Consider the following 57671-nt stretch of genomic DNA (forward strand, 5'->3'; position numbering starts at 1 on the left):
TAAAAAACTTCTGATTGCCAGCCGTGAATAAACTTAACTCACTGCTACCAATTAACAATCAGAAGGAAGAAAACAAACTTACCTTCAGTTCAAACCCCAATCTAAAACTCAGGGGAAAAACAATGTCTAACATCAACAACAATGGAGTCGATATGAACAACAAGCAAATCAAAGACCTCTACAGCATCGAAGCTGTGCAAGACCTTGACCATGAAGCCGCTGCCACTATTAGTGGTGGTAGCTTAGACTTGTCCGACCTGAAGGGTGGTAAAGGAAAGCGGCTAGATAATATCGCAAAGGCACGACCCAGTTTAGGCAAATTTGACAAAAAAGCATCTTGGTACGAGGTGACGGGTAAAAGAGATTGGATTGTCTACACTGGTAAGAATTTCACGGGTGCATCAAGGACTCTGAAAGCAGGTACAAAAGGTAACTTCTTCAGTCCTTTTAACAACAGCATCGAGTCTGCCAAACCCGCATAATCAGTTCTGGTCTATTTCATACCGTATACTCGAATCCTTCAAAACCTCAAAGAGAAAAGAATGCTCTTACATAAGCTTTTAGCTGAGTAACATTCTTCCTTGCAGTTCGTAGGGGCGAGGTCGTTTTCGCTCCTACTTTTTCATTCATATCAAGATAGCACAAATAAACGTAAACGGTGTTAAAAATTATCAGTTATCAGAAGACAAAGTTAAAAACTTCTGATTCTCCGCTGTAAATAAACGAAAATACTGCTACCAATTAACAATCACAAGGCAAAGCTAAAAAACTCTGATTCGAGGCCGTGAATAAACGAAAATACTGCTACCAATTAACAATCAGAAGGAAGAAAACAAGCTTACCTTCAGTTCAAACCCCAATCTAAAACTTAGGGGAAAACAATGTCTAACATCAAAAACCACGGAGTAGATATGAACAACAAGCAAATCAAAGACCTCTACAGCATCGAAGCTGTACAAGACCTTTCTCATGAAGCCGCTGCTACTATTAGTGGTGGTTCCTTAGACTTGTCCGACTTGAAAGATGGTAAAGGAAAGCGGCTAGATAATATCGGAAGACCACGAGTCAATTTATACAACTTTAAAAATAAAGCATCTTGGTACGAGGTGACAGGTAAAAGAGATTGGATTGTCTACACTGGTGTGAAATTCTCAGGTAAATCAAGGCGTCTGAAAGCAGGTACAAAAGGTAACTTCACTGGTCCTTTTAACAACGACATCGAATCTGCCAGACCTGCATAATCAGCTCTGGTCTATTTCATACCGTATACTCGAATCCTTCAAAACCTCAAAGAGAAAAGAATGCTCTCACATCAGCTTTTAGCTGAGTAACATTCTTCTCTTGCAGTTCGTAGGGGCGAGGTCGTTTTCGCTCCTACTTTTTTATTCATATCAAGATAGTACAAATAAACGTAAACGGTGTTAACAGTTATCAGGTAGGAAACGGACTCTTCCACCCCTTGTTAACTGCGGCTCTGATTTTTTAAACAATGAAATACTACAGCATATTGCAACACAGTGAAGAAGATTGTGGTGCAGCAAGCCTAGCCACGATCGCCAAATATTACGGACGCACCTTTGCTCTCAATCGCGTGCGAGAAGCAGTGGGCACCGGAATGCGAGGAACTACACTATTAGGTTTAAGGCGGGGAGCAGAAACCCTGGGATTCCATGCCCGTCAAGTTCAAGCTACCCCAGAACTGTTTGAGAAATTAAATGAAATTCCCTTACCAGCGATCGTTCACTGGAAAGGTTATCACTGGGTAGTGTTATACGGGAAAAAGGGGAAAAAATATGTTATCTCTGACCCTGCCTTCGGCATCTTATACCTCACCTCCCAAGAGTTAATCGCGGGTTGGAGTGATGGTGTGATGCTGCTGCTGATGCCAGACGATAGCCGCTTCTATGAGCAACCAGAAGATAAAATTGGCGGTTTTGGGCGCTTTATTGCCCGTGTTATGCCCTATCGCAATCTTTTGGTTCAGGCGATCGCCATCAACTTTGCGATCGGGCTGTTGTCTCTGGCTTCTCCTTTAATGATGCAACTCCTCACCGATGATGTGCTAGTGCGGGGAGATACCCAACTGCTAACAACAGTGGCAATTGGCGTCATTGCCATGAACCTAATTCAAAGTGCCATTGGTTTGGTACAATCTCACCTGATTGGTCATTTTGGTCAAAGGTTGCAATACGGGCTAATTCTAGAATACGGTCGAAAACTGTTGCGCTTACCATTGTCATATTTTGAAGCACGTCGCAGTGGAGAAGTCGTTAGCCGGATTGCAGATGTTCATACCATCAATAATCTAGTTTCTCAAATTGTCCTTGGTTTACCCAGTCAATTTTTTGTGGCTCTGGTTTCCTTGGGTTTCATGCTCTTCTATAGTTGGCAACTGACTCTCGCTTCCGTCGCTGCTTTTGTTATTGTCACTCTTGTAAACCTGCTTTTTCTTCCCGCCTTGCGCCAAAAAACCCGCAGCCTCATCGTTAAAGGTACGGAAAATCAAGGCTTTTTAGTCGAAACCTTTCGTGGTGTTCAAGTTTTGAAAACCACCCAAGCTACAGAGCAAGCTTGGCAAGAATATCAGACAAATTTTGGTCGCCTTGCTAACTTAGACTGGACTACGATGAAGTTGGAGCTTTACAGCGGCACAGTCACTAGTATTCTTTCCAAATTGACGAGTATTGGCATACTCTGGTTAGGTTCTAGCTTGGTGATTAATCAGACATTATCCATCGGTCAACTGCTGGCGTACAGCGGTATGAGTGGTAGCTTTCTTGAATTTTTAGAGTCAGCAGTCGGGCTAATCGATGAATTTATCACTGCACAAATTGTCGTTCAACGTTTGACAGAAGTGATAGATTCTACTCCAGAAGATAAAAATGACATTAAAAAACCTTGGGCAGAAATTCCTGGCAATGCAGATATTAGTTGTTCTCAAGTTAACTTTCACCATCCTGGTAGAACTGACCTATTAGAAAATTTTTCTTTAACTATCCCTGGTGGTAAAGTAATAGCCTTAATCGGTCAATCTGGCTGTGGTAAAAGCTCCCTTGGCAAATTAATTACTGGTTTATATTACGTTCAATCTGGTAACATTCGTTATGGCATATACAACCAGCAAGACTTATCTTTAGAATGTTTGCGACAGCAAGTCGTATTAGTTCCCCAAGAACCTCATTTTTGGAGTCGTTCGATTGTGGAAAATTTTCACTTTAGTTATCCCAACATTAGTTTTGAGGAGATAGTTGAAGCTTGCCAAATTGCTGGTGCAGATGAATTTATTAGTAAATTACCTGATAAATATCAAACTGTTTTAGGCGAATTTGGTGCAAATATTTCTGGCGGGCAAAGACAGAGATTAGCTATAGCTAGAGCAATTGTGATTGACCCACCTGTATTAATTCTAGATGAATCTACAGGCGCTCTTGACCCAATAAGTGAAACCCAAGTTTTGGATAGATTATTTAATCACCGTCAAGGCAAAACTACAATTACGATCAGCCACCGTCCTCAAGTTATCAAAAGGGCTGATTGGATTGTGTTGCTTGAAGATGGGCGCTTAAAAATTCAAGGAACTCCAGAAGAATTACGTCATATCCCTGGAGAGCATTTAAGCTTTCTTGATGAGATTTATTCTTCTAATAATGGTAATGGATTGAAATCTTCTTTACTTTTTCGGAATTAGTCAATGTTGATTAGACATTTTAGAGAGATTTATAACTTATGATTAGTAAGTCTCAAACCAATTTTTTACCCTTAGTTCAAGACAACGAGTTTCTCCCACCAATTAGTCGTTGGACTACATTTGGCGGACTATTTATCGTGTTTGTGTTGTCGTTAGCTGTTCCTGTGGCTGCGGTTGCTAAATATAAAGTTACAGTCATTGGACAAGGGGTTGTCCGTCCTGTGGGTGAATTGCCAATTGTGCAAGCGGCGACAGAAGGACAGGTAATGCATATTTACGTCAAAGAAAATCAAACGCTGCGAAAAGGAGATATAATTGCTACTATTGATGACTCTCGATTGCAAACTAAAAAAAACCAGCTGCAAACCAATATTCAACAAGCTAGGTTACAACTAATTCAAACCGTTCCCCAAATTAATGCAATCGATAGTCAAATTCGAGCCGAAAGCGATCGCACTAATCGTACCATTGCCTCTGCTAAAGCTGAATTGCAGGGACGCGATCGCGATTATCAAGATAAAAAAATTACCAGTATCACTGAACTTCAAGAAGCATCAGCCAATGTCAAAATGGCTCAAGAAGAATTATATGCAGGGCAAGCACAGTTACAATCAGCATTAGCTAATCTCCACGCAACTGAAGCGGCTTTAGGAGCAGCGACATCAAAGCAGAGCCGATATGAAAATGTTGCTAGACAAGGGGCATTATCCCGCGATCAACTAGAAGAAGTACAGCTGGCTGTGAAACAGCAACAACAAGCTGTACAGGCGCAAAAAGCAACTTATAAAGCCCAAGAAAAAACAAATGAACGGCTAAAACAAGCTGTGAATGGGGCTATTGCTAAACGCGATCGCGCTCAAGCAGTTCTCAATCCCAGCAATGCAGAGGTAGCAATGGCGAGTGAACGCATTGCTCAAGAAAAAGCTTCTGGGGAAGTGAATAAAGCATCTTTAGAAAGAGAACTTCAAGCACTGATAAAACAGAAAATTGAAACCGAAAAACAATTAGAGCGCGATACTAGCGAATTCAAGCAAGCTCAAATTGACCTGAAGCAAACTACTATTACCGCTACAGCAGACGGGATTATTTCTAAGCTCAATTTGAGAAACCCCGGTCAAACTCTCCGGGCTGGGGAGGAAGTTGTGCAAATTGTTCCTAGTCATGCACCTTTAGTTATCAAAGCAGCTGTCGGTTCTGAGGAAAAAGGTAAGATAAAAGTCGATCAAAAGGTGCAAATGCGAGTTAATGCTTGTCCTTATCCTGATTACGGTACTCTCAATGGTGTTGTCAAAGCGATTTCTCCGGATGCTGTTAAGCCGCAAAAAAACGATGCAGATGGTGATACGAACTCTATCCCCAAAGCAACTGCTGTAGGTGCTTTTTACGAAGTCACAATTGAACCAGAGAAACTTGCTTTAGGTCGCAGTACAAAGAAATGTCAAATTCAATTGGGTATGGATGGCAGAGTTGATATTATTACCCGCGAAGAAACTGTACTGCAATTTGTGCTCCGCAAAGCAAGATTAATCACCGATTTTTGACCATGCCCTGAAGGGGAGAGAACAAGGAACAGAGAGAAAGCTATTGGTTTTGGCAATACTTCTCAGCTTTTGGGGAAAACGGAAAGAAAAAACCTTTAATCTTTACCCTTTACCCCAAACTCGATTCCGAGTTAAAAATGCACAAAGCAAGAAGTATTGAGATAAATTTTATCTTTTTGCACCAAATCTCATACTTAAGTATCACATCTACCAGTCGGACTCCAATTCAATTTTGAATTCTGACGCCTCTATTCTGTTTTGATAAAAGTTTGGTTTTTTACCATGCCCAAAGCCAAAAAATGAAACGATGACATTGTAAATCAAGAGGTTATTTAATGAAAACATTCAATTTGAGAACAAAGTTCTTTGCTCTAATAATGATCGGTGTTTTGGTAGTCAATGTGTTCTTATTAGCACCACAAAAAGCTTTCACTGAGACAAGTAAACCCAATATTGTTTTCGTCCTAGTGGATGACATGGACGCTGACACAATTAACAGAAATCCAAAGAAGTATGCACCAAACATTAAGTCGCTTTTGATCGACCAGGGCTTAACATTTCCTAACTTTTTTGTCAACGTGTCTCTATGCTGCCCATCGCGCACGAATATTCTGCGCGGTCAATATGCCCACAATACGGGGGTCTTGACCAATTCAAAACCTGATGGCGGTTTCCAGAAAGCCTATAGTCAGGGCTTAGAAAAACAGACGATCGCCACCTCGTTACAGGCAAATGGCTACCGGACAGCGTTGATTGGCAAGTACCTCAACGGCTACCCCGACACAGCCCCTAGTGATACATACATCCCGCCTGGTTGGACAGAATGGTATAGCCCGATGGAAAAAGGCAAGAAGAAAAACGATCAAAAGAAATATGGCAATCCTTACTCTCAGTTCAATTACACGCTGAACAAGAATGGCAAGCTGGTCAAATACGGTGACAACCCCAAAGACTACGGTACAGATGTTTATACTGGCTTTGCTATTGATTTCATCCAACGTTCTGTCAAGAACGGCAAACCGTTTTTCGTTTATCTAGCTCCCTTCAACATTCACGGACCATATACGCCAGCACCACGCTATCAAAACCTCTTCCCAGATGCTCAAGCGCCCCGCGTAGACAATTTTAACGAAGCCAATGTCAGCACTAAGCCTCAATTCATTCAAGATTTGCCTCAACTCAATCAAACACAAATTGACGAAATTGATAAAAGTTATCGTTTGCGCTTGCAATCGCTACAGTCGGTTGACGATACAATTGACAAGTTGATCGATACGCTCAAGGCCAATGGGCAACTCAACAATACTTACATCATTTTCACCTCCGATAACGGTTACAAACAGGGTATTCACCGAGCAAGTACAGGCAAAGAAAGTGCCTACGAAGAAGATATTCGCTTGAATCTGGTAGTGCGGGGACCGGGAATTCCAGCTGGCAAGAAACTGCAAGAGCAAGTAGGTAATATCGACTTTTTCCCAACCTTTACCGATATGGCTGGAGTTAAACCACCCGCTTTTGTTGATGGACGCTCGTTCTTACCCTTGTTAAAGAGTACGATGTCAAATCTCCCTAAGTGGCGCTCTGCATTTTTGATAGAACACAAACAAAATCAGAAGCGACGTGCTGCACTTGAGAAGCAGACAAAGCTTCTTGAAGATCAGTTAGAGCTTGAAGATCAGTTAGAGCTTGAGGATGAGTCAGAGCTTCAATCGCTCCAAAAAGGAGGCCAAGTACCGAAGATCCCTACTTACCAAGCAATCCGGACACAAGATTATACCTATGTCGAGTATAAAACTGGAGCGAAGGAACTGTATAACATCAAAAAAGACCCATATCAGTTGAACAACCTGGCTTCTACAGCCAATCCAACTCTACTCAGACAGCTTGCTAACCGACTGAGTAAACTGCGTACTTGTCAAGCCGATTACTGTCGGGCAATTGAGGAGGAGCCGTTCACTCTCTAAGAAGGTTCTGCCAGGATACTTACCACGTATCCTGGTAAATCAGACAGAGCAACAGCGAATATTCAAAGCCTCAAAATTCAGTTGCAACCTTGCTATTTTTACTCCTTATTCTAATCTTTCCCTTTTCTCGGACTTTTGCCAAGAAGTCTATTACTCAACTAATGATTGTAGAGGAATGGAAAATTATCGGCGACTTTGAATAAATATAATTACAACACCACTTGCAACCACAGCAAAGGCAGAAGGAATAAATGGCAACCATAGCCCTTGTTTTAAAAGAGCGATCGCACAAACTCCATATAATATGATAACCGTTACAAAGATAGCGTATTTTTTATTTAACAGCGATCGCATCCACCAAATAATCAGACTCCCAACTACAGACCAGCCGCATATCCAAAGAATATCGCCCCAGTAAGGCAAAACCCAAAAAATTGGACGTTGGTCTAAAACTGCACTCAAAATTTGGCTAACCATTTGTGCTTGTATAAATACCCCTGATATTTCTTGGTAATCTTGTTGTGCAGTACTGTAGGGAGTTGACCAAGTATCGCTGACTGTATTAGCTGTCACTCCAACGATAACTAGCTTATCTTTAAATGATTTACGATCGAATTTATTACTCAATACATCATCAAGGGAAACTCTCTGATAATCTGTATTACGGTAATTGACAAGTATTTGATTTCCGCCTAAATCAACTCCTTGTTGATAGGCACCACTGCGACTAGGTTTTAAGCGTTTAAATACTTTAGAGCCAAACTGGACATAATCTTCATTAAATTTAGGTTTAATATTTTCATAAAATAAGTAACGAGTAACTAATTGCAACGAGAGCGAATAAGGCGTTGTACAAGTCGAGGAAGGCTCTTGTGCCATCATCAAAATTTGGCGACGGACGATACCATCAGGGTCTTGAATTGCATCAGTAAAACCCTGACGTCCTACAGGTACGTCTTTCGGAGGTTTAACACCTTGAAGATCGTATTTACTATCGCGGCTTTTGCAGACAACAACAACGTTTTCTTTATTAAGTTCAGTCGGAAGTTGTATTAGATTTGATTTGTTTGGGGGGTCAGCGAAGTCTCTATAAATATCCAGTCCAAGAACTCGCGGTTGATACTTTTGTATTTTGTCGATCAATTTAGCTAACGTACTATCCGAAATGGATTTCAATCCTTTGGTCATCTCTTGTCGTGATTGAATATCTTTTTCAGTAATTTCTACAATTATCAACCTTGGATCTGGATCTTCTTTGAGTCCCAGCTGTAGCATTCGATCGAAAGTTTGCAGTTCGATTTTCTCAAAGACTCCCAAGTATCTCAAACCTAGCGTTGAAAGAGCCACAAGAAAAGTACTAAGTAGTACATTCCAAAACTTAGAGTTTGATGTCGTAATTTTACCTTTTCTCGAAACTTTACCCACAAATTTAGTATTATCAAAATTGCCACGAAGTTCTTGCCACGTAGTAGGAACAGTTGTAGGATTTTGACAGATGACTGGCAACCAACTGGCACAAGGAAATTCATTTTCCAGTCCTTGAAGTCTTTCTCGCGCTTCTCGCACAGCCAAGTAAAATGGTTTGCTATCTGCAAAGGCAGTAAGAAAGTTTTTTAAAAATTCCTGTGCGATTAAATCTGGCACTCCTTCCCGCATTACAATCATTTGGGGAATGTTTAAATCCGCTAAATTTCGTCCTAAACCAATTCCGTCACAAGAGTTGAAAATTGCTAGTTTCAAACCGCGTCGAATTGCGGCCTTTAGTCCATTTTTCAATTGCGAAATTGCTAAACTTTCTGTTCGGTTGATGCAGATTTCCCCAATCTCTCCGTCAGCAAGACTATTGCTATGTCCGGCAAAAAATAGAATATCCCAATCCTGATTCCATAAATACTCATCAAGTGTTTGCCGTGTTGGTTCTACAAGAAAGGTGGTTTTGGCATCTGTTAAACCTTGTAACAAAGAGGCGTCTTTTTCAATATCAATACCAACTCTGTTGCCTAGAATTGCCAAAATTTTGACTTGACCTGTAGGAGATTTTTGTAATAGCTGAGGAGATTCATACTCTTGATTGCTCAAAGCTAATTCCGCTTTCGGGTAATCTTCAAAAAAATTCCATAGATGCCAAGGCAAGCGATGCAGTAGAACTATATTTGTTTCAATAATGACTCTAATTTCATCATTACGACTGAGTAGAGTTCGCAACTGCCGTTCAATATTCTGAAATGATTCAAATTTTAACCAAGCATTGATATTGGCTTGTAGCTGTTGACACACTTCATTAAAGTCATTGACAGAAATATTGGTTATGTCTTGCGAATGTACTTTTATCCGTTGATTCTTACCCAGGCGTTGATGAACTGCTGCGTAGAGTAACTGCCATCTGCGGTAGAGTTCACTTAGTTCTGGTGCTGGTGGTAGACTCCCTGTTAATTTCACGGGTATAAATTGTTTATCACACCAAAGTTGAGCCGTGACAACAGGAAATCCTTGATTTAAATCTCCTCCCAAGAAGCTGAAGACAACTAGCTTACTCATAAGTTAAATGGACTTAGCCATTCGTGATTAACTAATGACTAATCAACAGAGAGCATTGTACTTATGCAAAAATACCAAAGAAAAGTGCAGTATAAGGACTACACAAGACAAATTTGGTCTAAACCTATGACTTTCGAGCAAAAACAACGTTTACAAGCCGCTGCAAAGAGATTGTATCAACCAATTTGACTCTACTAGCTCATAACAACTAAATTATGAAATTTTCTGTTATTTGATAATTATCAAGACCAACCTGGATGCTAAAACATTCTCCCACTTCCCCATCAAAGAGTTTTAACTGTACATAACTATCTTGAATTCTTGCTTGTACTTCTTGAAGTATTTCTCCTCGGTCTGAAAATAAAACTAGCTTGATATTAGGAGGTAGGTAAGGTTGATTACAAGCTGGATGTAGTTGGACGCGAATCTTAACTTGTTGGTTAGCTTCTGGTATTAAGGCAACTAATAAAATAACTTTTTGAGCCTCTATTTCTATTCCCAAGTCAATCAGCTTGGCGCGTTTGCTCGCGGCAGCGTTTAACCTGGAAGAAGTGCGGAAATTAAAAGCTAGGCTACTGGAGTTTGGCTCAAAAAAAGTCTCTATAGCTTGCCAAGAAGCATCGTAAATCTGCTCCAGCCAACGACTAAGATTCACTTGTACTTGTGAATACTGCGTAGGTGCGGCTTGTCGTAGAGATTGCAGCCTATCTTGGTACAAACGCTGCCGCCACTGCTCATTTTCTAGTAGCACACCCCAGGTTGTAAATGGCACTGCAAGTCTCGGAAATGTTACAGAGGAATTACTTAACTGTTGCACAAGATTTTCTGCTTCAACAGTCGATAATTCTGGTAGTGGAGCGATCGCACCTTTCATCTCCTCTGTTTCACAAAATTGGTAGGTCATCCAAAAAGCATTAAGGTCTTTAATTAAGTGCCGTGCATCTATACAATAAGTCCTATCTACTTGGTCATAGTCTGCTAGTGATTTAAGTTCTTGATGAGTTATATAGCCCCAAATTCTTACCCACTCCCCATCTGGTGTGACTTGCACTGCTAAATAATAGTCTGCTGCCCAACTAGGAATATCTACCCATTCTTGAGGAACTTCTAACTCGCTATCATCAATTGCCTCGTTAGGAATTAAAACGACTCGCTTTTGGTTTAACAAAATTGCTGTGCCATTGACAAATTCCCAAAAAGCAGGAATACCAGGGGAACTGTGCCAGATACTTGCTTCTGGAACATATTCAGCTTTTACCCAATTCAAAAACCCATGAAGGCAAATTTGATTCATGTAAGCACGCCAGCGACTGCTAGGTGTGGCGTACATTTGGCTTTCTTGCCAAGAACTTGTCTGTAATGAGGGTGATATTTCTAACAATAGTTCCTGCGGTTCTGTAAAAGCGTAAGTCATTTTTACTACCTCATCTTTCATAATCTCAGCGAGATTCCCCATACTTAACTTGCAACCATTCTTCCAAAGCGGTACTCATATTATTAACTAGGTTGGAAGTCACAGAAATATTAAGCGTATCTTGACTCCATTGGATCAATGCTGAAAGCATTGATTCTCTGGCTTTGAGCAGTCGGCGAGAAACAGTAGGCTGACTAATTTGTAGGTGTTCTACAATCTGTGGCTGAGTTAACCCCTGTTGGTAGTAAAGTTTAAGTATTTCCTGAGTTTTTACCTCAAGAGTTTGTATTTTTTTTAACAAAACACATGCAATCTGAGATTGTTGATTTTGTTGGTTTTGGGTATCCTCTTGGGCGATCATCTGAGCAATTAATGATTCAGAGGATGGATCTGGCAAATCAAAAGTTGTTGTGGAGTCATCTTCTGATATCGCTAAATTTAGAGAACTAACAGGTGGATACAGATAACCACGCACGTACATAGCTGCCTGGGTTAACCACTGTTCAATTTTTTCTCTCGTGGATTCTGGAGTAGGTTGATTTAACTGATTTTGGCGATCGCGGTTGTAGAGGTTGACAATAGCTTCCCAAAGTTGAGGTTCTGGTTCTGGTAGTGACTTTGTGCCACCTGGTTGGTTTTGAACATACAGTTCTTTGAAACAAGTCCAGGCTAGTCGATATTGGGCAATTAGAATCGGTGATAATCCAGCTTGAGCAAGAGCTTCTAAAAACTGCTTTTTGCTTACCTTGCGTAACAATGCCCAATTTGTGCAAATATCAGCTTCTTTGCGTTGGCGTAAAATATCTTTTAGCCGACTGGGAACTGCTATAGTAGCATAGACTTTTAAGCTAGAGCATTTTTCTGGGTTAAATTGTTTAAGAATTGTTTCAATTTCAGCATTCGCCATTTGAAAATAATCTGCTAGGCTATGTTGACTATTTGTAAATTTGGCAATTGTTTTTTTAGCAGCCCAATAATTTGGTTCCTGTAAATAAGCAGATAAATGCATTTTAGCAAGGCTATTAGATTGCTCTCGCCAGCACTTGTGCCAATGTAACGCCCAAAAATTTTCTGAGTTAGGGACGAACGGTGAAGACTCCAAGCAATTTTGAATATTTCGATGTAATTTGATATCAATCAACCATTTGCTGAATCTGTCTCCTTCCAATTCAACGAAGGTTGAGAACATCTCGATAACTTTTTGACGAGGACGCATAAGCAGTTAACAATTTAAATTTATTATCTGAACTTAAGCAACTATCAAAACCGCAGATATATATCTCTGTGGACAATTGCAAGATACTAGTTTGCTAATTTGGAATTCCATAGCACACATATTTTATTCTCTGATGTTTTTTGAAGATAACTCTATTCATATTCTGTTGAATCTAGATAATTTGGTTATTTTAAAGTTAAATTTTTGTAATTATGGGTTCGGTAGCCATAATCGCGAACATATACCTAATTGAGCCTTTTTGGGAATACGCCCTTCGGTATACTTTTGACTATCTATTTTTCCTAAATCCCTAAAAAATGGGCGAACCGGGAATAATTAAAGTTAATTGCTTATTTTTCAGCTTAAAGTATTTTAATTAAATCGATTAAATCAACTTTTTTGAGCTAACCGCACGTGAGTTTAAAAGTGAGAAAAATCAAACTACTGGCTTTGATATTAATGAGTTTAGCAATGGTGTTGTGGTTTAATTTGCGTTTTTCAACACCTTCAATACCCACTATTGCAGCTTTACCAGCAAAAACTATCCGCTACTTCGATCGCACTTTGCCCCAAAGCATCGCTCACATCGTGCTGATTCCAGCTAATAGCAAATTTTTGGTGACTCCTGCACTCTCACAGAAGGTAGCCACTGTAGAGGAATTTGCCCAAAAGCATCAAGCTGTGGCTATTTTGAATGCAGGCTTTTTTGACCCAGTCAACCAAAAAACTACATCTTATGTTGTCCGACAAAGAAAGTTGATAGCCGATCCCAAGGAAAACGAGCGGCTGGTGAACAATCCCAACTTAAAATCTTATTTGGGTCAAATATTCAATCGCACAGAATTCCGTCGCTACTTATGCGGGCAAACTAGCCGCTATTCCATTGCCCTACACAATCAGTCACCACCAGCAGGTTGTCAGTTAGTTGATGCTATCGGTGCTGGCCCAGGGTTATTACCAGAACTCACCTTAGAAAAAGAGGGCTTTGTGGATAACGCTAATAAACGAGATGCCCTTGGTAGCAACCAACCCAACGCCAGAACTGCCGTAGGTATTACCCGCGATGGCAGCGTTATTTTAGTTATGGTGGCTCAAAAACCCTCGGCTCCCGCGAACTCTGGAATATCTTTGCCAGCATTAGCTGATTTGATGAAAACTCTTGGTGCCGATCGAGCTATGAATCTGGATGGAGGAAGTTCGTCTTCGCTTTATTACAATGGGAAAACCTTTTACGGAAAGGTTGATTTAGAGGGAAATTCTATCAAGCGTCCTGTGAAGTCGGTTTTGCTGGTTCAGGAAAAGTAGGAGTTGTGGGAATTATACCTACCTACTGGTAGATTTTTGCCATATCCTCAATTCTTGAATCCGAATTGAGTCACAATAATAATAGGCAATCATTGAAGGTGCTTTTATGCTTCGTCTAACTCAAATTATTCGGAACTTGTTCCTTCGTTTTGAAGGCTTGTTTGGTGTTTTATTCCAAAGTATTTCTAATTTTTTCGGAAATTTATTTGGTTTTTTTGCCAAGCTTTTCGGATTCTCTCAGTCTGGTTATTTCTTGGAATCCGATCGGGTGCAAGGCGTAAATCAAGTTTCAACTAAACAGCCAATTGAAACGAATCGGGATAACACTACTAAAATTCCTGCCCCTAACCGCCGTCGTTCTAATGCCAAACTTGATGACTACTACCTCAACATGGCTCGTGATGTGAAAAAGAACTAACAAAAGCCATAAATTAGATTTTTTTCTCATAATTTTATCAATTACTGTTCCCTATGCTAGTGGTCTGTCCTATTAGTTACGAGAGGTGAATAAGTTTGTAGTCAGGACTTTAATCCTGCATTTTTAAGCACAGAAGTGCTTACTACAAACTCATTATATTTAATAGGACAAGCCACTAGGTAGTGTGAGGTTGCGAAAATCATCCAGCCGTAATTAACAGATTTGTATGTGCGTAGACATCGCACCTTTAACAAAAATTTTGTCCAGTTTGAGGCTGGACAATAGCTAGAAATATTTTTGAGATTGAATATTTAGTTGATTTTTAACTTACTAAATCAACTAAAGCGTTGCTTTGGAAGCGGACTATAGATGAAACTGAGCAACCGCGATAATTCTCAGAGGTGAATACTGATAGTGTGATGTTAGCTTGACCTGGATCTAAAATGCGTTTTACCTTGCAGGTTTGCATTTTATTGTTGCAGTAAGCAATAATCCGATCGCCAGCCTTGACTTCCAACGCTTTAATTTTCAATTAATACCAACCTTGCCAGGAATTTGCTTTGTTAAAGAAAAAATATATTGCTATATTTCACTCGCTTAACAATAGCAATGTTTCTTTACTATAGCACAAAAATCAAGGATATCAATGCTATCAATTTAATCTTAGTAATGTCAAGTTTGTTCGTGCTGCAAATATTAGTGCAGGAGGTAGGAAGCAGAAATTTATCTGTTGCTCTCAACCCTATCTAGTTTTAAGCTACCAAATCGTTCGCGCCGCAGAGTATTTGTTGAAATTCAGATGTAGGGAAACCTCTACTCCAAACAAGTTAGAGCAAAATTTTTTTGAAGACAAATTTTTATTTCGATGTTTTTGTTACAATCATTGAAATTTTTACCTAAAAATACCACTATGGCTTTATACGCTGAATTACATAGACATCTAGGCGGCTCGGTCGTACCACGAGTTTTATGGCGATATTTCGAGCGACATTCTGCGGAGTTAATTTCCCGCTTTGCTGACTATTCAGAATTTGAAGATTTTTATACCCGCCCACGTAACACCCTAGACGAGTATCTAGAATTACACACTTTGGTAGAAAGCGTGCAAACTGTAGAGACTTTGCCTTACTTTATCTATCGCTTGGTGCGGGGTGCTTACATATTTGAAAATTTGGCTTATCTGGAACTGCGCTACACTCCTTATTTGCGGACACCTGAGCATCTGAGTCAATCTGCAAGAATTGACAAGATGGCAGAAATTGTGCGAGTAGTAGGACTTGCCAGCCAACAGCCAGAATATCCGATTGTTACTAGCCAAATTCTCTGTATGCATACGCGCCTACCTTATGAGGTGAACAAGGCGATTGTTGATTTGGCGGCGCAAAATAAACAGTATGTCTGTGCAGTAGATGTAGCCGGAGGTGATAGTTATTACGCCGATCGCTTAGAAGAATGGATTAGCTTATATGATTATGCGCGATCGCTGGGCGTTAATACCACGGGACATCTATATGAAACCACTGCTGGTTGTTACCCAGAACTGTTACCATATTTGATGCGGATCGGTCACGGCATTCAAATTCCCCTACTATATCCAGAGCTACTTAATGATGTCGCTAGACGCGGACAATGTTTAGAGGTTTGTCCGACAACTTACCTAAAAACTGGAACCTTGCAAGATATACGTCAACTCAAATTAGTTTTTGACCGTTGTCTTGATGCTGGGGTTGATATTGCTATCTGTACTGATAATGCCGGATTGCACAATGTGCGTCTACCGTTTGAGTATGAGAATCTCTTGACTTACAACATTATTAGTTTTGAACAACTACAAGCTTGTCAAGATGCGGCTTTCCGTCATGCTTTTGCTTGGCCTTACAGTCAACGTCCTGCATCACTGTTGAACGGTTTGCTAAAACCTGAACCAGCTAAAATTTTGTCCATGAGAGATAGTAATTAACGAATCGCCTAAAGATATTCATAAAGTAAGGTGATTTAATGTTAATTAATGTTGCAATTACTAATTTTTTCTGATGCCATAGAGAAAGTTGTAATACACAATAGATATCTTGCAAAAGTATTTTTGCACTCTTGGGGGAAAGGGACTCATGTTAAAAGGAAAGAATTTTTCTTATCCCTTTCCCCTTTCCCGACAAATGCCAAGAAGTCTAATAGATATCTTGCAATAATTAATGTTTTAGAAATTAAACCACAGATAATTTATCAGTGTTTATTTGTGGTTCTTTTTTTGCTAAGAAAGGATTCTTGCTAGAAGTCGTATAGTGTGCGCCAGAAGCTATAAACTATAATTTATGGCATTTACTATTCAAGCTCTACCAACAGAAGTTGTACATCTCATTACAGCTGGAGAGGTAATCGACTCTTTAGCCTCTGTGGTGCGGGAATTGGTAGAAAATTCCCTAGACGCAGGTGCAACGCGAATTGTGGTTTCTCTGTGGCCGCAGCAATGGCGAATTCGGGTGGCAGATAATGGCTGTGGAATGAACCTAGATGATTTGCAACAAGCAGCCACAGCCCACAGCACTAGTAAAATTCGCTCTAGTGCCGATTTGTGGAAAATTAACAGTTTGGGTTTTCGTGGTGAGGCGTTGCACAGTTTAACGACTCTGGCTGATTTAGAAATTTTGAGTCGTCCTCTGGGGGGAAATTTAGGATGGCGGATAATTTATGGCGATGGCGGGAAAGTTGTACAAGTTGAAGCAACTGCGATCGCACCTGGTACAGTAGTTACAGTTTCCCATCTTTTCGGTAATTGCTCATCTCGTCGTCAGGGATTACCCACAACAGCACAGCAAATGAAAGCTGTGCAAGCCACAATTCACCAAATCGCCCTCTGTCATCCCCACGTTACTTGGCAGATTTGGCAAAATGACCGTCAATGGTTCACCATCTGTCCGGCAGCGACAATTGGGCAATTGCTACCGCAGATTTTACCACAAGTGCGACAAGGTGATTTACAAGAAGTCAAACTCGAAATACCTAACCCTCCCAACTCTTGTACAGACGCGATGAATCGCGTCTCTACGGACACTTGTACAGACGCGATTCATCGCGTCTCTCCCCACTCAGCACTAAATTTAGTGGTAGGATTACCCGATCGCACTCATCGTCATCGTCCAGATTGGGTACGTGTAGCTATCAACAGACGCATGATTAAGACACCGGAATTAGAGCAAACGATATTATCAGCATTTCATAGAACATTACCACGCGATCGCTATCCAATTTGTTTCTTACATCTTGCCATTTCCCCCGATCAAATTAACTGGAATCGCAATCCAGCAAAAACAGAAATTTATCTCAACGAAATCATTTATTGGCAAGAGCAAATTACCCAAGCTATTAACCAAGCACTCAGCATTTCTTCTAACAATCTCAAAGAAGCTGTTCACACAACACGAGTTAGTAAATTACTCAAAGCCGCAGAAGCCAAAGGTAATTACAATTTCAATCCTCAAAATCCCAACGAAAATTCCAAAACTCCTAACTCCTCACTCCCAACTCCTAACTCTTTAAAAGCTGTCGCTCAAGTAAGCAACACTTATATTGTGGCGGAACATTCAAGTGGGATGTGGTTAGTAGAACAGCACATTGCCCATGAGCGAGTTTTATATGAGCAATTAAGCGATGATTGGCAACTTTTACCCGTCGAACCGCCAATCATTCTTTATCAATTATCGCCAGCGCAAGTATCGCAACTGCAACGCATTGGTTTAGATATAGAACCCTTTGGCGAGCAACTTTGGGCTGTCCGTAATATCCCCGCCCCTTTGCAGCAACGAGACGACTGTGCAGAAGCAATTTTAGAACTTAGTTGGGGAGGCGATTTACAAACAGCCCAAGTAGCTGTCGCCTGTCGCAGTGCTATTCGTAATGGTACACCCATGAATCAGCAAGAAATGCAGACACTTTTAGATAATTGGCAACGCACTCGCAACCCTCGCACCTGTCCTCATGGACGACCAATTTATTTATCTTTAGAAGAATCAGCATTAGCCCGATTTTTCCGGCGGAATTGGGTAATCGGTAAAAGTCATGGAATTTGATGTTTTTGGCAAGACATTACAATAGCTATAAAAAATGTCGTTTGCCAAATTATTTGTCTGCGTTGACAAATTAATGTCCGCGTGACAAATTAGTGTCCACTAGACAGTCTGGATAAGGCATATCAAAAATGAACTGCTATGGTCACAATACCAGTTTAACAACGCATGACTTATTAACTAAGGTAAGGATGTCGGCACAAATAAACTATACTTGTCAACGAAAGTGTGTCTCCAACCAGAGAGGGTCGTCAAGTGTTCTGTCTCTTTTGCAGCAGGAGTTCTATCGTGCGCGGTTGGTTCAGTCGTTGGCGAATGCAGCGATCGCTAAAATTATGCAACGCCAGCCATGAATGTAGAGATTACATAAATGCCAGAAAACTTTCAGTGAGTCTCTACGGCGATTCACAAAAGATACTTTTGCGTATTAGCGATAATGGCTATGGTTTTCACCACAACAACATACCATCTGGTCATTTATAGATTGCAATTATGAAAGAACGGGCTGATTCAATTGGTGCTACTTTGCATCTATAAAGCTCTCCAGCGCAAGGAACTGAAGTTATTCTAAGTTGCCATGAAAGTCAGGCAAAGAATTAGGAGAGACTGAATGCTATGTGAAATTACTCATTATGAAATGATATTAAGCCTTTATTAAAAAAAAGTAAAAAATTTTAAGTATAAACACGCTGAATGAAACAATAATTTATTAAAAATGATTATAAATCTCGCTAATTTATATATGAAAAATGTCAAATTAGTCAAACCAATTCGTGTCGTTACTGTTGACGATCGTGAAATTCTGCGGGGAGGTATTAAATTTCTTTTGCTAGTGTTGGATGATATTGAATTAGTGGGGGAAGCACATAATGGAGATGAAGCGGTACATTTGTGCGAACAGTTGCAGCCAGATGTAGTGCTAATGGATTTGATGATGATCGGGATGAATGGAGCAGAAACAACAAGAGCTATCCGCAAAAAATACCCGAAAATTCAAGTTTTAATTTTGACCAGTTTTTTTGAAAATAACTTAGTACAGCAAGCAATGCAAGCCGGAGCCATTGGCTACCTGCTCAAAGACATTTCAATTGATGAGTTGGCGGATGCCATCCGATCTGCGGCGATGGGTCGTTCGTTCTCTGTTGAACCGAGAAGTTGTTCAGGCGTTGCTGCAACTAGACAAACCCTCATCCTAATCTAGCTATGAATTGAGTAAGCGACAACAAGAGGTATTAGCACTGTTGGCTTTAGGATTGAGTAATAAAGCGATCGCTGAACGAATGAAACTGAGTCCTTCTACCATTAGACATCATGTTACTCAGGTACTAAATAAGTTAGGGATAAAGAACCGCACGGAGGCTGCTACTGCGGCAGTGCGAGTTGGATATGTATGAATGTCACTAAGAAAAAAATTCTTGGAGTTCTACAACTCCAGTCACCTTCCATAACCATACAGAACAATCAGGATCGCCATCATGTTTCATCGAGTTGCGGAAAAACAAATGCATTTTGTTAGATGGCTGCTCGTTATTGGCTGGATTTTACTCATTTTATCGTTATTTTACGACCCGATTTCGCCATATCTCACGCAGCCTACTACTGAATGGAGTATTTTCCGTCTCAATCCGAATCTCTTAGACCCGACGAAATGCCAAGAGGTTGTCACAGTCCAAGGAAAGTGTGTTGATGTGAAACCTTTTGCATTAGGAGCCAAAATCTTTTGGGGAATTGTAGTTCCTTGTGGAGTATCGATTATCTTTGTTTTAGGACATGAAACATGGCGGCGGATTTGTCCGTTATCTTTTCTATCACAAATTCCGAGAGCGTTAGGTAAGCAACGTCAACGCAAAATCACTAATCCTCGCACAGGAGCAGTGCGCTATGAACTAGCTAAAATAGCAAAAGATTCTTGGCTTGGTCGCAATCATTTATACTTCCAATTTGGGTTTCTTTGCATTGGTCTTTGCTTGAGAATTTTATTTATTAATGCCGATCGCCTGTTTTTAGGGTCTTTTATTATTCTAACAATTCTATCAGCAATATCAGTAAATTATCTATTTGCTGGTAAAACTTGGTGTCAATATTTTTGTCCTATGGCCCCCGTGCAGATGGTTTATAACGGGCCAAGGGGATTGTTAGGAAGTGAGGCTCACCAAGGTCAAAAACAAATTGTTACTCAGTCTATGTGTCGGACATCAGATAAAGATGGTAACGAAAAAAGCGCCTGTGTTAGCTGCCAATCTCCTTGTATGGACATTGATGCAGAACGGTCTTACTGGGAAATTTTTAACAAGCCAGGTCGGAGAATAGTTCAATACGGCTATGTAGGACTAGTTATCGGTTTTTATCTTTACTATTTTTTATATTCTGGCACTCTTGATTACTACTATTCTGGAATTTGGAGCCATGAAGAAAATCAGTTGGCAACTCTTTTAAATCCAGGATTTTATATTTTTGGTAAGCCGATTCCGATTCCGAAAATAGTTGCAGTTCCTCTTACTATTGGGGCTTTTGTCGCAGCCAGTTACTTCTTATTGTCAAGGGTAGAAAAAGAATACAAAGCTTATTGCCAACGGATTAATAAACCTCTCAGTAAACAACAGGTACAACACAGTACTTTTGCAATTTCTACCTTTGTAGTTTTTAATTGTTATTTCTTATTTGCTGGCCGTCCCATACTCAAACAACTACCAAATCTCATAGAGCTAGGATTTAACGCTTTAGTCATTCTCGTCAGTACATTGTGGCTGTACAGGACACTCAGCCGCAGTGCGGAAACTTATTCGCGGGAAAGTCTTGCAGAAAGTCTGCGTCGTCAGTTGGCTAAATTAACAGTTGATTTCTCTAAATTCTTAGAGGGTCGGTCAATGGCAGACCTGAAACCCGATGAGGTGTATGTTCTTGCAAAAGTACTGCCCAGTTTTAGTAAAGAATCTAGCTTTCAGGTTTACAAAGGATTGCTGCGCGAAGAATTAGAACAAGGAAATGTAGAGCCAGCAAATAGCTTAGACGAACTCAAGCAAATTCGTTTGGAATTAGGACTTAAGGATGAAGAACACTTCAATATATTGACAGAATTGGGAGTAGAAAACCCATCTTTATTAGATCCAACTAAACGCAGAAGTCGGGAAAATCAGTTAAGAATCGAAAGCTATCGGCAAGCTTTAGAACTACAATTGTTAGATTTGATCGAGATGGGAGTTCCCTTGCGTCAAGCACTCCAGCGCAGAGACAAGCAAATTCAAGCCCTGAAACAAGAGTATGGCATTACAGCAGAGGAAGAAGCACAAATTTTATCCCAAATGGTTGATGAAAACAGTGCTATTCTCCGCAAAGCAGAGATACTACTTACACAGTTAAAGGAGCTAACTGTCCGCTACAAAGTTTTAAGTAATTTTCCAAGTCATCAAGCACCCGTGTTTGTCTTGCTGCGATTAGTTGCTATTGAAAATAAGCAACTAATTATCACCAAGCAATTATTGAGTATTCTCGAAGTTTTGCAAGATGCGCCGGAAGCTGTGAAAATAGCTAGTGCCATTGGCATACTTGCAGAAAATGTATTGCCAAATATTCTGAATGAAGCTAATAATACTTTGCGGTGGCAAGAAAGAATTGCTGAGGAGGCGATCGCACTTCTGCAACCCGATGATTTAGAATTAGCAGCAACCTTTGATACTCCAGCACAGATAGTTGATGACGAAGCACCGACGCAAATATTTGTTGCTGGACAACCAATACCAAAGGTGATGTCAGCCAATCATCAGCCCTTTGTGATTGAGGTTCTTAAAGAACTTTTGCAAGAACTAGAGCCACTCATCCAAGCAGCTGCACTTTACGCCCTAGAGCAACTCGATCCACAGCAAGGGCGCGAACAAGCACGCCAGTTACTCAACTCTACAAAACCCGGAGATTGGCTAGTGCAGGAGACAGCAGAAAATATTTTGGGTCTGGATGAAGGACAGGCTGCTGCTTTGTTGCAAACTCTCACGGCTGAAGTGAAGGTGGAGGGAAAAATACAACAGCTTGTCTTTCAGCAATCAGCCGTGCAAGTGGGACGTAGTTTAGCGAATGATATCATCTTGCCCGATGCCAGAGTATCTCAGCACCACGCGATATTTCATCTTGGCGAGCAAGAAGTGAGATTAACGGCGCTCAAAAGTGCCTATGGCTTACGTATTAATGATAAACGCATACAAAATGATACAGTGCGTCTCCAGCCAGGAGATGTGATTCGGTTTAGCCCAGCAGAGGAACCAGCCATAACTGTGAGTTGGAAAAAGCAATCGCCAGTAGACTCAGCAGTAGCAAAAGAAACTTTCAGCACCCTGGATAAGCTGTTATTGATGTTTGAAACCAGTCTTTTGCGAACGGTGAAACCGGAAGCGACGCTCGAACTGGCTCGCAAGGCTGAGATTCGAGTTTACCGTCAAAGAGAAATTATCTGTAAGGCTGGAGAACCATCTGATGAACTGCTGTTGTTGATCGATGGTGAAGTTGATGTAACGGTTCTGCAAGGAGATATTGAGGTTGTCGTCAATACAATTCGGTCAGGCGAAACTATTGGTGAAATGGGAGTCTTGACTAGGCAAGCGCGATCGGCAAATGTAGTTGCCAAGGCTGAAATCAATCGAGTTTTGGTCATAGAGGCGAAGGATTTTGAGACACTGTTACGCAATGATTCGGAAGTGTCGAGGAGTTTGTTGCTGAACATGATTGGTCGTCTGCAAAGGTTAACTGCACAAGTTAGAGAAAGTCAGAAGTGAAAAGGGCATTGGGCATGGGTAAGAAGGGTAAAGGGGAATGGGTAAGGGGGAAAGGGTTTATTTCTTCATCCTTTACCCTTTAACCTTTTCCCCTCTCTTGTTGCTTCCTCTGCCCCTCTGCTCCTCTGCCCCTCTGCTTGCCTAAATGTATCAACTTTAAAGTGAAACGTTATTACCTCCTGCTTCCCAATGCCCCATACCTAATGATTGAAACTTAGGAAAGTTAGTATGCTCAAAATCAAACTGTTAAACTCAAAAATACCCACAGAGAGACAAGAGTTAGACATATCGCCAGAAGTTATGATTAATGGCGAATGTTTTATGGGTCGCTCCCGCAATTGTAGTATAGTCCTGCCCAGTGTTGAAGTTAGCCGAGTTCACAGTAGTATCCGCTATGAAGAGGGCGAATATTACTTCTCCGATCTGGCTAGCCTGACTGGCTCCCGCATTAATGACCAAGCGGCGGGTCTAAACCAAAAATATCTCCTGAAAAAGGATGACATTATTCGGATTGGCGAATTTATCCTCACTGTTGAAGCAACCGGCTCGGCAACAGACAATGCAGAGGTCGCACCAGTTCGGGAAGTCCAAAGCCAAACACCAACTCTTCCACAGGCGACATACACCATCCCTATTCCCCAAGTGAGTCAGCAACCAAGTCAGCCGACTCCTTCGCCTAGTGAGTATATGCCGATCGCACTTGTGCCGCCAGAACAAATCAGTCGGTGGACAAAAGGTGATTTAATGGTTCGTTGTCTGGCAATAATTGACGAAACTAATGATGTGAAGACGTTTCGCTTTGCTGCTGACCCACCAATATTATTTACCTACCAACCCGGTCAGTTTATGACGCTGAACCTGGAAATCAACGGTAAACCAGTCAAACGCTCTTACTCAATCTCTTCAACTCCTTCACGACCCCACACTTTAGAAATTACAGTCAAGCGTGTTCCTGCACCACCAGATGTTTTGGATGTACCGCCTGGTTTAGTTTCCAATTGGTTGCACGACAATCTCAGAGTCGGTAGTGAAATCAAAGTCAGCGGCCCTTTGGGAAAATTCACTTGTTTTGCCAATCCCAGTCAAAAACTATTGTTTATTTCTGCTGGGAGTGGTATCACACCGATGATGTCTATGTCACGATGGATGATGGACACTGCTGCTGATTGCGATATTGTCTTTTTTCATTGCGCCCGCAGTCCTCGTGATATTATTTATCGCCAAGAACTAGAGTTAATATCTAGCCGCCAGCCTAAGTTTCGTTTAGCGATCGCCATTACCAGACCCGAAGCAGGTCAAGCATGGTATGGTTTTATCGGCAGACTCGACGAACAAATGCTGTATGCGATCGCTCCTGATTTTTGGCAGCGCACAATATATGTCTGCGGGCCGAATGCTTTTATGCAAGGGGTAAAAACTATGCTAGAGCAAATCGGATTCCCCATGCAAAACTACTATGAAGAAAGTTTTGGCGGGGCGAAAAAGTCAAAACCCCAGCCATCGGTTCCGCCTCAAGTAGTCACTGAGCAAGTTACTAAAGTGACAACAGTAGTACCAAAACCAGTAATTTCTACCCCAGTTACTCCTCTAGTTAAAACAACAGGCTCTTTTACTCTACTGTTTTCCAAGTCTGGCAAAGAAATTACTTGCACTGGAGAAGAGCCGATTCTAGAGTTAGCCGAACAAGAAGGAGTGGCGATCGACAGTAGTTGTCGCAGTGGGGTTTGTGGTAGTTGTAAAACGCGGAAGCTTCAAGGAGAAGTCAAGTATATAGGAGAACCTGATGCTCTCGATGAAAGCGAACAGGAGGAAGGCTATATTCTCGCTTGTATTGCTCACCCTAGAGACCGAGTTGTAATCGATGCTTAGGAGCAAATAAAATAATTGCCTTGTTTTTGGGCAATTATTTTATACGCCGTTATAAATTTATCTGTTCTACAAAATTAGACTCAACTCAAATATTCCAGCTTGAAGTAAGCAGCATCTAATCTTACTTTTACAAGGTGTTTCAGATGTTCGATTCCTAATAGAGATGAATTCACAAAACCAACAAAACTGGCAATCACAGCCAATAACCACAGAAAATATACCATCCATCAGTAGTAATTTTACTGAAAGTGTTGCTAAGGTAAATAAATTTGTTCTAGTAGAGTTTGAGCGTGAAATTATCGAAAAGCAATTGTACTACCATACAAAAGATCATTTGATGGCTGTACAGCAACGCGCTCAATTAATTTTTCAAGTCATTCGTCCTTATTTGTCAGCTGATGTAGAGACAATTAAGAGGATGGAATTGTTACTGGATCTTTGTGCGATCGCTCATGATTTAGTGCAAATCTTTATACCCCATCAACCGCACACATCCAGACGACGAGAAGCAGGTGTCAGTGAAAATGCAACTATAGAAATTCTATTGAATTATATACAAGTTTTAAATCAACAAATATCTGCATCTTATCCAAAAAGTACGGCTCTTTTCACAGATACAGATTTGGAAATCATTCAAGAAGCGATCGCCGCTACCATTTGTGATTATGATGCAACAGAGCAAGCCATTTATCAACCCTCTCTTTATAATCAGAACCAACCTATTTCACCAGTAGCTCACATCATTGCTCTAGCGGATATTGGTTCTTTGGGAATCGAAGGAATAGCATCTTATAACCAGGAGGGTAGTCTAATCTTTTTAGAAGAAAATCCAGACATTATTCCTATCATTAAAAATCAGAACGTGCGAACTCTGGCTACAGATAATCCAGAACTGTACGAAAATATTAGACAACGTTTACTCAGACGTGCAAGATTTCAAGTTAATTTTGCTAAATCTCGCCTAAATCGGCTCTCTCGTGAGTTGGCTTCTTTACCAGCAGATGCAATCCCCATATTAACTCAAGCAGTTTTTCAGTATCTAAATCTAGAAACCATACAAGAAATTGAAGTAACTACCCCCACAAATGAACAAACATCTTTAGAAGTGTTAATCAAATTTTTTGAATTTGAACGATTTATCAGTGTAAGGATTCAGGAGTCAGAATTCAGGAGTCAGAATAAATGAGACAGCCAGCCAAAACATTTCAAGATTTGATAGTTTGGCAAAAAGCACACCAGTTTGTTTTATTAGTTTATCAATTTACTGGTCAGTTCCCTAAATCAGAAATATATGGGCTTGTTTCCCAATTTAGACGAGCAGCAATCTCTATTGCAGCAAATATAGCAGAAGGATTTAAGAAAAAGGGAGCAGCAGATAAAGTACGGTTTCTGAACATTGCACAAGGTTCTTTAGAAGAATGTCGCTACTATCTAATTCTTTCAAAAGACCTTGACTATGGTGACACTTCAGGATTAATGCTTCAAATTGAGGAAGTTAGTAGGCTACTAACAAGCTATGCTAATTCCATTCTGAATTCTGACTCCTGACTCCTGAATTCTTACTAAAAGGACATTGCCATGTTAATGTTGCTTTTCTACATTATTAATATTAATATACTTATTAATAATTTGTCCTATAATTGCCATTGTTTTTGGTTTGTATTTTAGTAAGCCCATAGTTCAAAAGCTGAGTGAATTAGTAAAAAGTTCTCAGCATATAGCTAATAGTAATTCCACCGCACAGATAAAATCATCAGATAGACAAGATGAAATCGATAAACTACAAACCGCTTTTTCTATACAGGACTTACGCAACTATTAAAAAAGCAAGTCGCTCAAAAAAGTTTCGTCTGCGAACTGTTCTGATTGTTCCATTTATTATTCCCATTATTGCGTCAACTGGCTTGGTGGGGTGGTTCTCTTTCCGCAATGGACAGCAGGCGATCGATGACCTGGCAATTCAGTTGAATGGTGAAATTAGTGCCCGCATTAAGCAACACGTTTTGGACTATTTGAATAAATCTTATAATGTTTTGAAACTTACCGATGCAGGTATCCAAAGTGGCAATTTAAAGCTTGATGACTTTGAAGGATTGCAACGCTATTTCTGGCAGGTAGTGCGACAGGGTGACTTAGAGAGCTATCTGTCTTTTGGGAACGAGCAGGACGAGTTTGTTGGTGTGGAACATCGAGAGGATGGCACAATTCAACTCAAAATTCGCACCAAAGCTACTGAGCCGATGCGCGAAATTTACTTGCTGGACGATCGCGGCAATCGACAAAAGCGGTTGAAATCGGCGAAGTACGATACCACCTACCGCCCCTGGTATAGAGCCGCCGTGCAAGCTCGTAAACCTACGTGGAGTCCAATTTATCCATTCTTTTCCCGTGAGAATACGTCTTTGGGGATTTCTCCTGTCCGTCCTGTCTACGACTCGAACGGCAAGCTGCTGGGGGTTTTGAGCATTAACATCACCTTGATGCGAATCACAAACTTCCTGAAACAGCTTTACATTAGTCCCCACGGACAGAGCTTTATCATGGAGCCGTCGGGACATTTGGTCGTCAGTTCAACCATTCCGGAGCCATTCCAGGTTAAAGGTGGCAAAGGAGACGATCGCAAGATTGAGCGAATGCCAGCCGCTGATAGTCAAAATGCCACAATGACTGCTACTGCCCGATATTTACGCCAGCATTTCGGACTGTTTGAGGCCATTAAGAGCAGTCAAAACCTAAAGTTTCAAATTAACGGTGTGTGGCACTACGTTCAGGTGATGCCAATTCAGGATGGTCGGGGTATCAACTGGCTAGCGGTGGTGGTTGTTCCCGAAAATGATTTCATGGCACGGATCAATGCCAATACTCGCACCACTATTCTGCTGTGCGTACTGACATTTGCGGCGGCAACTGCGATCGGTGTTCTTACGTCTCGTTGGATCGGTCACCAAATTTTCAAACTTAACACGGCGTCTCAAGAGATTGCCAGTGGAAATCTCGAGCAACACGTTGAAGTCAACGGCATCATCGAGATTGAGAAGCTGGCTGATTCGTTTAACCGCATGGCGTTTCAACTCCAGGAATCCTTCGAGAGATTGGAAACTCAGAAGAATTCCTTTGCCCGGTTCTTTCCCCCCGAATATCTCAAGTTTCTCAACAAGCACGGGGTAACAGACATCGAACTGGGCGATCACGTCAGCAAAGAGATGGCGGTCATGTTCTCGGATATTCGCTCCTTTACAACCCTATCCGAGAAGATGACTCCTAAAGAAAATTTCGATTTTGTCAATGCTTACCTGCGACGGGTTTCTCCAGAAATTCGCGCCCATGATGGCTTTGTTGTCAAGTTCTTGGGTGATGGCATGATGGCAGTCTTTCCTAATGGTGTGGATGATGCCGTTGCCGCAGGGGTTGATAAATTCAAACGGGTACAGAAATACAACCAAAAACGAGAATCTCAAGGCTACTTGCCAATTGATGTGGGCATGGGTATCCACGTTGGACACATGATGGTGGGCATGGTAGGGGAACACAACCGGATTCAAGGGGATGCGTTCTCTGATAATGTGAATCTGACTGCTCGTTTGGAAGGATTGACAAAGTTCTATGGTGTTTCATTACTAATTTCTGAAGAGGTCTTGGAGCGATTGAGCAACCCAGAGCAGTACAAAATTCGCTTTTTGGATCGAGCGATCGTTAAGGGTAGAACTGAACCGATCGCGGTTTACGAAGTGCTCGATGCCGAAACAGAAGCAATCCGAGAACTAAAACTTGACACCTTGCAAACCTTTGAGCGGGGACTTCAACACTACTGTCGGGGCAACTTTACTGATGCCAAAGCCTGTTTTGAACAGGTACTTGCAGTGAACTCTCTCGATAAGACTGCCAAACTCTATCTAGAACGAGTCCAAGAATTGCTGCTAGAAGGTACTCCAGCCAATTGGAATGGCGTATGGGCATTTACACAGAAGTAAAATTCGTTCAATTTATAGCAGTCGCCTTGGCGACTCTTGACTCTCGCCAAATACTGAAACGCTGACCAGTCAATCTTTTCCCTTGTGCCTTGTGCATTCTGCCTTTTCCTATAGCTCCTTCCATGACAACTTCAACTTATCTACCCACTACATTTGCAGATGCGATCGCCTGAGTCCAACAATTTGCCTTGCAGGTATTTGCTCGCCAAATTGGTAAAAAACAGCTTTACTACCACAACCGGGAACACATACAGCAAGTTCAGCAACATGAGTAAAGCTGCTGAAGATCAGTTAGATACTTGGATGACAAACCACGCTTGGAATTGGAATACAACTCAGAGAACTATTGCTAATTTAGCGATTAAAGAACAGGTGATAGGTGATAAAGAAAAGGAAAGGGAACAGGGAGCAGCAGGTATGAAAGCCAAGTTGTATTCTTTGAAACACAACTTTCAATTAGTATTTCAACAGACGATAATGATAAGGTCAAGTCAGCCTTGCACAGAGCTAGTAGTGTTGTACGAGAGTTGAAACATTACGATCAAACGGCAAAAGAATATGCTGTTCAACAATTGCTAAAGCTTAAGAATGAGACATGGCTTGATGAAGGTGCGACATTAACATCTGAGGAGTTTAAAAACCGAATGACGCTTGAAGGATTGGTGTTTTTTCCAGATGGTGAAGCAGAGTTCTACTATAACGATGGAAACCTATTTTTTGAACACTGTATCATTATTAAAATGGATAAACATGATTGCTTTGTAGATGCATTTATCCATGGTTAGTTGAAGAGGCAAGTTTTTAGTAACTAACACCTTCAGATTTTACGCGATAAAAAACCCCACTAACTTATAGAAAGTGGAGCAATCAAGTTACAAATTTAGGAGTTACTCATCGTTAAAATCGCTATTTACCCTAGACTAGCGATAATTATTCTAAAGCTTTCTTCAGTTCGTCTTTAATATTTTCTACGGTGTGATCGATTTGGGCTTCAGCTTGCTTTGCTTGTCCTTCAGTTTTATCTTGTGGATTACCTGTGACTTCACCCACAATCTCTTGAATTTTTCCTTCAATATTTTTTGCAGTCGCTTCTATTCTCTTTTCGACACTCATGGTTTTTATCTCCAGCTTGTAGTTGATTTAGAGAACTCCAAAGATAACAAGACTTACGCAACTGGCATATTATTTTCAGTTCGTAGTGTTCGCGCACTTGTACTGAGCAAAGCCGAAGTAGCGTCTCGAACGCGAGTGCGTCTCTGAAAGAGAAGAGAGGATTTTAGTCTTCTCTGCGAGACGCTCCGCGAACAAAATAAGGCCTAAAACCCTTACTAACTACAAACTACAAATCCGATTTTTTTGTGACACTTGCGAAGTCCTAGATAAATTACTACTACTTGCAAAGTGGGACGAAAAGCCCGCCCATTTCACGGGACGGGCAAGACGCTCACCCTACAAGTAATAAAATATTGCTTATCTTATTACTTGTAAGTCCCTAAAGCTATTACATAATCTAACAGCTATGTATTTTTTTTTACTTCCATCAACCGAGAGAATATTTTGGTAAATAATATTATCTTAAGATAGATGCCGATCGGTACTGTAGCAGATCGTACAAAACATGAAAATCTGATAAATAAAATTTATATATATTAAAAAAATAACTTTTTTGCAGATAAATGAATTATAAATTAAAACAAAATTTAAATAAAAGGAAAATAAAGGAGTGCCAACGAAAAGTCAAAAAAATGTTTGGAAGAATGAGATTAATGACATCATTCGAGGTGCTTGTGGAGGTTTTTTGTTTGGCATACCCTTGCTGTACACAATGGAGGTTTGGTGGATTGGCTCGCTGGCAAAAGCACAATTTATCATGACGGCGATCGCATTAATGTTTATTGTGGTTTACTTGCTCAATCAGATAGAAGGCTTTCGCAAACGCAGATATAGCTGGCTAGCTGCTCAAACCGCAATTGATACCGTCGAAGCGATCGCGATCGGCATAGCTTGTTCTACCTTTGTGCTATTACTATTGCGAGAATTGACACCAGAAACCTCCCTAAAGGAATCTTTAGGTAAAATCATCTTTGAAAGTGTGCCCTTCGCTCTTGGTGTAGCATTAGCGAATCAGTTGTTGGGAGAGACTGAAAACAGTAATGGAAAAGGACAAGGAAGCGATCGCGAAAATAATACAACCAAGAACAAAAGTGATGAGTTACACGCCACTTTTGTGGATGTGGGTGGAACCCTGATTGGTGCAACCATAATTGCATTTAACATCGCTCCCACAGATGAAATTCCTATGCTTGCAGCCGCAACCTCTCCACCTTGGGAATTGGCAATGATCGCCGCATCTTTGTTGATTTCTTATGGCATTGTATTTCAGGCAGGTTTTTCTAACCAGCAAAAACGTAAAGAGCAAAAGGGAATTTTTCAACGACCATCGAGCGAAACTATTATGTCCTACTTAGTATCATTGCTAGCAGGCGCTTTTATGCTGTGGTTCTTTCAAAAATTAACTTTTAGCGACCCCTGGACAATGTGGTTAGATCACACATTGATACTGGGTTTACCCGCAACCATTGGTGGTGCAGCCGGAAGGTTAGCAATATGAGTAAAACAGAACAACCAAAGCGCTCAATAGCTGAGTGGATAACATTCAGCATCGCCTCATTCATCTTAGCAATCATTGTGAGTCTAGTAGGCTACACTTGGCTGAACGAAAAAAATCAACCTCCTATCCTTTCTGTCACTAAAAAACAAACAATTCGAGAAATTAATAGCCAGTTTTATGTTCCTTTTGAAGTTGTGAATAATGGAGGAGATACAGCTGAGTCAGTTCAGATTATAGCTGAGTTAATGATTGACGGCAAAGTTACAGAAACAGGAGAGCAACAGATTGACTTTTTATCTAGTGGGGAACGTGAAGAAGGCGCATTTATATTTAGCCATAACCCGCGCCAAGGTCAGTTAAATCTACGTGTTGGTAGCTATAAATTGCCATAAGGTACTGACATATAATTTTAAGAAATAGGTAATCGTATTTTTTTTATCTCACCAGAGATATAAAATCGGATGAACTATCTTTAAGTATATTTCATCAGAAATTTATAATTGCGATCGTTGTAATATGGGACTATTACGACGATCGAATACATTTGATCTACAAAACTCTAAAGGTATATTTTCTATCTATCGTTGCTGGTACTCCCCTAACGATAACTTTTTGCTAGGTAGTAGTAGTGACGAGTATATTTTTACTCGTGGAGGCAATAATAATATCTCTACTAATCTGGAAATAACCTGATTGATGCTGGAGAAGACAATAACAAGTTGGTTAGTAATGGCGGTAATGAAACATTTAAGCTCAGTCAGAGCGATCGCAGCAGTTGCTTTCACTCTCTCGATGTGAGTAAGGCATTGTCTGATCGTCAATATTTAATTGTTGCATTTTGATGATATTATCTTAAAAAAATTAAGGAGAAAACCTTGTGGGAGTTACGAGCGAGCGATTATTTAAATTATCTGTAAAATATTTCTCAGCGATCGCAGCTATAATAACGGTTCTTCCATTACCAGTTAAAGCCGCTACATTTTTAGTAACTGAGCGCGCTGGTTTAGGAGGTAATGATGAAGTTAATTGGGAAAGTTTAGGTAAAGTATTTAATCCCTCTGCCCCTAATTTTTCTGCTTTTTTACCTAACTCTTTTTCAGCGACATCGCAACGTGGTTTAGGCTTGAATATAAATATAACTCCAACTAATAAGCCTCAAATTACTCCACCATTTGTTTTTCAAACTTTACCTCCACCTGGCATTCGGAGTAACTTCGGTCTAGGTGATTTTATTCTCTTCGGAGGTATAGATCCAACAGGTTTTATCCCTCTTCCTCCTGGTACTCCCGATCCTGGAACTCAGGGGAACGGCGGCCCTTTTTCGATTAGTTTTGCCCAGCCGGTTTTTGGCGCTGGAACTCAGATAGCTGTAGACACTAGTAAATTGAAAATTGAAAATTCGATCGCCGCTTTTGATAAAGCTAATAACCTATTGGGTACTTTCTCAGTTCCAAATTTTTCGTCCTTAGCATTAGATAATTCGGCAGTATTCTTGGGGATTCGTAGTGACACTCCAAACATCTCACGGCTTGTTTTTAGCAGTTCCGCTCCACAATATGGTTTGGCTATTAATCAGTTAAGCATTCTTGCAGTTCCCGAACCAACTTATACCTTAGCGATATTAGCTTTTGGTATTTCAGGTGGTGTTTTGAAACGGCGTAAAAGTTATTGACATTCGCGCTGTATTGAAATAATTTTCATTTAATAAGTTAGAGATTTCGGACATCCTCTAACTTATGTAATTACGTAACCTAAATTCCAGATAATTATTGTCTTTAATCAAATTCAACTCAATGTTATACAAAGAATTAGAAAACATCATAGACGCTAAGATACAAAAAGCCATACGGAAGCACGAAATTATAGTTGCTTTAATTAGTAGTATTATTGGCTTGATTTTTATTATGGGTTTGTTCCATGCTATTTTGCTCAACCACACTGAAATTCAAACACTTTGCTTGTACTGATGACTGTTTGTAATTAATAGATTTTTACAATCAAGCATTCCCAAATGTCCTTAAAACTAATTTAATTCACACATCTTTTTTATAAAATGGAATTGCCCAAATGGAGAGTAAAAATAATCGCAGGGCTATATTCGTCTTATTTTTGACTGTATTTATAGACTTGCTCGGCTTCGGAATTATTCTGCCGATACTGCCTTTGTATGCCGAACAATTTGGTGCAAAACCTAATGAAGCGACTTTACTTGTAGCTATTTATTCTTTAATGCAGTTCTTATTTGCACCATTATGGGGCAGATTTAGCGATCGCTACGGTCGCCGTCCGATTTTATTACTGACTTTATTCGGTTCGGTAATTGCATACGCAGGCTTAGGTTTTGCCAACTCCTTATGGATTTTGTTTATTGCTCGTAGTCTTGCCGGGATTATGTCAGGGAATATTGCCACTGCTCAAGCGTACATAGCAGATATTACCACGCCAACTAATCGAGCGCGTGGCATGGGTGTAATCGGCGCAGCCTTTGGTCTTGGGTTTATTCTCGGCCCAGCGATTGGAGGTCTTTTAATCGGGTCAGATCCGAACAACGCTAACTTTCATCTACCGTCGTTGTTTGCAGCCGGATTATCTTTATTGGCATTTCTTTGTGCTTTGATATTACTTCCAGAATCTCTAAATTCTGAGACTAAAGCCAAAATCCAACTTCATCGCCACCGTCAGCAATCCCTAAACTTGTTACAGTTGTCACAGCGATCGCAGTTTGGTGTACTTGTTGGCATTTACTTTTTAGTCACCTTTGCTGTTGCAGCTATGGACTCTACATTAGCTTTATGGTCTAAGCAGCAATTAAATTGGGGCCCTCAACAAGCTAGTTATCTTTTTGCCTTCATGGGGATTGTCAGCACAATCATTCAAGGAGGACTAATCGGATTTCTCAAGAAACAATTGAGTGAAATCAAGTTACTTATCTTGGGAATATTAGGATTAGGTTTAGGATTACTGTTAATTGGATTCTCGCAAAGCTTAATTTTGTTATTAGTCGCCGCCACACTTGTGGCATGGGGAATTAGCGTCAGCCAACCAATATTGAACAGCTTGATTTCCCAGATAACAGCCCCAGAAGAACAAGGACAAATATTAGGAATTGCCAGTTCTTGCTCTGCATTGGCACGCATCGCTGGGCCAACATGGGCAGGGGTGAGTTTTATAAAATTTGGAACTTCTGCTCCTTTTTTGAGTGGATTTTTAGTAATGCTAGTAGCTTTGACTCTTAGTTTGCGAGTCACTAAAAACGCCTCTGAGTCAAAAACAGAACGTGTAGCCTAAAAATCTAGGTCTTAATTACGAATTACGTTAGCGCAGCGTTAGCGACGCAGGAGCGTCATTAAGAATTACGAATTATTATGACAGGTCGCCGAGTATTATTTTTAGGCATCTTTGTAAGCATCCTCCTCACCTACGCAATTTGGATCGGTGGGAGCATTCCTGCAAGCATTATCAAACTTCCTGACCAAGGATTAAACTGGTACTACTGGAAACTTCCCCAACCAACCTTTTGGAGTCGAGCAACGGCTTGGGGTATGTACATTGGGCATCAGTTTAGCATCTGGGCGTGTATCTTGTGGGCGCAGCGATCGCAGTTGAAATACAAATCAGCGTTGCATCCGATAAATTACCTCATGCTTGCTATTAATAGTGTATTCATCGCTTTACACTTTCTCCAGACATATATTTGGTACGATGCTCTAGCTCAAGATACTTCAATTTGGGCTTCTCAAGGTGCAGTTGTACTCTTACTAGTCTTCGTACTGATTTTGGAAACGCCTCGACGCGGTTTGTTTTTTGGCAATTCTGTTCCATTCCATCAGCAGTTTTTGCAAATTATCAAGCTGTATCACGGCTATTTTTTCTCCTTTGCCGCTATCTACACCTTCTGGTATCACCCAATGGAAGCGACTTTGGGGCACTTAATTGGTTTTCTCTATATGTTCTTGCTACTGCTGCAATCGTCATTGATATTCAACCGCACCCATGTAAACCGTTGGTGGACATTTACTTTGGAGGCTTCAGTGCTTTTACATAGTGTAGTTGTGTCATTAATACTAGGACAAAGCAAGTGGCCCACATTTCTCTTTGGTTTTTTTGGCATTCTGGTACTTACTCAGCTTCACGGTTTACCTGTGGGTATCTGGGCTAAACGTACTATCTACGGAGCCTTTTTAGTGAGTGTCCTGGCCGTTTATGCACTGACTGAACGCGGCTTGGGCAGAATTTACGAAGTAACCTACATTCCTCTGATTGAGTTTGGATTAGTTGGTGCAATTTACTTAATCTTCCTGCTCATCTTAAGGGCAATTTCTTATTTACCTGTCAAGACATAACCCCCAACTCGTGGCGCGAAAAAGCAAAATCCAAAGTCTCTCTCCTAAAAGGAGAGAGAAATAGAAGTGAGGTTTTCCAGATGCCGTGAAAAGTCAGGACTACCGAGAATGTGCGATCGCATTACCGCTTACCTGGATATCACAACCCAAAGATGACCTCTAGCTACGCCCCTATCGACAGATTGAGGGTTAACGAGACACAAAATCGGCGATCGCACATGGCTGCAAAGGAGCAGGGCGCGGTTCGCTGCATCGCCTGGTTAGAAGCTTTGGGGCGGCAGTATGAAGATTAACCGAGTGGTTTGCGTTTACGACTGAATGAATTCAAGGAGATCGGCATTGATTTGGTCTGCATTTGTCGTCGGCATACCGTGCGGGAAACCCTTGTAGGTTTTCAATACCGCGCCCTTGACCAACTTAGCGCTCAGTGGTGCGGAGTCGGCATAGGGAACTATCTGGTCATCATCGCCGTGCATTACCAAAGTCGGCACAGAGAACTTCTTAAGATCCTCGGTAAAGTCTGTCTGGGAGAAAGCCACGATGCCATCATACTGCGCCTTGATACCGCCCATCATGCCCTGACGCCACCAATTCTCAATCACGCCTTGCGACGCTTTCGCGCCCGGCCGGTTGTAACCGTAAAAGGGCCCACTCGGCACATCCCAATAAAATTGCGCCCGATTGGTGGCAACCTGCGTCTGAAAGTCGTCAAATACCTCTTTAGGTAGACCGTCGGGATTCGCTGGGGTCTTCACCATCAGTGGTGGTACAGCGCTAATAAGAACGGCCTTCGCGACGCGACTTTCGCCGTGGCGAGCAATGTAGCGTGTTACCTCACCGCCGCCAGTCGAGTGTCCAACGTGGATGGCGTTCTTTAAGTCGAGATGCGCGGTAAGCGCAGCGAGGTCATCGGCGTAATGATCCATATCGTGTCCGTCGCTGCCTTGGCTCGAGCGTCCATGCCCTCGCCGGTCATGGGCGATGACACGATAGCCGTGATTTAAGAAGAACATCATTTGGTTGTCCCAGTCGTCGGCCGATAGAGGCCAACCATGCGAGAAAACGATGGGCTGACCGTTGCCCCAATCCTTGTAGTAAATCTCTATGCCGTCTTTGACTGCGATCGTGTTCATGTGTTTTTCTCCAGTAGGCTGAATTTTTGGAAATGTCTATTAAAAAACTAACAATTTTACTCACCACTACTAAGAGTTTTTTGCTGTTGATAACGCAGTTTAAACTGCTGTTGCTGAATTTTATGATCCACAATTGGGTCAGGGTAGCCAACAGCATGACGTTCTAAAGGTGGAATTTTCCCAGTAACTAAATATTCTGTATCTACAGACCGTAATTCTGATACCCATTGCCGAATATATTCTCCCTCTGGATCGAATTTTTGTGTTTGACTGGCTGGGTTGAAAATTCGCACAGGTTTAGGGTCCATACCGCTAGAAGCACTCCATTGCCAACCGCCATTATTAGCAGATAAATCACCATCAATCAGGTGTTGCATAAAGTATTTTTCTCCCAATTGGGGATTAATTAGCAAGTCTTTAGTAAGGAAACTAGCAACAATCATCCGACAACGGTTATGCATCCAGCCACTTTCGTTTAACTGACGCATTGCTGCATCTACAATAGGATAGCCTGTTCTCCCCTCACACCAAGCTTGGAAGTGTTCTTCGTTAGTTTGCCAAGGAAAGTTTTTAAAGGCGTCGCGGAAAGCACCATCAGCTAATTCTGGGAAGTTATACATTGCGTGTTGATAAAACTCCCGCCAAGCTAATTCCTGTTGCCATGTGCGGATATTAACTGCTGTTTCCTCACTGCGGCTATTTTCCAGTGCTTCTATCGTGGCTTGCCAAACGGTGCGAATGCCAATTACGCCAAATTTTAAAGCTGTACTCAGTTGTGATGTTCCGTCCACTGCGGGGAAATTGCGCTGTTCTTGATATTCAGTAATGGCTTTATTAGTAAATTCTTCTAATCGTTCTTGTGCCGCCGCTTCTCCTGGTGAAATAATCAAGTCACCATCCCAGATGAATCCTAAATCTTTTGCTGAAGGTAGTGCGTTCGTCGAAGACGTTGGCGAAGCCATCGTTCCTGCAACTTTGGCACTTTCTTGTTCAGCTTCCGTTAATCCCTCAACATTTTGCAGTGTTTCTACTGGTTGAGCTTTCGGTTTGGCAATCCAATTTTTCCAGAAGGGCGTGTAAACCGTGTAAGGATTGTTACTACCCGTGCGTAACTCCTCTGGGGAGTTGAGGATTTGATCCCAGTTTTGGTTTAGAAACTCAATACCTTTTTCTTTGAGGGCATCTATAATGGTGCGATCGCGTTTTTGTGAATAAGGTTCTACATCCCAATTCCAAAAAACAGCTTTGGCATTTATTGCTTCGGCTAAAGTTGGTATTGCTTGTACAGGATCGGCGTGGAGGATTAACAACTGGCTACCAACTTGAGCATATCGCTCTTGGAGTTTCTGCAAACAACCAATCATATAAGTTACTCTCACAGGAGCAACATCATCCCGTTCCAGAAGATTCGGATCGAGGCAAAACACGCCCACCACCTTCGGACTTTGCCGTTTTGCCGCAGCCAGTCCCGTATTGTCAGAAATGCGTAAATCGCGTCGATGCCAAAACAGAATTAAGTCAGACATTCCATGCTGGATATAGTTCACCCGTACTAGCTTAGATGCTAGTGGTACCAATAAGCATCATTCTGGCGATAAATTTATTCTTTTAATGGGTATTTAAGCAATACATTTTGGATAAACTCAATATCTCTCTTTTGGTTTGGGGAAAGGTTAAAGGGCAAAGGGGGAAAGGTAAATTCAAACCCTTTCTCTTTCCCCCTTAACCGAAATTTAAAAGTTTAATATAGCGGTTTGCGATTGCGTGGTGTAAAGGGGCACAGTTGCGATCTTTACGAATTCAAATGAAAATTGCGATCGCAGGATATCAACAGGAAACCAAACTCCGGTTTGTCAGTCGGGAATAGTGGCTTTTTAGATCAAAATTGAGTATACTCTTCTTAACAGTTAATTAGTCTTTTTGTCATGGCTAACCTACTACTTGACGACGGTACGATTGAGAGCGATTTAGACGAAATAGCTCGCGAACTTGCGCCTCTTGGCATTCAACTCAAACACTACGACCCAGGAACATCGCTACTCTTCCCTAATCTGCTAGACCAGGACGTTTTAACTGAGACCGAGAAACGTTATTACGTAGAACTCCATAACAGCGTCTTTGAATTTCTTCAGCAAGAAAACGGCGCTCTCTGGTGTGACTTACTAAATGTGCATCCAGGTTCGTTCAATCTTCACCATTTGATTGCCACCTACGGTCGTTACCATACTCATCCTGCGCCTGAACCCCTCTATGTGTTGGCAGGAGAAATGATTTATGGCTTCGTGCGACCTGATGGCAGCCAGGTACAGCTTTTAGTTCAGGCACAAGACTATCTCTATATCCCCGCCGACGTTGAGCATTGGTGCAGCCCAACTGCATTGTTGAATTTCAAAGGGATACGCTATTTTGCAATCGCAGAAGGTTGGGTTCCCAATTATACAGGAACTCAAGTGAGTGATTCGAGCCAAAAGCCGCGTTAAAGCTTATTTATACACGTCCTTTGGGCGAACTCACGAAATCGCGTTGCTCCCCCCTAAGCCTTGTGAAATGCGCTGTCTTTGAGTATATCCTGTAGTTTTTAAAGCAATAGTCTCAATTCGACTGTAAAGGAACTGGGGCAAAAGCCGAAGGAAATAGGCAGCTCCCAGAGTCAAAAGTGTACGGCGTGGTTCTTTAGAGAGAATATGCCAGTTGGTTGCTAATGCTCGATTCACCAACTTCACAGCCATTGCACCATCTTGCAGGCTGACTGCTCTACGCGCTAAGTACCGCAACATATAGGCTCTAGCTAGTGTTTCCCATTGATTAACTATTTCTGGAGCATATAAGCGTGCCCTACTAACCATTAATTCCCAAGCATCTAACTGCTTGAGAACGTTTGCTGATAGTCCCCCTGAATTTACCCTATATAAGGTCAAAGCTTCAGGAATACCCTCTATTTCCAGATCGCTCTTAACAGACATCCGAAACCAACATTCAACATCTGTTGTGTCACCATTAGGATGGCGCGATCGTTCATCGAAATAAAAATTTTCAACTGTACCGTAAAGATTGTCTTGGAATTCAATAGCCTCAAAAACTTCTCTTTTAATTACTGCTACCGAACCATTGCTAATTGGATTGCGACAAAAGACAATTGCTGGAGTTATTCCTTCCATCTGAGGCATTTGATAAATACCTAAAGGGTTGCCATTATCATCAATAAAAGCAGAGCGGCTAAAGCTTACCCCGACATTAGGCGAATTATCTAAATGCTTAACGTGTTTTTCTAATTTTTCTGGCAACCATAAGTCATCAGCATCTAAAAGAGTTAAATATTCTCCCTGTGCATGGCGAATACCAGTGTTTCTTGCTCCAGGTAGACCTCGATTCTTTTGACGAATAATTTTAATTCTAGGGTCTGTAAATTGCTGACAAATTTCTATACTTTTGTCAGGAGTACCATCATCAACAATTAAAATCTCGAAGTTTTCGTAAGTTTGTTCAAGAGCCGATCGCAGTGTAGCAGCTATATATTTTTCTGCTTTGTAAACTGGAATAATAATAGAAACTTTTTTCATTGTTGACTATTCCCATTGATTTAATTTAATTAATATCTAATTAAATTTACTATGTACTATGCAAGAAATCTAAGAGGTTGTTTGAAAAGTGTTAGGCTGTGATTTTAATCAAATTATGACCCCCCTTAATCCTCCCTTATAAAGGGGGAATAAAATCTAGTTTTCTCCTCAATACATACGGGGAGGGTTAGGGTGGAGTAAAAAATATTTGATACATCAATCATGACTTTTCAAACATTATCTAATTCTGCTTTAGGCATAGAACATTCTTAATTATTTCTAGATATTTTCTTGAATAATACGACGTTTTTGGTTAGCCCCTACTATATTATTTGAAACCAGAGCTTCAAATTTATTGTAAACATTTTGAGGTAAGAGTAAAAGTAAATAAGCTGCTACCAGTGTCAAAATTGTACTTTTTGGATTTTCAATAAGAATATGCCAATCAGCTATTAACGCTCGATTAATTAATTTTACAGCCATTGAACCTTCTCGTAGTCTTACGGCATTACGAGCTAAATACTGCAACTGGTAAGCTCTAGCTAGTGTTTCGCTTTGAGTAAATATTTCTGGAGCGTAGGAGCGTGTCTTTTCAATTAGCTTTTCCCAAAAATCTAACTGCTTGAGCATATTTGCTGAAAGCCCTTTTGAATTAATCCGATACAAGGTCAAGGGTTCTGGAATACCTTCTATTTGCCAATTGCTTTTAATGGAAATACGAATCCAAAATTCGTTATCTTCTGATTGGAGTAAGCGTTCATCAAAATAACAATCTTCATTAGTACCGTAAAGATTATCTTGAAATTTAATCGCTTCCAAAACTTCTCTGCGCATTACCGCAGCCGAGCCATTACCAACCGGATTGCAACTGAGTAAATAGGATGGCGTAATTTCTTTAAGCTTGGGCATCTGATACGTACCTAAAGCTTGTCCAGCTTCATCAATAAAAGCAGAACGACTGAAGCTAACACCGACTGCTGGTGAATTTTCTAAGTGAGCAATCTGTTTTTCTAACTTTTCTGGCAACCAAAGATCGTCTCCATCCAAAAAAGCTAAATATTCTCCTTGAGCATGGCGAATACCAGTATTTCTAGCTCCAGATACCCCTCGATTTGCTTGGCGAATAATTTTAATTCTGGGGTCAGTAAATTGCTGACAAATATTTATACTTCTGTCCAAAGAAGCATCATCGATAATTAGAAGCTCGAAATTTGTATAGGTTTGCTCAAGAACAGATTGTACAGTAGCAGCTATATATTTCTCGACTCCATAAACCGGAATAATTACAGAAACTTTTTTCATTTTCCAGACTGATTTTAGTTTCAGTTTGCTCTCAGGTTTTACTGGTAGTACAGTAATCTTTGATATGGCAATGGGAATACTATCTGATGGATACGATCGCACCTTCTAGTGATAGCATCTAAAAAAGTGAGATATTTATCCACCTGGCTATCCATCTAGTTAGAGGACGAATCCTACTTCCTAACTTTTCACCGGATAATGTAAGATATTTCCTTCTAGTATTCGTTATTAAAGCAATTAATGTACGTAATAATACATTTTATTCTGCGTGTAGATAGTCTGATTGAAATTCTAAGCAAGATCGCTCTACCATTATCCAGAATAAGACTGAGTAACTATCCCATTGAGTTACTAAGTGGCAAGTACTACAACTTACCTCAACCGATTCTTTATTCATGAATATTTAATTTTTGAACATGAGCAACGCGAATTTTACTAATAATCTGGAGCAAGTATGCAGAAATATTTTCTAAAAGTATTTTTTTCAACAACAATTTAATAATTAGCTTTTGAGTTTCCTTTTCCAAGAGAATTTTTGGATATAGCTGAATTGCTTTACCCAATTTTTGAGTTGCTTTTTTAACTCCTTTATTACCTATAATTCTTGTTAAACAGAGCCTACAAGAATATCGGTAAACATAAGCTAAACTATGATTTTTCAAGATTTGAATTTCTGGCGATCCTGATTGAAAAGCTCGCTCCAATACTTGCAACTGACAGTCTTCCATAAATTCAATTTTAGATGACATTGAATTTGAAGATTGACGATAAAAAATCTGCGGTTTGCTAACTACAACAAACGACCATTTTGCAGCTAAACGCAGCCAATAATCCCAATCTGCTGCTCCTGATACTGAAGGTTCAAACTCTCCTACAGATTCAATCGCTTGCTTACGGATTAAGGGATTTGAACCACTAGCAATAAAGTTCCAGGTTAATAAATTCGCCAAAACATCACCTTGGAACAAGATCGGCCGATCCAGATGGCAATTTCCAGTTTGTTCATCCATAAAATAAGTCCAGCTATAAGCAACACCTGCTTCTGGATTTTTCTGCAAAGCTTCTAACTGAAGTTCTAGTTTGTCGGCTGTCCATAAATCGTCAGCATCAAGAAAGGCTATAAAATCTCCCTTGGCATGAGAAATACCACGATTACGAGCTACTGATAAACCTCCATTCTCGTAGGAAAAGACTTGTATACGACTATCTTTCAACTCATCCAATAGCTTGAGAGTTCCGTCTGTTGAACCATCATTGATCACAATTATCTCAAAATCAGAAAAAGTTTGTTGTTGTACTGAGACAATTGTATCGACAATTGTGCGCTCAGAATTATAAGCGGGAATAATGACAGATATAGTTGGCATATGATTTCAATAAGTTGCTAAATTCTACTAGCTAATTAGTATCAAAAGGTTGCTTTCTAATAACAGCCTCTATTGCAGCTTTGGAACTGCAACAGACCTAGCCAAAGAAAAAGGTCGAGTCAAGTACTTAGCAATTTGAGGAGAAAAGACTTGCATTACTAGCCATTTCATTAAATAACGCTGAGTTACTCTTTCTCGCAAAATCTGAGGATATAAAGAAACCGTCTTCCACAATTTACGACCAGCTTGGTTAACCTGTTCTTTATTAGTTACATGAGCCAGTTCCATACCCGTTAAATATTGATAGATATTTGCTAGGCTTTGATTTTTAAGATTTTGTAACTCTGGCGGTGCTGCTTGAAAGCCTCTCTCCAAGACAATAAGCAAATATTTCTCCATCTTCTCAACTTTAGTTGACATAGATTTTGAAGAGTGACGATAGAGAATTTGAGGTTTGGGAACTACTGCAAAATCCCAGTGCTGTGCTACACGAAACCAATAATCCCAATCTTCCACGGAAGAAAGAGTTGGGTCGAACTCTCCAGCAGATTCAATTGCTTGTTTACGAATTAAAGGATTGGAACCATTGGAAATAAAGTTACTGAGTAATAATTTGTCATACACATTACCTTCGTAGACTACATTATGACCAGGGTGAAAAATCTCTGCTGTTTCACTCATGTTCAGAGTCCAGCTATAAGCAAGTCCTGCTTCTGGATGTTTTTGCAATGCTGCTAGTTGTAGCTCTAATTTATCAGGTGTCCATAAGTCATCAGCATCGAGAAATGCCATAAACTCTCCAGTGGCATGAAAAATACCACGATTACGAGCTACTGATAGACCAGCATTGCTGTATGAAAAAATCTTGAGACGAGAGTCTTCAACAGTCTTCAATAGTTCTAAAGTCCGATCGGTTGAACCATCATTAATAATAATTAGCTCAAAATCAGAAAAGGTTTGTCGAAGAACGGATTTTATTGTTTCTAAAATAGTGCCTTCAGCATTGTAAGCGGGAATAATAACGGATATAGTTGTCACGTCGCTTCGCTCCAAATTCAAAATTCAAAATTAATGATCCCTATAAATAAATTTAGTTGCTCTGTATCATGAGTCGTTTTCGGTCATAGAATAGAGTTTAAACAGATGAAAAGTAGAAAGAGTTAGTTTGGGAATAGTTCTAAGAGTTCTTGTGCAGCCACCTGAATTTGTGAAGATTCTTTTACAAATCTGCAAAAGGGAATTGAGTAAGTCCAAGCTTGATAAAATGCCTCATTTTTATGGTAAGCATTAGGTAAAAAGACATGAGGAATACCCATAAGAATGCAGAGAATGTGTCCGTGCAGGCGGTTTGTAATAATTAGACGATGCTGTTTGAATTGATACATCCCATGATGCATATAACTTAAGGATTTAAGATGCATTGAGGAGTTATATAAGCTATTGAATCCAAAGGAATAATGATGGAAGTATTTCCAAAGATGTCGGTATATCCACTCACCAGGAATCACTGTACCTTTTTGCAAGCCTTCCCGAATTCGCTCCATACGTTCAGTTGTGTCATATTTGAAAGAAGTCCAATCTTCTACAACTAAATTAGGGAGATCGATAGAAGTCTGAGAATTACTTTGCTTCAACTCTTTGTCATTTCTATAGTGATATAAAATAGAGTTGCTACGGTTAGACCTAGATAAGAGACCAGGTAGATTGACCATTTGAAAAGCCATATCAGGTGCTTTAATTACCTGACAGTTGTAGAAATATTTTAGAGCAAGTTCATAGCTGTATTCGTCACGCACAAACAAAGTCAAATTAGGATGTGAGTTGAATACATTTGCTGCTTCCATTAAATTGCTTTGCTCAACAAAATAAATACTTTGTGGTAGGATAATTATTGGTCGATCTTGGTATTTGGAAATAATCTGTTCGCGAAATTTTTGATGAGCAGTCCAAAGATCGCCCAAATTCCCTCCTCCTTGCAGGAAAATAGGAGATTTTCCAATTCTATCTTCCATTACTTTGCTAGAAAAGTTATTAGGGCTAGCAGTATATTTAATTTTTGTTTTTCGCACATTGATTAAATAAAGTACAGTACCTAACGCAATCAGATGATCGCCAATATTAGGATAGTCAGGATAGTCTAATAATGCACACTCTGGAAATGTCTCTAATTTTTCTAGTGATTTATGCAGAAGTTCTTTTAGCTGTTCCGGTTGGGTGGTAGTCATTAATTTTAGTTCCTCGTTATCATTCGTTATTTTGCAATGAATGAGTGTAGCTAGCAAAAGGTATTTTTCTAAAAAGCCAAATTTTTATTGAGCTTTAATTTTTATTTTGCAACTGATAAAGATTGAGTTCTAGATAAAACATATTTACTAGCCCAAATGCTGTAAAGAGGTAATGCTAATATATGAGCCATGAACACCGCAACAGCTACCCAAAAAATTCCCCATTTCACAGCTACTAGTAATGAGATTGTAAAAATCACAGTAAAAATTAAGTTCCAGTAAAGATTAATATGACTTTTATCTACAGAGTTAAGTAACATAGAAGCACCATCAGCAAATGGGCGTGGTATGGCTGACAAACAGATAACTATCAAGACTGGAATTGCTGTTATCCATTTTTGACCAAAAATAATTGGTACATAAAATGGAGCTAGGCTTGACTGTAGCAAAACCAATGGAAATACAATTAAGGCAAATGTTTTGAGGCTACTAAAATAACGTTCTCGAAGCTGCTTAACGTTTCCCCGAGCAGCACAAAGATGGGGGTATAAAGACCAAGTCATTGTATTTATGACATTCATGCTGATTCCTAAGCCAGCATTGAAAGCGAAATAGTAAATTCCTAGCGCTTGGATTCCTAAAAAACGTCCAATAATCAGGTAATCAAGATTAGCTCTTAGCTTATTTAGTAACTCAACGCCAAGAATATTTCTAGCATAACTAACAACTTCCTGCCACTTGTTAAAACTAAGGAACATGGTAGGTCGCCAAGGATGATTCATTAGATTAATAACAATCCATACTGGAGTCGTTATAATAATAGGTACAACAACAGCCCACATTCCCATCCCTAATAGAGCTAAACCTATAGTGAGAATATTGATTAGGAACGACTGAGTAGCATTGCATAATGCTATAATTTTTAGGCGGTTCTCTCGCTGGATTAAAGCAGACTGAACTGCAAAGATTGGCAGCATTAAGTAGACTAATGCCATCATGCAGATAGGTAAGATAACTTGGTTATTACTATAAAACCAAGCTATCGGAAAAGCGGCAGTACACTGAATAATAAACATTACTCCGCATAGTATCCAATTAAGCCAGTAAGATGTCTGACAAATAATTTTTAGATCCTTTTCTGATGCCTGAATAATCTTAGACCCAATTCCAGCTCTTAAGGTAAAAACAGTTGCAAATTCATTGGTAGTTAAAACGATTGCAATCAATCCATAATCGTAGGGATTTAACAGGTGAGATAAAATAATTGTTGTTCCCAATCGGAAAACACGATTTGCTAACTCTGCCCCACCCATCCAACCAATATTACGCAAATATTGACTAGATACTTTTTGCCTTAGCTTTTTGATTAACATGAGGGTATTCTTAAGATATAATTATATATTTTTATCAATTTAAAATTTAAATGTAAGCGGCTTCAGGCTTCTTCTTAATAAAAGAATTAGGAGGTTTAACTTCTTCTTTAAATGCAATTCCCATAATAATTAAACCGGGATAGTATAAGTAAGCTAAAGCCTCTTGACTATCATTAAATGTAAAAAGTAATAAAGTGATCAGAAAATACAATGCCACCCTGGCAATTATGCTTTTCTCTGCTTTAATCAGCAAAACTATAAAACTCAATAAAATTGGTACTAAAAAAGCGATGAAGCCAACTATCCCTTTAACAAACAAAAGACCAAACCAAGTATGGTGAGAGCCGATAGGCATTTCTGCTAATGCTTTAGGCCCTGGTGCTTCTCGAAAACCATGACCCCAGATAGGAGCTTCTTTCCATTTCTCTAAGGCAATTACACCTAAAGCTTCATGCACTCGTGAAGAGTCCGGTCTAGCATTATAAAATGCTTCTTTAACATTTTTAATAGTAGTAACAAGTGCGGTGCTAAAAATACCTGCTAAAAAGCTAACAAATCCGAGCGCAATTTGCGTAGTAGGTTTAGTAATTTTTGTCAGCAACAAAACTAATATGAAAACTATTGGTAAAGCTATAAAAGATAAGCGCGAAACAGATACTATACTCATCGCTAAAGAGCCAGCTATACCAATCCACCGCCACTTGTTGTTACGTTCTTCAAGAGCAAGAAAGAAGTAGATGTTTCCAATAAGACCGAGCGCAGGTGCCCAAGGTGCAAATAGAAATAGACGGACATTATTCGTACCGTAATCACTACCATAGAAATTTACATTGTAAAAAAGCTCTCCATTCTGGATTAATCTTTCAATTGGAGAAGAATATAGGTGTGCGGGCAAATGTAATATCCAAGCTAGATAAAAAAAGGGAATTAAAATCAAACTTTGAAGGCATAAAATACAGACGGCTCTATAGATTAATTGTGGTCGAATATTGAGACAGCCGCTTAATGGAAATAGTGCTAGTAAAGCCCAATCTGTAAACCAATTAATTAACGACCTAAGAGTTTGATTTGTCCCTACATCATAATTTATACAGCCGACAATTGTAGCGATCGCTATTATCAGAATAGAGACAATCCAAACCCAATGTATCCAATAAACTTTGATTCTTTTGTCAATACTAGTGTGTGTTGTTTGGCTCCACAACCGCTTACATAGGTAAAAAAACAGTATCCAAGCTAATATAAAATTTACAGGATATAAAATACCAAGAAAATAAAATACATAGGTACTAATTATCCAATACCAAACAAGACTTTCTTCAAAGTTTTGAGGTTTCATTGTTCCATTCTCTTCCTCTCTATACTCACAGTCTTATCAGATATTAAATTTTTACGTTCGCGCCACCAAAGTAACACCAATCCAAGGGATACGAAAAGGGAACCTAAACTTGAACCTAATAAAACCAATTTATCTTTTGGGGAACTCGGGTTCTCAGGTAATGTAGGCTGTATAACAAGTTGAATCAATGGATAAGATCCAAAAGTATTCGACTTGCCAATATCTAATCTGGTCAAATTGGAGGAAAAGACCGCTTCCGCAATTTGCGTATTTCGCTTCAGCGAATCCAAGGTGCTTTCCAACTGTGTTAACTTTTTGAGCCTACTTTCAAGCTGGTTAATCTGTTGTTCTATTGCTTGAGCTTGAGCAGTGAATCCCGTTTGGTCTGCCTGAGCTATAACTAGTTGTTGGGAAAGAGCATCTCGAGGAACGCTGTTACCAGAGTTATTGCTACTAAGGCTCAACTGCTTTAGATCTGCCAAAGTGACTTTTCGCCCTAAAAGAGACTCACCTCGAGCTAGCAGGGCCTGTTGAGCAGCATCTCTTTTCGCTTTCTCTGTAATTAATATCGGATAGCTAGGCAGAAACTTAGATTCTAAAACTACTACAGAAGCGCTAGCATCACTATAATTTTTTAAGTTCTGTTGAAATATCTGGTCTGTTTGAAGAGTAAAAGCATCTGTAGCTTGTCCGGCAGATAGTTTTAAATTATTTGATAATTGTGCCAAACGAGTAGTAGCCTGTTGCTGTTGACCGATTATTTCAGATCGTTGTCTGCGGAGCTGTTCGATGTTGGTTGTCAAATCCTTAATTTGATCTTCAGAGTTCAAACCCGAACGTGCTTTGTAATCGGCAAGTTGCTTGTGAGCATCTGCTAATTTTTTTTGCGAAGAAATCAGGGAAGTTTGATAACCTATATCTCTTTGAACAGCTTCTTGATTTCGTAGCATGTTGAGTCTTGCTTGCAAGGCTTTGTAAAAAGCTAAAGATTTATTTCGAGCTTCCTGGGGACTCGCGCCTTCAAAGTCAACGCTCATCATGGAAGTATTAATTATTAGCTTGAGCCGAGGTTTGCCAAACTCTTCTAAAGACATATTAAGTTGATCTGCTGCCGCTTTTAATATCGGGTCGCTTTCAGCAATAAATTTATAAATTTCTCTTGGATCTTGAGAAGAAAGAGCAGCGTATGGAGACACATTTTCATAACTAGCATAGCCAATGTCTGGTAAATTAATATTGGCATTTGACCATGCTCCTGGCAGATTAATAGCTGAAGAACTAGTGTAGGTCGGTGGTGTAAGTTTTAGATAAAGAAAAGTTGCAGCCCAAAATGCTATGTTAGTTGTTATACCTAGAAGTAAGTAACGCTGCCAACATCCTTTTCTCGCTACTAATTTTCTCAAACTGCTAGGGTAACCCGCAGAGATTTCTGTATGATTGGCCATTAAAAATCCTCTAAAGTCGGGAACTGGCTGCGGAATTACAAAGTCTAGGTGGGTTTTAGGATTTGCCTAAGTAAACTTACAGGATCGTACTACATTGTTACTTAAAAATTGATTAATAATTCTTAGTAAAGTTTCCTTCCTAAACAGCAATGACAAAACCGCCTGATGGTCAATATTGCATCCATGCAGACAGCATCCTCTAGGGTTCAATAAAATTATCCACCCGGATATCCATCTAAGTATGTAGGTGCAAATAAAGATAAGTAGTGAGGGTTGTCATTTGTCATTTGTCCTTGGGAGCCAGTGCGCCCTTGCGCTCTGCCGACTTGTAGCAACTGGCGTTCATTTGTAAGGGTTTTAGGTGTATTTACATTTCGTAACCTAGTTAGGTTTTTTCTCGCAGACTTACTTAATTGGGCTAACCGAGAAGTATCGATCTGTAGCTGATTTACTTGACTTTAATTTACTTCCTGTAACGTCAATTAAAATAAATACGTGCAAATATCATGAAAATAGCAATGAGCGATCGCCGTTTTTGGAGACTGCTAGGAAAAACAATTTGTATTGCTATACTTGCGCTGGCTATTGTCGTCAATATTACACCCCTCAAGTCTAGTTGGAGTACTACATCAAGGTATCACTGGACTAATGTCTCTATCGGAGGAGGTGGTTATGTTACAGGCATTTATTTGCATCCACAAGAGCCAAATTTAGCCTACATCAGAACTGATATGGGTGGCTTTTATCGTTGGAATTCAAAAGACTACAAATGGATGCCGCTAACAGATATATTTAGCTTGCAATACAGCAATTACTACGGAGGAGAAGCCTTAGCACTTGACCCAAATAACCCAGATATTGTATACATAGCAGCAGGTAAATATACTACTAACCGGGGTAGATTAGGAACAATCTTTAAATCGAGCGATCGCGGTCAAACCTGGAATAAGCTGAAAATAGACTTGCCAATGGGCGGGAATGAAACTAAACGTTGGCTCGGAGAGAGGCTAGCCGTTAATCCCTTTAATTCCAATGTTATTTTTTTTGGCTCGCGATTGAATGGGCTATGGAAGTCTTCAGATGGTGGTACAACATGGGGCAAAGTTAGCTCCTTTCCCGAAAAGTCGGAAACAAAGATTGGAATTACAGGTATTGTATTTAGCAAAAATGTATCTGAACTAGTCTATGCCAATGCCTATGGAGATGGCATATATGAATCCACTGATGCGGGTGTTACCTGGAGCAAAATACCAGGAAGCCCATTAAAAGTGAATCGAATGGCTCTGGCAAAAGACAAAGTTCTGTATGTAACGCATAAGTCGGGTGTCAGCAAATATGCAAACAGTATTTGGAGCAATATCACACCAAGTAACGCGAAAACTACATTTAATGCCATTGCTGTAGATCCAAACAATCCCAATCATCTTTTAATTGTTTATGACCAGTATGTTTCCACAACAAACAATCGTGTCATATTTGAATCTACTGATGGTGGAGCTACATGGCAAGAGAAAAAGCATACTTTGAAACCTCAAGTGCCCTGGTGGCCTAAGTGGTTTTTTGCCTCCTCAACCTCAGCGATTGAGTTTGACCCAAAAACTGCTGGACGATTATGGTTAACAGACTGGTATGGAACATGGCGGACAGATAACATCAACGCAGAGTCATCTGTTTGGTCAAACTATGAAAAAGGACACGAGCAGTTAGTTAGCTTCGCCCTAGTCTCACCTCGAAGTGGCTCTAAATTGTTGAGCGGTGTTGCTGATACGGATGGGTTTGACCACAGCAATGGGCTAGATGTCTACCCATCTACGCAGTTTGGCGGCAAAAATAGTCCTCGGTTCCAGGATACCTATGGTCTTGCTTATAGCGAAAGCAATCCTTCACAAATGGTACGTGTTGGTGGTAATCGGTGGAACAATACTTATACGGGAGCAACTTCGCAAGATGGGGGACTGACATGGAAACAATTTTCCTCGTTTCCGAAGAACACAATTCCGTTGCGTGTAGCCATGTCAGCAACAAATTCAAATCTATTTGTCGCAATTATTAATCAAGGACAGCCTATTCGTACAACCAATGGCGGATGTTCTTGGAGCAAAGTATCAGGATTACCCAAAGGCCCCAAAGGCCCGTGGTACTGGGGTCAACCATTAGTAGCTGACAAATTAGATGGCAACACTTTTTACTACTACAGTGGTGGCAAGTTATACCGCAGTAAGAACGGAGGCGCATCCTTTAAGATTGTCAACTCATTATTGCCTTCTGAAAGTTGGTCTATGCTCAAAACAGTTCCGGGGGCTAAAGGCGAAATCTGGCTCAGTCTTAATTCTCACGGACTTTATCGCTCAACAAATGGCGGTGTGAAATTTGCCCAGATTCCTAAAGTGAAAAAAGCTTATTTATTCGCCCTTGGTAAGGCACAGAAGGGAAGCAAAGTTCCTGCACTGTATTTGTATGGGGAAATTGCTGGTATGGGCGAAGGAGTATTTCGCTCTCTTGACAAAGGAAAAACATGGATAAATATCGCCTATTTACACCAACCTATGGGCAATGAGCCTAATGTCATGGAGGCTAGCTGGCAGAAATTTGGACTAGTCTTTATTGGCACTAATGGTAGAGGAATCTACTATGGGACTCCGTAAATAATACTACTCCATACTTATTCATGCAACTGACAGTTGCAAGAAAACCAGGAAGCTAAAAGATTATTAATTTTTGTACATTATGTTAATTTTTGTAAAAAAGGTAGTAGTATGTTTTTGCGACATTATTTAATACAATTGAGTGTTAATATGAAGGATATTGATATGTAATACATGTATAGTTAACGCTTTTGAATGATAGCTGAACACCAGCAAAGTTTTTCAGTACTGGTGTATAGAGGTTTTAAGTAGTATTCTAGGTAACTTTAATTAAGGTGGTAGAGATATTAGATAGTGATAGCTATTAGCTTGATACCTTTCTTAATTCACCCATCTAGGAAAGGTAATTTTTTAAACCCTCTGCATACTAGTATTTTACTGCTAGTGTTCTTTTTATTTGGACAGCAAGTCTTCAACCTCTTGATAGCACACCTAAATCATGAGGCATATAACCAGATAACCCATGCTTTATTCATAGGGCGAGAAGGAGAACGTCTACTTAATGCTGTAATCGATAATCAAGAAAAAGGTTTTCTAGAAAATTCTAGTCAGGGACGAACTAATGCTATAAATTATCGTCACAAAAAGCCCAGCTTCCACAACAGCTTCAACCATCTGTACAATCTCGTACAAGACAACCCTGCTCAAATAAAGCAACTCGATAAAATTAAATATATCTATAACCAGTGGCAAAGGGAGTTGAAGCAAAAAGCGCTTTCTGGTTCTGTAAAGAATTCTGCTTTGACAAAAAGCACTTTATTTGATTCTTTGCATAACGAGATTGAGAAACTCATTCAGCACGAAGAGATGCTTTTGAGAGTTCGCAAAAATCGTATACAGCTCTTGAATAGTATTAACACTGCGATCAATATTTTCAGCACATTAATCATTTTATTAATAGCAATTTTAAATCTCCAGTTGTTGCATTGGCGAGTAAAACTTCCATTAAACAAATTGACACAAGTTTGTAAACTTTGGCAAGCGGGACAAATGGAAGTGCAACTATCCCATTCTTCGATAGATGAGATCGGGCAACTAGCTGGAGTGCTTAACGCGATGGCTGATAAGACTCGTCACCGTCAACAAAGTATTGAGGTGCGTAACCAACAGCTTGAAGACATGATATCTGCACTTTCCCACGACCTACGTATTCCTTTACTTGCGACTCGTAACACTTTAGACTGTATGCTCAAAGGAGCTTTTGGTTCAGTCAACGACACTTGGAAGGAAGTTTTTGAAGAGTACCATGAAGCTAATGAGGATCTGCTTAAGCTTGTGGAACTCCTTTTAGATATTTCCCGTTATGAAGCAGGCAACACTTGTTTAATGTGCGATCGCCTAAACTGGGAAAAGATTTTAATTAAAGTAATTAGTCAGATCAAAGCAACATCTACACGTGAGTTAGCCTTCGTTTGTAAAACTTCTCAATTGCTACCGACTGTCTATGGTGATGAATTAGAAATTCAAAGGGTTCTACAAAACTTACTTGATAACGCTGTGCGCGTAAGTAAGCCTAACGGAGAAATTCTGATTGAGATAACGCCTTATGAACAAGAGCAAGTGCGGATTTCGGTGCGCGATCGCGGTTTGGGAATTGCACCGCAAGCTCAGGAAAAGCTGTTCCACCGCTTTATTCAAGGACGAGGGCATCGTGGAAGAAGTGGGCTTGGTCTGTACTTATGTCGTCAAATTATTGAGGCTCACGGAGGAAACATTGGTGTTGAAAGTTCTCTTGGAGAAGGAAGTACTTTCTGGTTTACTCTCCCAAGTGCCATAAATCAAGTTGATAGTAACGATGAACAGAATATAAACAGATGTAGCAATAATGATACCTAATATTAACGAAAATAAAACTGTGCGGATTTTATTAGTTGACGATCACGCTTTAATCCGCCGAGGGATGAAAGGACAATTTAGCCTAGAACCTGGTTTTAGTATAGTTGGAGAAGCATTGGACGGTGGAGAGGCTGTTGAATTAGCTAGTCAACTCCAACCAGATGTAGTTTTAATGGATATCGATCTACCAGTTATGGATGGGATTACAGCCACCCAGCACATAAAAAGTAACTGCTTGACTACTTGTGTTCTAGCCTTAAGTGCCTTCGACGACGATATCCAGGTTATGGGGATGCTTGCAGCTGGTGCTGATGGTTACTGTCTTAAAACCATTGAATGGGAACAGCTCATCGCCGTTATTCAATTGATACTTCAAGGTGGTGCTTATTTAGATCCTCTAATCGCTCAAAAAGTTGCTCGGATGCTTAGGTCAACCGCTGTTGCTCCCGATGTTCCTGTATCTCAGGTAATAGCGCAACCTATTCTCAGTAATCGCGAACGCGAGATTCTTAAACTTATTGCACAGGGGCGCTCAAACCAGCAGATTGCAAACCAACTCTACCTCTCACTCGGAACCGTCAAGTCTTATGTACGTATGGTTCTCAACAAACTTAGCGTTGACGATCGCGTTCAAGCAGCAGCTTTAGCTGTACGCCAAGGGCTGATTTAAGCTTAGAGGAATTTATGTAAACAGTCAGATAATTCTGTCAAAGTGGTAGCCAGTGGTGAGATGTTATTCACAAGTTGTTCTGACCACAAAATGTAAGGCTGAAGTAGTTGATGCTGGAATTGCTCAGGTATGGGTAGACATAGCACCAATACATGAGGTTCAAACAAAGCGATCTCTTCCGGCGTGGGAATACAATAATATGGAAAAACTTCTGCATTTTGTTTTAGGCAATGACTGCTGACGCGCTGCACGGTCATGACATTTTTACCAATAACCATAATTCGGTGTCTTTTCATACATCTACACTTATCTGCAAACGGGAAATGCCTACTATATAACAATGGTTTTAGCGATCGCAAAAGAAAGTGCGATGGCATAACCGTCCAGCGTAGCCGATCGTCAGCGTTGAATGGACGTAACAATAAGACTTTGGGCGAAGAAGTTGAGCTCAATCATCACTTAAGAGCAAAAAGATACAAAGAAGAAAGATTTATTTTTTCCCAGACAGGCTCAAGTCATTTACAGATAAAAAGCATAAGCAATTAAATTGCAATCTGACAACTCTACAGACTGCCATTATTATCTGAATATAGAAATGACGAGATAAACAGAACTTCTTACTCGCTACTGAAAATATTTTCACTCAACATATCATCTGTTCAACATCAATTCTGCTTGGCAATAATTGCTTGTTATCTTATTTCTGTACTTGTCAAAGCTTTGATTTTTTTGGTTTTTTATGTCCTGTAGTCAGTCAATCGGCGTTAAAAAACAAAGCTATGTGAAGAAATGTAAATTCATCAAATAGCTTATAAATTGGTTATTGTATAGGTTTGAAAAAATTAAACATACGTTTATTTTATCGTGCCTACTTATCTTAGTATGAAATTTAGACTATCTATACGCCACAGCCAAACGGATAGTTAGCTGGATAATTTTATTCCTCGTTAGGATACTGTATAAAAAATAATTTAAGTAGCCATCAGATAGTATTTTGCATCGGTATTTGCGTACGAAAGTATACGTAGGGTTAACTAAGTCTTGACTCAACCTCGTGAACAAAGTCTCAAGTCCTATCAAATCTATGGCGTTGCATGAATGCGGTATAAATTGGCAGTTGAAACAATTGAAAAGCCGTTCAAAACTGAGTGAAATCATCCCATAATTCAGCAACACCAAATCTTTTATGGTGCTTATGCGTAGCAATGCAATTGTATTAAAAGCTTTGACAGATAAAAATTGAAGTGTGGCAACAGACATTGTTCATATTTTTAGCATTTATATGGTTTGATATCACCCAAACGTAACACTCTAAATATACCCGCGCAGAAAACATCGACAATGTTCTAAATTTTACTATTTCTCAATTGTAGATAGCGAACTTCAAAGTTATATGGCACAAAAAAATAGTCTCTTTAACATTCGCTTTGACCGTATTTTCTCATCTGAAACACTCAGTTTTTTCCTAGTACAGCTTTTAAGACATCAGGGTAAATCCTTTGAATGGAAGAACAACCAAATACAAAAGGTTAATCTCTTAAATATTGAGATTAACAATGTCTTGACAACAGAAGTTTTAGAAAATCTTAAATATGGTACTGTATTTACTCCCAATGTAGATCACATAATGAAATTGCAAAACGATCGTGAATTTCTTGAAGCTTATAAGACCGCTGATTATAAACTATGTGATAGTCAAATTTTAATATATGCATCTCGTTTCTTAGGTCAGCCCATCCAAGAAAAAATTTCCGGTTCTGACTTTTTTCCAGCATTTTATAACTTTCACAAACAAAATGAAACAATTAAAATATTTTTATTAGGTGCAGCACAAGGTGTAGCTATTAAAGCTCAAGAGAAAATTAATGCCAAAGTTCATAGAAATATAATTGTAAGCTCATATTCACCACCTTTTGGATTTGAAAAAAAAGAAGCGGAATGTAGAAAAATAGTTGAGATGATTAATTCTTCAGACGCCACAGTATTAGCCGTTGGGCTAGGCGCACCAAAACAAGAAAAATGGATATATAAATACAAAAACCAACTGCCAAATATCAAAATATTTTTAGCAATAGGTGCCACTATTGATTTTGAAGCAGGTAATATACAAAGGGCACCAAAATGTATAAGTAATATGGGTTTTGAATGGTTATATAGAATGGTATCGGAGCCTAAAAGATTATGGAAAAGATATTTAATAGAAGGATTACCATTTTTTTGGTTAATTTTGCAACAGAAATTTCAGATAAATAAAATAACAAATAATCCTGGCTCTTAAATACCTTATCAGTTAAATATAATGAAACGAGTATGTGTGATTTTCCACACAGTTTCATGCTTTTTAAAGTCAGCTTTTTAGTTAATTAAATCTATAAAACTTATGACTCTGACACAAGAAAGACAACCGATCGTGATTCAAACTCAGCAATGCTTAGATTTTGAGCATGGTAATACCTTAAGGGAACAGCTATCTAGCTTAGTACTCACCCCAAATATCTTTGGGTGATTGATCTAATCAAAGTAAATTTTATGGATAGTTCGAGCTTAACCGCTTTACTTAAGGAGGTTTTATCTAGACGTTTAAATGCCTATTGTTCGGTAATTTGCAAGCACTTGTTCGGACGATTTTTGAACTGACTCAGATGGATTCAGTGTTTGAAATTTATGAGAACTAAATGCCGTCGTAATGATGTTGAATGCTTAAATATGAAGCATTGATCGCTACTGTCATTGCAAATATCTTAAAGAACAGATTGACTAGTGACATATTTACTTGCTTAACCTATTAGAAAATCTCATTCTCGCTTTTACAGGGTACTGAAATAAGTAAACATACAGACGATCGAGTTCATCAATTTACTATTGAAACTGCAATTACCATGTCTAATACCTTTACTCCCCATAGTTTTGATATGCAAGTTGATATGCAAGTTCTAGATGATACTCATACTCTTCCTAAAGTTAAAGTTCCAGTTCATCCTTCTGTAATCAGTAAAGCCAAGCGAATGATTGACATCTTAGGTGCTGTTATTGGGCTATCGATTACAGTATTCTTAGCTATTCCGATTGCG

At 39.9% G+C, this 57671-nt stretch carries 48 protein-coding genes (1 of these 48 running past the window's edge); 32 read left to right on the plus strand and 16 right to left on the minus strand.

Annotated features, from left to right (window positions below):
- Window positions 1-122: 122 nt before the first annotated feature.
- The 5 genes from RM368_RS06235 (at window position 123) to RM368_RS06255 (ending at window position 7193) form a co-directional block, all read left to right on the plus strand.
- Window positions 123-482, plus strand: a complete 360-nt coding sequence (locus RM368_RS06235) for a hypothetical protein (RefSeq protein WP_322693266.1) — start codon at window positions 123-125, stop codon at window positions 480-482.
- Between the two features lie 399 nt (window positions 483-881).
- Window positions 882-1241 (plus strand): hypothetical protein, encoded by a 360-nt coding sequence (locus RM368_RS06240; protein ID WP_322693267.1) that lies wholly within the window; start codon window positions 882-884, stop codon window positions 1239-1241.
- A 248-nt stretch (window positions 1242-1489) separates the two neighbouring features.
- Window positions 1490-3688, plus strand: coding sequence for a peptidase domain-containing ABC transporter (locus tag RM368_RS06245; RefSeq protein WP_322693268.1), 2199 nt, complete (start codon window positions 1490-1492; stop codon window positions 3686-3688).
- Between the two features lie 38 nt (window positions 3689-3726).
- Window positions 3727-5229, plus strand: a complete 1503-nt coding sequence (locus tag RM368_RS06250; RefSeq protein ID WP_322693269.1) for an HlyD family efflux transporter periplasmic adaptor subunit — start codon at window positions 3727-3729, stop codon at window positions 5227-5229.
- Window positions 5230-5564: 335 nt separating this feature from the next.
- Window positions 5565-7193: a sulfatase gene (locus tag RM368_RS06255; protein ID WP_322693270.1), complete on the plus strand. Its 1629-nt coding sequence runs from the start codon at window positions 5565-5567 to the stop codon at window positions 7191-7193.
- Between the two features lie 183 nt (window positions 7194-7376).
- Here RM368_RS06255 and RM368_RS06260 read toward each other — a convergent pair whose 3' ends face one another.
- The 3 genes from RM368_RS06260 to RM368_RS06270 form a co-directional block, all read right to left on the minus strand.
- Window positions 7377-9731, minus strand: coding sequence for a CHASE2 domain-containing protein (locus tag RM368_RS06260; protein ID WP_322693271.1), 2355 nt, complete (start codon window positions 9729-9731; stop codon window positions 7377-7379).
- Between the two features lie 208 nt (window positions 9732-9939).
- The gene (locus tag RM368_RS06265) at window positions 9940-11145 is read right to left on the minus strand and encodes a DUF1822 family protein (RefSeq protein ID WP_322693272.1); all 1206 of its coding nucleotides are present in this window, start codon (window positions 11143-11145) and stop codon (window positions 9940-9942) included.
- Window positions 11146-11170: 25 nt separating this feature from the next.
- On the minus strand, window positions 11171-12361 hold the full coding sequence (locus RM368_RS06270; protein ID WP_322693273.1) for a sigma-70 family RNA polymerase sigma factor: 1191 nt from the start codon (window positions 12359-12361) through the stop codon (window positions 11171-11173).
- A 426-nt stretch (window positions 12362-12787) separates the two neighbouring features.
- Here RM368_RS06270 and RM368_RS06275 point away from each other — a divergent pair, with 426 nt between their 5' ends.
- Together RM368_RS06275 and RM368_RS06280 are read left to right on the plus strand one after the other, a co-directional pair.
- Entirely contained in the window at window positions 12788-13666 is an 879-nt protein-coding gene (locus RM368_RS06275) for a phosphodiester glycosidase family protein (protein ID WP_322693274.1), read from the plus strand.
- Between the two features lie 106 nt (window positions 13667-13772).
- Window positions 13773-14084: a threonine dehydratase gene (locus RM368_RS06280; RefSeq protein WP_322693275.1), complete on the plus strand. Its 312-nt coding sequence runs from the start codon at window positions 13773-13775 to the stop codon at window positions 14082-14084.
- A gap of 322 nt (window positions 14085-14406) precedes the next feature.
- Here RM368_RS06280 and RM368_RS06285 read toward each other — a convergent pair whose 3' ends face one another.
- Window positions 14407-14616 carry a hypothetical protein gene (locus RM368_RS06285; protein WP_322693276.1) on the minus strand — a complete coding sequence of 70 codons (210 nt, stop codon included), beginning with the start codon at window positions 14614-14616 and terminating at the stop codon, window positions 14407-14409.
- 378 nt (window positions 14617-14994) lie between these two features.
- Between RM368_RS06285 and RM368_RS06290 the strand changes: the two genes are divergently transcribed.
- From RM368_RS06290 to RM368_RS06345, 12 genes are all read left to right on the plus strand, one after another.
- Window positions 14995-16044 (plus strand): adenosine deaminase, encoded by a 1050-nt coding sequence (locus RM368_RS06290; RefSeq protein WP_322693277.1) that lies wholly within the window; start codon window positions 14995-14997, stop codon window positions 16042-16044.
- Between the two features lie 352 nt (window positions 16045-16396).
- Entirely contained in the window at window positions 16397-18151 is a 1755-nt protein-coding gene (mutL, locus tag RM368_RS06295; protein ID WP_322693278.1) for a DNA mismatch repair endonuclease MutL, read from the plus strand.
- A 285-nt stretch (window positions 18152-18436) separates the two neighbouring features.
- Complete coding sequence (locus RM368_RS06300) at window positions 18437-18631, plus strand: hypothetical protein (protein WP_322693279.1); 195 nt, start codon at window positions 18437-18439, stop codon at window positions 18629-18631.
- A gap of 259 nt (window positions 18632-18890) precedes the next feature.
- Window positions 18891-19349 carry a response regulator transcription factor gene (locus tag RM368_RS06305; RefSeq protein ID WP_322693280.1) on the plus strand — a complete coding sequence of 153 codons (459 nt, stop codon included), beginning with the start codon at window positions 18891-18893 and terminating at the stop codon, window positions 19347-19349.
- 7 nt (window positions 19350-19356) lie between these two features.
- On the plus strand, window positions 19357-19542 hold the full coding sequence (locus tag RM368_RS06310; RefSeq protein WP_322693281.1) for a response regulator transcription factor: 186 nt from the start codon (window positions 19357-19359) through the stop codon (window positions 19540-19542).
- Window positions 19543-19650: 108 nt separating this feature from the next.
- On the plus strand, window positions 19651-22911 hold the full coding sequence (locus RM368_RS06315) for a cyclic nucleotide-binding domain-containing protein (protein WP_322693282.1): 3261 nt from the start codon (window positions 19651-19653) through the stop codon (window positions 22909-22911).
- A 228-nt stretch (window positions 22912-23139) separates the two neighbouring features.
- Window positions 23140-24780 carry an FAD-binding oxidoreductase gene (locus tag RM368_RS06320; RefSeq protein WP_322693283.1) on the plus strand — a complete coding sequence of 547 codons (1641 nt, stop codon included), beginning with the start codon at window positions 23140-23142 and terminating at the stop codon, window positions 24778-24780.
- Between the two features lie 163 nt (window positions 24781-24943).
- Complete coding sequence (locus RM368_RS06325; RefSeq protein WP_322693284.1) at window positions 24944-25966, plus strand: hypothetical protein; 1023 nt, start codon at window positions 24944-24946, stop codon at window positions 25964-25966.
- Window positions 25963-26328: a four helix bundle protein gene (locus tag RM368_RS06330; protein ID WP_322693285.1), complete on the plus strand. Its 366-nt coding sequence runs from the start codon at window positions 25963-25965 to the stop codon at window positions 26326-26328. Before RM368_RS06325 ends, RM368_RS06330 begins: the two co-directional genes overlap by 4 nt.
- A gap of 218 nt (window positions 26329-26546) precedes the next feature.
- The gene (locus tag RM368_RS06335) at window positions 26547-28751 is read left to right on the plus strand and encodes an adenylate/guanylate cyclase domain-containing protein (RefSeq protein WP_322693286.1); all 2205 of its coding nucleotides are present in this window, start codon (window positions 26547-26549) and stop codon (window positions 28749-28751) included.
- Between the two features lie 267 nt (window positions 28752-29018).
- Window positions 29019-29282 carry a hypothetical protein gene (locus RM368_RS06340; protein WP_322693287.1) on the plus strand — a complete coding sequence of 88 codons (264 nt, stop codon included), beginning with the start codon at window positions 29019-29021 and terminating at the stop codon, window positions 29280-29282.
- Window positions 29213-29536: a DUF2262 domain-containing protein gene (locus RM368_RS06345; protein WP_322693381.1), complete on the plus strand. Its 324-nt coding sequence runs from the start codon at window positions 29213-29215 to the stop codon at window positions 29534-29536. Before RM368_RS06340 ends, RM368_RS06345 begins: the two co-directional genes overlap by 70 nt.
- Window positions 29537-29681: 145 nt before the next feature.
- Here the strand turns inward: RM368_RS06345 and RM368_RS06350 are convergent, their stop codons facing one another.
- On the minus strand, window positions 29682-29864 hold the full coding sequence (locus RM368_RS06350; protein WP_322693288.1) for a CsbD family protein: 183 nt from the start codon (window positions 29862-29864) through the stop codon (window positions 29682-29684).
- A 610-nt stretch (window positions 29865-30474) separates the two neighbouring features.
- Here RM368_RS06350 and RM368_RS06355 point away from each other — a divergent pair.
- The 6 genes from RM368_RS06355 to RM368_RS06380 all read left to right on the plus strand — a co-directional run bounded on the left by RM368_RS06355 (window position 30475) and on the right by RM368_RS06380 (window position 35998).
- Window positions 30475-31362: a TIGR02587 family membrane protein gene (locus RM368_RS06355; protein WP_322693289.1), complete on the plus strand. Its 888-nt coding sequence runs from the start codon at window positions 30475-30477 to the stop codon at window positions 31360-31362.
- A complete protein-coding gene (locus RM368_RS06360) occupies window positions 31359-31754 on the plus strand; it encodes a TIGR02588 family protein (protein ID WP_322693290.1) in 396 nt (131 codons plus the stop codon). The genes RM368_RS06355 and RM368_RS06360 overlap by 4 nt, the downstream gene beginning before the upstream one ends.
- A 485-nt stretch (window positions 31755-32239) precedes the next feature.
- Window positions 32240-33034: a hypothetical protein gene (locus RM368_RS06365; RefSeq protein WP_322693291.1), complete on the plus strand. Its 795-nt coding sequence runs from the start codon at window positions 32240-32242 to the stop codon at window positions 33032-33034.
- A 395-nt stretch (window positions 33035-33429) separates the two neighbouring features.
- A complete protein-coding gene (locus RM368_RS06370; RefSeq protein ID WP_322693292.1) occupies window positions 33430-34650 on the plus strand; it encodes an MFS transporter in 1221 nt (406 codons plus the stop codon).
- Between the two features lie 77 nt (window positions 34651-34727).
- Complete coding sequence (locus RM368_RS06375; protein ID WP_322693293.1) at window positions 34728-35705, plus strand: hypothetical protein; 978 nt, start codon at window positions 34728-34730, stop codon at window positions 35703-35705.
- A gap of 110 nt (window positions 35706-35815) precedes the next feature.
- On the plus strand, window positions 35816-35998 hold the full coding sequence (locus tag RM368_RS06380) for a hypothetical protein (RefSeq protein WP_322693294.1): 183 nt from the start codon (window positions 35816-35818) through the stop codon (window positions 35996-35998).
- Between the two features lie 15 nt (window positions 35999-36013).
- Here the strand turns inward: RM368_RS06380 and RM368_RS06385 are convergent, their stop codons facing one another.
- Window positions 36014-36838 (minus strand): alpha/beta hydrolase, encoded by an 825-nt coding sequence (locus RM368_RS06385; RefSeq protein ID WP_322693295.1) that lies wholly within the window; start codon window positions 36836-36838, stop codon window positions 36014-36016.
- A gap of 56 nt (window positions 36839-36894) precedes the next feature.
- Window positions 36895-38364 carry an FAD-binding domain-containing protein gene (locus RM368_RS06390; protein WP_322693296.1) on the minus strand — a complete coding sequence of 490 codons (1470 nt, stop codon included), beginning with the start codon at window positions 38362-38364 and terminating at the stop codon, window positions 36895-36897.
- A gap of 399 nt (window positions 38365-38763) precedes the next feature.
- On the opposite strand from RM368_RS06390, the gene RM368_RS06395 reads away from it, so the two are divergent.
- Window positions 38764-39318, plus strand: coding sequence for an acireductone dioxygenase (locus tag RM368_RS06395; RefSeq protein ID WP_322693297.1), 555 nt, complete (start codon window positions 38764-38766; stop codon window positions 39316-39318).
- 30 nt (window positions 39319-39348) lie between these two features.
- Here RM368_RS06395 and RM368_RS06400 read toward each other — a convergent pair whose 3' ends face one another.
- The 8 genes from RM368_RS06400 to RM368_RS06435 form a co-directional block, all read right to left on the minus strand.
- Window positions 39349-40398, minus strand: coding sequence for a glycosyltransferase family 2 protein (locus RM368_RS06400; RefSeq protein ID WP_322693298.1), 1050 nt, complete (start codon window positions 40396-40398; stop codon window positions 39349-39351).
- Between the two features lie 279 nt (window positions 40399-40677).
- Complete coding sequence (locus RM368_RS06405) at window positions 40678-41700, minus strand: glycosyltransferase family 2 protein (protein ID WP_322693299.1); 1023 nt, start codon at window positions 41698-41700, stop codon at window positions 40678-40680.
- A gap of 389 nt (window positions 41701-42089) precedes the next feature.
- The gene (locus RM368_RS06410; protein WP_322693300.1) at window positions 42090-43067 is read right to left on the minus strand and encodes a glycosyltransferase family 2 protein; all 978 of its coding nucleotides are present in this window, start codon (window positions 43065-43067) and stop codon (window positions 42090-42092) included.
- A gap of 69 nt (window positions 43068-43136) precedes the next feature.
- Complete coding sequence (locus RM368_RS06415) at window positions 43137-44105, minus strand: glycosyltransferase family 2 protein (RefSeq protein WP_322693301.1); 969 nt, start codon at window positions 44103-44105, stop codon at window positions 43137-43139.
- A 122-nt stretch (window positions 44106-44227) separates the two neighbouring features.
- The gene (locus tag RM368_RS06420) at window positions 44228-45292 is read right to left on the minus strand and encodes a polysaccharide pyruvyl transferase family protein (protein WP_322693302.1); all 1065 of its coding nucleotides are present in this window, start codon (window positions 45290-45292) and stop codon (window positions 44228-44230) included.
- Window positions 45293-45393: 101 nt separating this feature from the next.
- The gene (locus tag RM368_RS06425; RefSeq protein WP_322693303.1) at window positions 45394-46665 is read right to left on the minus strand and encodes a lipopolysaccharide biosynthesis protein; all 1272 of its coding nucleotides are present in this window, start codon (window positions 46663-46665) and stop codon (window positions 45394-45396) included.
- Window positions 46666-46711: 46 nt separating this feature from the next.
- The gene (locus RM368_RS06430) at window positions 46712-48004 is read right to left on the minus strand and encodes an O-antigen ligase family protein (RefSeq protein WP_322693304.1); all 1293 of its coding nucleotides are present in this window, start codon (window positions 48002-48004) and stop codon (window positions 46712-46714) included.
- Window positions 48001-49449 carry a hypothetical protein gene (locus tag RM368_RS06435; RefSeq protein WP_322693305.1) on the minus strand — a complete coding sequence of 483 codons (1449 nt, stop codon included), beginning with the start codon at window positions 49447-49449 and terminating at the stop codon, window positions 48001-48003. Before RM368_RS06435 ends, RM368_RS06430 begins: the two co-directional genes overlap by 4 nt.
- Before the next feature lie 506 nt (window positions 49450-49955).
- On the opposite strand from RM368_RS06435, the gene RM368_RS06440 reads away from it, so the two are divergent.
- The 3 genes from RM368_RS06440 to RM368_RS06450 all read left to right on the plus strand — a co-directional run bounded on the left by RM368_RS06440 (window position 49956) and on the right by RM368_RS06450 (window position 54600).
- Window positions 49956-52094 (plus strand): hypothetical protein, encoded by a 2139-nt coding sequence (locus tag RM368_RS06440; RefSeq protein ID WP_322693306.1) that lies wholly within the window; start codon window positions 49956-49958, stop codon window positions 52092-52094.
- 294 nt (window positions 52095-52388) lie between these two features.
- Window positions 52389-53930, plus strand: coding sequence for an ATP-binding protein (locus tag RM368_RS06445; protein WP_322693307.1), 1542 nt, complete (start codon window positions 52389-52391; stop codon window positions 53928-53930).
- On the plus strand, window positions 53920-54600 hold the full coding sequence (locus RM368_RS06450; protein WP_322693308.1) for a response regulator transcription factor: 681 nt from the start codon (window positions 53920-53922) through the stop codon (window positions 54598-54600). Before RM368_RS06445 ends, RM368_RS06450 begins: the two co-directional genes overlap by 11 nt.
- 2 nt (window positions 54601-54602) lie before the next feature.
- Here RM368_RS06450 and RM368_RS06455 read toward each other — a convergent pair whose 3' ends face one another.
- A complete protein-coding gene (locus RM368_RS06455; RefSeq protein ID WP_322693309.1) occupies window positions 54603-55052 on the minus strand; it encodes a hypothetical protein in 450 nt (149 codons plus the stop codon).
- Window positions 55053-56119: 1067 nt separating this feature from the next.
- On the opposite strand from RM368_RS06455, the gene RM368_RS06460 reads away from it, so the two are divergent.
- The 3 genes from RM368_RS06460 to RM368_RS06470 form a co-directional block, all read left to right on the plus strand.
- Complete coding sequence (locus RM368_RS06460; protein ID WP_322693382.1) at window positions 56120-56878, plus strand: WecB/TagA/CpsF family glycosyltransferase; 759 nt, start codon at window positions 56120-56122, stop codon at window positions 56876-56878.
- Between the two features lie 102 nt (window positions 56879-56980).
- Entirely contained in the window at window positions 56981-57106 is a 126-nt protein-coding gene (locus RM368_RS06465) for a hypothetical protein (RefSeq protein WP_322693310.1), read from the plus strand.
- Window positions 57107-57524: 418 nt separating this feature from the next.
- A protein-coding gene (locus RM368_RS06470) for a sugar transferase (protein WP_416212218.1) crosses the window boundary here: on the plus strand, window positions 57525-57671 show its 5' portion. 513 nt of this gene lie beyond the right edge of the window; 147 of the gene's 660 nt are visible here — the first part of the coding sequence; it begins with the start codon at window positions 57525-57527; its stop codon lies off the right edge, out of view.

Source organism: Nostoc sp. DedSLP03 (assembly GCF_034530815.1).
Taxonomy (GTDB): Bacteria; Cyanobacteriota; Cyanobacteriia; order Cyanobacteriales; family Nostocaceae; genus Nostoc.

Excerpts from the sequence above, each read along its gene's own strand:
- RM368_RS06235 (WP_322693266.1), top strand. The coding sequence starts at position 123 with ATGTCTAACATCAACAACAATGGAGTCGATATGAACAACAAGCAAATC.
- RM368_RS06240 (WP_322693267.1), top strand. The coding sequence starts at position 882 with ATGTCTAACATCAAAAACCACGGAGTAGATATGAACAACAAGCAAATC.
- RM368_RS06245 (WP_322693268.1), top strand. The coding sequence starts at position 1,490 with ATGAAATACTACAGCATATTGCAACACAGTGAAGAAGATTGTGGTGCA.
- RM368_RS06250 (WP_322693269.1), top strand. The coding sequence starts at position 3,727 with ATGATTAGTAAGTCTCAAACCAATTTTTTACCCTTAGTTCAAGACAAC.
- RM368_RS06255 (WP_322693270.1), top strand. The coding sequence starts at position 5,565 with ATGAAAACATTCAATTTGAGAACAAAGTTCTTTGCTCTAATAATGATC.
- RM368_RS06260 (WP_322693271.1), bottom strand. The coding sequence starts at position 9,731 with ATGAGTAAGCTAGTTGTCTTCAGCTTCTTGGGAGGAGATTTAAATCAA.
- RM368_RS06265 (WP_322693272.1), bottom strand. The coding sequence starts at position 11,145 with ATGACTTACGCTTTTACAGAACCGCAGGAACTATTGTTAGAAATATCA.
- RM368_RS06270 (WP_322693273.1), bottom strand. The coding sequence starts at position 12,361 with ATGCGTCCTCGTCAAAAAGTTATCGAGATGTTCTCAACCTTCGTTGAA.
- RM368_RS06280 (WP_322693275.1), top strand. The coding sequence starts at position 13,773 with ATGCTTCGTCTAACTCAAATTATTCGGAACTTGTTCCTTCGTTTTGAA.
- RM368_RS06290 (WP_322693277.1), top strand. The coding sequence starts at position 14,995 with ATGGCTTTATACGCTGAATTACATAGACATCTAGGCGGCTCGGTCGTA.
- mutL (WP_322693278.1), top strand. The coding sequence starts at position 16,397 with ATGGCATTTACTATTCAAGCTCTACCAACAGAAGTTGTACATCTCATT.
- RM368_RS06305 (WP_322693280.1), top strand. The coding sequence starts at position 18,891 with ATGAAAAATGTCAAATTAGTCAAACCAATTCGTGTCGTTACTGTTGAC.
- RM368_RS06315 (WP_322693282.1), top strand. The coding sequence starts at position 19,651 with ATGCATTTTGTTAGATGGCTGCTCGTTATTGGCTGGATTTTACTCATT.
- RM368_RS06320 (WP_322693283.1), top strand. The coding sequence starts at position 23,140 with ATGCTCAAAATCAAACTGTTAAACTCAAAAATACCCACAGAGAGACAA.
- RM368_RS06325 (WP_322693284.1), top strand. The coding sequence starts at position 24,944 with ATGAATTCACAAAACCAACAAAACTGGCAATCACAGCCAATAACCACA.
- RM368_RS06330 (WP_322693285.1), top strand. The coding sequence starts at position 25,963 with ATGAGACAGCCAGCCAAAACATTTCAAGATTTGATAGTTTGGCAAAAA.
- RM368_RS06335 (WP_322693286.1), top strand. The coding sequence starts at position 26,547 with ATGAAATCGATAAACTACAAACCGCTTTTTCTATACAGGACTTACGCA.
- RM368_RS06340 (WP_322693287.1), top strand. The coding sequence starts at position 29,019 with ATGAGTAAAGCTGCTGAAGATCAGTTAGATACTTGGATGACAAACCAC.
- RM368_RS06350 (WP_322693288.1), bottom strand. The coding sequence starts at position 29,864 with ATGAGTGTCGAAAAGAGAATAGAAGCGACTGCAAAAAATATTGAAGGA.
- RM368_RS06360 (WP_322693290.1), top strand. The coding sequence starts at position 31,359 with ATGAGTAAAACAGAACAACCAAAGCGCTCAATAGCTGAGTGGATAACA.
- RM368_RS06370 (WP_322693292.1), top strand. The coding sequence starts at position 33,430 with ATGGAGAGTAAAAATAATCGCAGGGCTATATTCGTCTTATTTTTGACT.
- RM368_RS06375 (WP_322693293.1), top strand. The coding sequence starts at position 34,728 with ATGACAGGTCGCCGAGTATTATTTTTAGGCATCTTTGTAAGCATCCTC.
- RM368_RS06385 (WP_322693295.1), bottom strand. The coding sequence starts at position 36,838 with ATGAACACGATCGCAGTCAAAGACGGCATAGAGATTTACTACAAGGAT.
- RM368_RS06390 (WP_322693296.1), bottom strand. The coding sequence starts at position 38,364 with ATGTCTGACTTAATTCTGTTTTGGCATCGACGCGATTTACGCATTTCT.
- RM368_RS06395 (WP_322693297.1), top strand. The coding sequence starts at position 38,764 with ATGGCTAACCTACTACTTGACGACGGTACGATTGAGAGCGATTTAGAC.
- RM368_RS06400 (WP_322693298.1), bottom strand. The coding sequence starts at position 40,398 with ATGAAAAAAGTTTCTATTATTATTCCAGTTTACAAAGCAGAAAAATAT.
- RM368_RS06405 (WP_322693299.1), bottom strand. The coding sequence starts at position 41,700 with ATGAAAAAAGTTTCTGTAATTATTCCGGTTTATGGAGTCGAGAAATAT.
- RM368_RS06410 (WP_322693300.1), bottom strand. The coding sequence starts at position 43,067 with ATGCCAACTATATCTGTCATTATTCCCGCTTATAATTCTGAGCGCACA.
- RM368_RS06420 (WP_322693302.1), bottom strand. The coding sequence starts at position 45,292 with ATGACTACCACCCAACCGGAACAGCTAAAAGAACTTCTGCATAAATCA.
- RM368_RS06425 (WP_322693303.1), bottom strand. The coding sequence starts at position 46,665 with ATGTTAATCAAAAAGCTAAGGCAAAAAGTATCTAGTCAATATTTGCGT.
- RM368_RS06430 (WP_322693304.1), bottom strand. The coding sequence starts at position 48,004 with ATGAAACCTCAAAACTTTGAAGAAAGTCTTGTTTGGTATTGGATAATT.
- RM368_RS06435 (WP_322693305.1), bottom strand. The coding sequence starts at position 49,449 with ATGGCCAATCATACAGAAATCTCTGCGGGTTACCCTAGCAGTTTGAGA.
- RM368_RS06440 (WP_322693306.1), top strand. The coding sequence starts at position 49,956 with ATGAAAATAGCAATGAGCGATCGCCGTTTTTGGAGACTGCTAGGAAAA.
- RM368_RS06450 (WP_322693308.1), top strand. The coding sequence starts at position 53,920 with ATGATACCTAATATTAACGAAAATAAAACTGTGCGGATTTTATTAGTT.
- RM368_RS06465 (WP_322693310.1), top strand. The coding sequence starts at position 56,981 with ATGACTCTGACACAAGAAAGACAACCGATCGTGATTCAAACTCAGCAA.